The following is a 55,321-nucleotide window of genomic DNA, read 5'->3' as shown; positions in this document are numbered from 1 at the left end:
TCCGACCTGGCCGCGGAGGCGGGACGCCACGCCCTGGACCGGGCCGGCCTCGGCCCCGACGCCGTCGACCTGCTGATCTTCGCCTCCGCGGGCGAGGACGTGGAGGAACCGGCCACGGCCCACATCGTCGCCCACAAACTCGGCGTCACCGCACCGGTCTTCGACGTGCAGAACGCCTGCAACGGCGTCCTCAACGCCCTCGAGATCGCCGACTCCCTGATCCGCACGGGCCGTTACGAGCGCGTACTGGTCACTACCGGCGAACGCAACAGCCTCCTCTCCGCGCTCCCCGTCCGCGACCGCGCCGAGCTCTCGCAGTTCCTCCCCGTCTGCACCCTCGGCGACCTGGGCGCAGCTCTGCTCCTGGAGGCGAGCGACCGGCCCGGACTGCTCGGCAGCGCCTTCCGCGCCAACTCGGCGGGCTGGCACGCCGCAACGGTCACCAATCCCTACATCGACCCCCAGCCCGGCACGCAGACCGTCCGCTTCGACTTCCGGGCCCTGGCCGCCTCCTACGCCGGCATGGAAGTGGCGGCACTCGACACCTTGCGCTCCATGGGCCACACGCCGGACGACTTCCGCCTCTTCTGCGTGCAACAGCCGTCGGTCCCCACCACCCGGGCCATCCTCCGGGCCCTCGGAGTCCCCGAGGACAGGACCGTCGCCACCTTTCCGCGCTACGGCAACGTCGCCACCGCGAACCTGCCGCTGCAACTCGTCGAGGCGGAGCAGCGGGGCATGGTGCACCCCGGCGACCTGGTGGCCATGTTCGGACTGGCCAGCGGCGCGTCCGCCGGGATGCTCCTCATGGAGTGGCACCCCCTGGGAGCACCGAAGCCCCCTGCCCAGCGGACGCGCCACACCGCTTCGCTCGCGCCGTGGCAGGGCCCAACCACCCACCACCGTAAGGAACACACGCCATGACCGACACATGCGACGTCGTCCGCTCGATCCTGACCCGGACCTTCCGTGTACCGGACCACGAGATCACCCCCCACGTCACCTTGGAACAGCTCCGGTTGGACTCCCTCGCACTCGCGGAGTTCGCCCTTGTCCTCCAGGAGCGGATCGGTGTGAAGCTCGACAGCGATCGTGCCGGCCGTTTCACCACACTCGCCGACTTCACCGAACACGTGGACACCCTGCGGCGCACCGAGACGGCACAAGCGCCGTGAAAAAGCCGGGACCATCAGTCGCCGTCAGCGGCCTGGGCCTGCTCACCCCGGCCGGGGACGGTGTCGACGCGACCTGGCAGGCCGTCCGCGGGGGCCGGAGCACGGCGGCCCGCGACCCGGTGCTCGAAGGCCTTCCCGTGGACTTCTCCTGCCGCGTCCCTCCCGGCGAGGACGAACTCGACCAGCGCGTCGGGCGCTTGTCCTGGCGCATGGGCAGGACGGCGAAGCTCGCCGTCCTGGCCGCCGACGAGGCGGTACGCGACGCGGGGCTGGACCCGGCCACCTGGGACGGAGCCCGTGTCGCCACCGTCATCGGCTGCAGCCTGGGCACCATCGACAAAGCCGAGGAGCAGTACCGGCGCCTGGAACAGCACGGCCCCGACCTCCTCTCGCCGCTCGCCCTCCCCACGCTCACGCCCGGCCACGGCGTCGACGAGGTCTCCATCCACCTGCGGGCGCGCGGACCGAGCCTCGCGCCCTCGACCGCCTGCGCCTCCGGTGCCACCGCTCTCGCCGTGGCACGCGACCTGCTGGTCTCGGGAGCGTGCGACGTGGCGGTGGCCGGAGGCGTGGAGGCGGCCATCAGCCGCCTGACGGCCACCGGCTTCTGGCGCATGGGCGCCTTGTCCGGACGGACCGATGCGGTCGCCGGGGCATCCCGCCCGTTCGCCCACGACCGTGACGGCTTCGTGCTGGCCGAGGGCGCGGGCATCCTGGTCCTGGAGCGCGTCGAGGACGCGGTCGCGCGCGGTGCCCGCCCGCGAGCCCTGCTCGCCGGCTGCGGCAGCACCTCCGATGCCCACCACCCCACCGCGCCACTCGAGGGGGCCCACGTCGCGGAGGCCGCCCTGCGCACCGCGCTGGGCGAGGCGGGTCTCACCCCGCACGACATCGACCACGTCAATGCGCACGGCACGTCCACCCCGCTCAATGACGCGGCCGAGGCGGCGTTGATCGCCCGGGTCCTGCCGCATCGCCCCAGCGTCACCGCGCCCAAGGGCGTGCTCGGTCACGCCCTCGGCGCGGCGGGGGCGATCGAAGCGGCACTGACCGTTCTGACGATCCAGCACGGCATCGTGCCGCCGATCGCCAACCTCCAGGCTCCGGCAGCCGAGTTCGACATCGACTGCGTGACCAAGCAGTCACGCCGCCAGGACGTCCGCACGGCCGTCAGCCACTCCTTCGGCTTCGGCGGCCACAACGTCGTCCTGGCACTCATCGCGCCCTGAACGGAAACTCAGTCCGAATCGGTCCGACGAGCACGGAACCACGTCACTCCGGTCATGGCCGCAGTGAAATACATCATGACGGATGCAAAGGCCATGTACTGGACGTACTGTTCATAGCCGTCTGCGCGCAACTGGAGTGTAAAGAACCCGAATACGGTCCCGAGCGCCACGAGTCCGGCACACACGGTTGCAAACGGCACCTGTTTCATTTGTTTCATTCCACATCCCCCATCAGTGATACGGCCTGATCATCATCGACTGTACCCGTGGGCCGTCAACTGCCCTGCGCCGAGGTCGCCTCGGAGCTCGACGTCGATGTGGTCCGCGTCCGGTCCGTCACAACTGGATCCAGCCCGTGGCGATCGCCGCGAGGCCGGCGATGGCACCGGCCACGGAGACGGCGAGGATGACGAGTTCGCGCGGGCTGAAGAGGGGCCGGCCCTGTTCGCGGCGGGCCATGACGAACAGCACGGTGGCGGGCGCGTAGACGATGAAGGCGACCAGGACGAACTTCAGCCCGGCCGCGTACAGCAGGAACGCGGTGTAGAGGGTGGCCAGCGCGGCGACGACCAGTTCGCGGGTGGTGCCCTCCCGCCGGGTGGCGCCCGGCGGGCGATGGAGGGCGATCTTGAGCGCATAGGCGGCGGCCAGGAGGTACGGGATGAGCGACAGCGCGCTGGTCAGATCGAGGGTGAAGTTGAAGGCGTCGCCGGAGAACAGCGTGATGACGAGGACGAGTTGCGACAGGCAGGTGCTCAGGAACAGGGCCGCCACCGGCACGTCGGCGACGGACAGGCGCCGCAGGAAGCGGGGCATGTCGTCGTCCCTGGCGGCGACCAGCAGGACTTCTGCGGCCATCAGGCTCCAGGCGAGGTAGGCGCCGAGCACGGAGACGATCAGGCCGACGCTCACGAGCACGTTCCCCCAGGTGCCGACGGCCGCCTGCAGGACCTGCCCCATCGACGGCTGGCGCAGCGCCGCGATCTCGTGCAGGGGCAGGATGCCGTAGGAGACGATGGTGACCGACGCGAAGATGGCGAAGACGCTCAGGAATCCCAGGACGGTGGCCCGTCCGACGTCTTCGCGGCGCTTGGCGTGGCGGGAGTAGACGTTGGCGCCCTCGACGCCGAGGAAGACGAAGACGGTGACCAGCATGGTGCCGCGGATCTGGGGGAAGAGCGCGCCCCCGTGGTGGGTGGCGGTGATGTTCCGGGCGAAGACGTCGGGCTTGAGGCAGAAGAGTGCCAGGAGGATGAAGACCAGGATGGGGACGAGCTTGGCGACGGTGACGATCCGGTTGATCGCGGTGGCCTCCTTGACCCCGCGTCGGATCAGCAGGAAGACCCCCCAGAGGCCGATCGAGGAGAGGACGACCGCGAGCAGCGTCTGGCCTTCCCCGAGTGCCGGTGCGACGGCCCCGATGGTGGACATGATCAGCACCCAGTAGGTGACGTTGCCCACGCATGCGCTGGCCCAGTAGCCGAACGCCGAGAAGAAGCCGAGGTATTCGCCGAACCCGGCCTTGGCGTAGGCGTACACGCCGGCGTCCAGGTGCGGCCTGCGCACGGCGAGGGTCTGGAAGACGAAGGCCAGCATGAGCATGCCCAGACCGGCGATGGTCCAGGCGATCAGCGTTCCGGCGACACCGGTCTCCTGCGCGAAGCGGCCCGGCAGCGAGAACACCCCGGCGCCCACCATCGAGCCGACGACCATCGAGGTCATCGTCAGCAGGGTCAGCTTGGCGGCGGCCGGTGCCGCACGGTCGGTGCTCCGGGCTTCCCCGCCGGCATGGGCGTCGGTCATGTCTCCCCTTCGTTCATGTCTCCCCTCGTTGGCGTCGTCGGCAGGCCGCACGGCGTGTCAGTAGTCGACCGGTTCGCGGATGACGGGGCAGGTCATGCAGTGGCCGCCGCCGCGGCCGCGGCCGAGTTCGGCGCCGACGATGGTGATGACCTCGACGCCTGCCTTGCGCAGCAGGGTGTTGGTGGTGGTGTTGCGGTCGTAGGTGAAGACCACCCCCGGTTCCACGGCGACGGCGTTGTTCCCGCTGTCCCACTGCTGGCGCTCGGAGGCGTAGACGTCGCCACCGGTGGCGATGACCCGCAGCTTCTTGAGGCCCAGTGCGCCGGCGACCACGTCGGTGAAGGGGCGCGAGCCCTCGTCGGTGATCTCGACGCCGGGGGCGGCATCGGAGGGGCGCAGCGAGAAGCTGTGGATGCTGTCGGTGATCGTGGGGTAGAGGGTGACGATGTCGCGATCGGCGAAGGTGAAGACCGTGTCCAGGTGCATCGCCGAGCGAAGCTTGGGCATGCCGGCGACGATGACGTGCCGGGCCGCGCCGCCCTGGAACAGGGCGGCGGCGACCTGGGTGATGGCCTGGCGCGAGGTGCGCTCGCTCATGCCCATCAGCACGACGCCGTTCCCGACGGGCATGATGTCGCCGCCCTCGAACGTGGCCTGTCCCCAGTCCAGTTCGGGGTCTCCCCACCAGACCGTGGAACCCGCGTATGCGGGGTGGAAGGTGTAGACCGCCTTCATCAGCAGGGTCTCGTCGTGGCGGGCGGGCCAGTACAGCGGGTTGAGGGTGAGACCGCCGTAGAGCCAGCACGTGGTGTCGCGGGTGTAGAGCGTGTTGGGCAGGGGCGGCATCAGGTACTCGCGTGCGCCGGTCCCCTCCCGGGCCAGGGCGAGGTGGCCGGTGCGGTAGTCCTCGGGGAGGTCGGAGGTGGCGAATCCGCCGATGAGGAACTCGGCGAGGGCGCGCGGCTGAAGGGAGTCCAGGTAGGCGCGGGTCCCGTCGATCAGCCCGAGACCGACCTGGTTCGCGGTGATCTTACGGTCCAGCAGCCACGAGCGGGCCTCGGGGATCGCCATGGTCTGCGCGAGCAGATCGTGCAGTTCGACGACCTCCACCCCGCGCTGAGTGAGCTTGTTGACGAAGTCCGCATGGTCGCGCTGGGCGTTCTCCACCCACATGACGTCGTCGAACAGCAGGTCTTCCGCGTTGGTGGGTGTCAGGCGGCGGTGGGCCTGCCCGGGCGCGCAGACCAGGACCTTGTGCAGTCTGCCGACCTCGGAGTGCACGCCGTAGGCGCGGGCGGGAGCGGCGGTGTCGGTCATAACGGTCCTTCGGTCGCGGGAGAAGCGACCTGGTCCCGGCCTGCGCCTCCTCGCTCTACCGTTGCCCGACCGGCCCGGACGGGGCCACCGCACGTAGTCTGATCAGGTGGTCCTCGGCCCTCCCGGCCGACGGCCCGGGGTTCCGGGTCCGGCGGCCGGTCGTACGCCCACGGGCTCGTCAGGCTGCGGTCCGCCTTTCGAGACGGCTCCCTCGCGGCATGGTGACGGACATGATGTCGCTGGGGGCGTCCAGCGTGATGCGATGCCATCGCCCGCGCGGCACGATGACCGCGGTGCCGGCCGTCAGCTCGATCTCGCCCTCTTCCCCGCCCGGCTGCTCCGGACGGAAGTGGAGACGTATTCCACCGGTGAGGCAGGACACGAGTTCCTCCGCCTCGGGGTGGACTTCCCAGTGGTCGCCGTGGACGTCGGCGTCGGTCTCCGCACGGAAGGTCATCAACTGCCAGCCGTCCCGGCCGGGTTCGAAGACCGGCTGTTCGGCGTGCACCCGGCCGCCTTGGCGGAAGTGGAGGAAGGAGGCGAAGAGGTCGATCGGGGTGGCGGTCATGAGGGGATCTCCTGTGCGGCCAGGGCGCGGCGCAGGACCGCACCGAGTTCGGCGAGCTGCCGCTGGGACACCTCGGCGGAAAGGATCGCCTGCGATCCGTGGAACGTGCCGGACCACTGGTGCAGTTCGACCGGCACGCCCGCCTGCAGCAGGCGCACCGCGTAGTCGATGTCCTCGTCGCGGTTGGGGCAGAGCTCCGCGGTGGCCACGTAGGCGGGCGGCAGGCCGGACAGGTCGGTGGCCCGCGCCGGGGCCGCGTACGGCGAGGCGGGTGTGGAGCCCAGGTAGTGGTGCCACAGTTGGGTGACCTTGCCGTGGTTCATCCAGGGCGTGTCGGTGAAGTGCTGCGCCGACCACGTTCCCTGCCGGTCGTCCAGCCCGGGCTGGTTGAGGAGTTGGAAGCGGATCGGCGGCCCCTGCTGGTCACGTGCCCGCAGCGCCACCGCGGCCGCGAGTCCCCCGCCGGCGCTGTGTCCCCCGACCGCGATCCGCCCGGGGTCGATGCCGAGTTCGGCTGCGTGCCCGGCCGTCCAGGTCAGCACGGCGTAGGCGTCGTCCAGTGCGGCCGGGAACGGGTTCTCGGGGGCCAGGCGGTAGTCCACCGAGATCACCACGGCGCCGGAGCCGTTGGCGATCCGGGTGGCCCACGGGTGTTCGGTGTCCAGGCTGCCCATGACGAATCCGCCGCCGTGCAGCCAGACGATGGCGCCCTGCGCCCGGTGCGGGCGGTAGATCCGCACCGCCACCTCCGGATCGGCGGGCACGGTGCGGTCCTCTATCTCCAGGTTCGTGGTGTCCGGTGCCGGCAGCGCGGCGGCCAGTTCGGCGAAGTTCCTGCGCTCGGCGAGCGGGTCGGTCAGGTCGGCCGGGGGGAACAGGGCGATGAATGCTTCGAGTTCGGGATCCATGCCGTCCATCCTCACGGCCGTCACCCCCGGGGTTCATCCGCCGGCCGTCGGGCATCCGGTCCGGATCCCGCGCCGATCGGCGCCTGTCCTTCCGTCGCCTATCCTTCCGTCATGGAAGCACTGGCCGTACGGCTGTCCGGGCTGGATCCGTACGTCGACGGCGCGATCCGCATCATCGGGTTCTACGACACGCTGATGCGCCGACGGGTGGATCTCCCGGCGCTCGCCCGGGCCTCGGCGGGCCTGGCCGAGTGCGTGGCCGGGATCCGGCTCCACGGCACCGGGCGGGCGATCCGCTTCTCGCCCGACGGCACGGAAGCGTCCGCCCCGGCACCGCTCGTGTCCACCACGGTGCCGATCGCCCTCGACGAGGAGGAGATCGGCACGGTGTGGCTGGAACGCCCCGGCGCGCCCAACCCGCTCGACGACGTGCTCCTCGACCGGCTCGCCATCGCCGTCGCGGCGGTCGTCGAGCGGTACGGCCCGGCCCGGACCACCATGGCCGACCCCGCCCTCGTCGAACTGGTGATCGGCACCGACACCGACGAGGCGGCCAGGGCCAGGGCGCTGCGCCTCCTGGGCTTCGCCGCCGGCCTGCCGGTCCATGTCGTCGCCGTACGGTCACAGCTGCCGCTCGACCGGATCGGCGGCCTGGTCTGCCCGGCGCGCCCGGTGAAGGCGGCACCGCTCGCCGACGTGGGCGTCATCCTGGCCACGGCGGTGGACGCGGACCGGATCCCGGCAGGCGTCCGCGCGGGCATCGGCGCCGCCCAGGACCCCGGCCGGTCCTGGCACGAGGCCCGCACCGCGCTCCGCTTCAGCACCCCGCGCCAACCGGTCGTCCACTACGCCGGTCTGGGGGCACTGGCGCTGCTCGCGCAGGTGCCCGAGGGCGTCGCGCGGGAGAACGCCGACGTGGCCGCGATCGCCCGGATGGCCGACAGCCCGGAGGACCTGGAGACCCTGGACGCCTACTGCACCGCCGGCTCCCTGCGCCGGGCCGCCGGCCTGCTCCACCTGCACCACAGCAGCGTCTCGCGACGGCTCGAACAGATCGGGAGGACCCTGGGCATCGAACTCACCGAGCCCACCGGGCTGATACGGGCCAGGCTCGCCCTGACGGCATGGCGGCTGCTCGACGGCTGAAGGCGATTCGTAAGGTTCAAAAGGCCGATATGCGACGCTTACTGCATGAATGCTCAGCTCCGTTCGTTTGTTGCGCAATGGCCGGTGTACGTGCCCGTGGTGGCGGCCGTCGACCTGGCACTGTCCTGGGGGCACTCGTTGTCGGCGGGGCTGTTGATTCTTGTGGGGTGTGCGCTCACGGGAGCGGTGCTGGCCGCCGTGCATCACGCGGAGGTGATCGCGCACAGGGTCGGGGAACCGTTCGGGTCCCTGGTGCTGGCGCTCGCCGTGACCGTCATCGAAGTGGCCCTGATCGTGACGCTCATGGCCGACGGCGGCGACAAGAGCAGCACCCTGGCCCGTGACACCGTCTTCGCCGCCGTGATGATCACCTGCAACGGCATCGTCGGAATGTGCCTGCTGGTGGGCGCGCTGCGCCGACGGGTCGCGACCTTCAACCCCGAGGGCACCGGAGCCGCCTTCGGGGCGGTGGCGACACTGGCGGGCCTGAGCCTGGTCCTGCCGACGTTCACCACCAGCACCCCTGGCCCGCGCTTCTCCCCTCCACAGCTCGTCTTCGCCGCGCTGGCCGCGCTGATCGTGTACGGGCTGTTCGTGTCGACGCAGACGGTGCGGCACCGGGACTACTTCCTGCCGGTGACGGCCGAGGGCGTGGTCATCGACACCGACGACCACGCCGAACCGCCCTCGGCACGGGCCGCCCTGGGCAGCCTGGGCCTGCTCTTCGTCGCGCTGATCGCCGTGGTCGGCCTGGCCAAGGTCGTCTCGCCGACGATCGAGTCGGCGGTGTCGGCGGCCGGGCTGCCCGCGTCGGTCGTCGGCGTCGTCATCGCGCTGATGGTCCTGCTGCCCGAGTCGATCGCCGCCTTCCGGGCCGCGCGCGGCGACCGCGTACAGACCAGCCTCAACCTGGCGCTGGGCTCGGCCATGGCGAGCATCGGACTGACCATCCCCGCCGTCGCCGTGGCCTCGATCTGGCTCAACGGACCGCTGGTCCTCGGCCTGAGCGCGACGCACATGGTGCTGCTGGCCCTCACCGTCGTCGTCGGCACCCTGACCGTGATCCCGGGCCGTGCGACACCGCTCCAGGGCGGCGTGCACCTCTCGCTCCTCGGGGCCTACCTCGTGCTCGCCGTCAGCCCGTAGCGGCCCGTAGGGCGGGGCCGTTCCACGCGCTTCAGCGTTGCTTCATCCCACGATGAAGCAACGCGCGCTGGTGCTGAACGGTCGGGTCGGCCGATGCTTCATCCCATGATCAGCACGCAGGCACTGACGGGCATCGCGATCGTGGCGTTCGGGATGGTGCTCTCCCCCGGGCCCAACATGCTCTACCTCGTGTCGAGGTCCGTGACCCAGGGACGGCGGGCAGGGCTGATCTCGCTCCTCGGCGTCGCCACCGGGTTCCTCTTCTACCTGCTGGCCGCAACCGTCGGACTCGCCGCCGTCCTCACCGTCGTGCCCGCCCTCTACACGGCCCTCAAGCTGGCCGGGGCCGCATACCTGGGCTGGCTGGCGTGGTGCACCCTCCGGCCGGGCGGCACCTCCGTCTTCGCCCCGCAGCCGCTGCCGCCGGACCCGCCCCGCAAGCTGTTCACCATGGGCCTGGTCACCAACCTCCTCAACCCCAAGATCGCGATCCTCTACGTCTCGATACTCCCGCAGTTCGTCGACCCGCGACGAGGCTCGGTGCCGGCACAGAGCCTCGAACTGGGCCTGGTCCAGATCGCGATCGCGGTCACCGTCAACGGCCTGATCGCCCTCACCGCCGGAACCATCGCCGGGTTCCTGCAGGAACGCCCGGCCTGGCTGCGCACCCAGCGCACGGTGATGGGCCTGGTCCTCGCGGGAGTCGCCCTGCACGTCGCCACCGCGTGACGCGCCCGGCGCCCCCGCCCCGGCCGGTTCAGCCCCCGGCGGTTCAGCTCGCGGTGAGGGCGAAGGCCAGCAGGGCCACCGAGGTGAAGTCCAGCGCGGCCTCGGCCGTCTGCCAGGAGTCCATCTGGTCGCGGTAGCCGGCGCCCTTGCCGTCGAAGTCCTTCCAGGACACGCCGCCCGGAGGGTTCGCCACGCACTTCTTCATGGCGGGGAAGGTGTTCAGGCTGTCCGGGTCGTCCATGCCCTTCGCGGAGTTGGGGCCGTTGACGACGGCGCCGCGCAGGATCGCGCCCGTGCCGTCGAGGCTTCCGGCGAGGTTCGCGACCTGGTGCGAGGGGCAGTGCGGGAAGGTCTCGCCCGCGCCGACCATGAAGGCCGTTCCCCAGGGGTTGGCCCCGAGCGCCCAGCCACGCTGCCGGGCCGCGAAGGCGTCGTAGCGGTGGTCGCCGGTGGCCTTCGCATAGAGCCTGGCCGTGGCGACGAGGCCGAAGGTGTGGGGCACCGCGTCGGCCTCGTCGTAGACGGCGCCTGCCGTGAAGGGGTCCTTCGCCGCGCGCGTCGTACCCTCGTCGAGCTGGCGGCGCAGGTCCGCGCGCAGTGCGTCGGGGGAAATGCCGGGTGCTTCGGCCCCGTTGAGGGCGGTGAGCAGGTCGGTGTGGGCCAGGGCGCTGACGTCCGCGACGCCCAGGGTGCCCTTGTCGTCGGAGTCCAGGTACGCCTTGGCCCAGTCGGCGGCCTGCCGGCGCCAGGTGCCGGCGCGCTCGTCGCCGAGGGCCTGTGCCGCCAGGGCGAGTTCGGTGGCGCCGAACTCCATGTCGTCCTGCCAGACTTCCTCGGGGTAGAAGGCCCGCGGGAACGCGGTGACCAGCGTGCCGCGGGGTGCGGTGTCGGCGTGCTCGTAGACGGCTGCGGCCTTCGCCAGCCAGGTTCTGGCGGCGCCGGGGTCGTCGGGGGCCTCCTGCTGTGCGGCGAGGGCGAAGACGGCTGCCATCCTGCCGGCGAGGTTGGGGCTGATGGGAGTGCCGGGGTCGGCGGCGCGGAAAACAGGACGCCTCACGATAGTGCGGTCCGGGTGGCCGGGCGGGACGTCGAGGGCGTCGTCGGCCTCGGGCAGGCGCCAGACGTCGTGGTCGGTGCGGACGTTGTCGTTCCCGACGCCGATACCGACCTGGGCATAGAGCGTGTTCGTGGTGCCGTCCCACATCTTGTCCAGCCAGGCCAGCCCGTGCCCGGCCTCGGCGGACAGTCCCGCCGCCCCGGGCATCGACCGCTGGGCGAGGAGGAGTTCGGCGACGGAGTAGGAGGTGGTGTGCGTGAACTTGAGGAAGTCCCCGGCGTCGAAGAAGCCGCCCGAGACGTCGACCGGGCCGCCGGCGGGGGTGAGCCGTTCGTCGAGGAGCTTCTTGCCCGCGCGGTCGTAGTGCGGTGCGGCGTAGACCGTGGCCCGGCGGTCGGCCAGGTGGGACGGTTTGCGGGAGAGGATGTCCGCGGGCACGTCGGCACCGTCGCGCTGGGCCCGGAAGAACCGGATGTTGTCCTGGACCAGCGGTGTCATCAGGTCGCGGGCGGCGGCGATCGTGAAGGCGGGCGAGCTTCCGGAGGCCGTGCCGGTCAGCTCGATGCGGTAGGTGCCGGGGGTGTCGACGGCCGAGAGGTCCACGGTGCGCACCGAGGTGTACGCGCGGTTCCAGCGCCCGGTCCGGGGGCCGAGCGGTCCGGTGCGCACGGTGCGGCCGTGTGCGTCGACGAGTTTGAAGCCGGCGCCGCCGAGGGCCTGTTCGGCCCCCATGACGAAGGCCTGTTTGGCCTCGCCCACGGCGTAGCCGGCCTGGTCGACGCGGACGGCCACGCGCGGGCCGTCCGCCGCGGGGGCCGAACCCCGGGCGGGCAGTGCGGAGATCACGGCGCCCGCTGCCACGGCGGCGGCTGTGACGAGGACCACGGTGCGCGGGCGGGGGCGGGGACGTTCAGTCATGCGCTCACCTTGACGAATGCTTCATGAGACGAAGATGAGGGCGGAAGGCGACCGTGGTCACCCGGCGGTGTGCTCCTCCTCGTGCGGCGGCAGCCGCAGTTCGGCGAGCAGGCCGCCGCCGGGGGCGTCCGAGAGCCGGGCGGTGCCGCCGTGCAGTTCTGCGACCCAGCGGACGATGGCCAGGCCCGTGCCGGTGCCGGACCCGCTGCCGACGCCGCGGCGGAAGACCGTGTCGCGGTCCCGGGGCGGCACGCCCGGTCCGTGGTCGCGGACGGCGACCAGCCCCTGCGTGACGGTCACTTCGACGCGGGGCTCTGCGCCGCCGTGGCGCAGGGCGTTCTCGACGAGGTTGCGCACGGCCTGGGCCAGCAGTTCCGGGTCGCCGCGCACGACCGCCGGTTCGGTGCGGAGGGTGACTCCCGTGCGGTCGGGCAGCTCTTCGACGGTCAGCTCGGTCACCTGGTCCAGCCGCAGCGGGGTGAGCTCGACGTCCTGGATGCCGGCCTCCACCCGTGCCCGGGCCAGCAGTCCGGTCACGAGCCGGCTCAGCCGGTCGACCAGGCCGAGTGCCGTGCCCAGGGCGGCCGGTGCGCGGTCCGGGGCGGTGGTGCCCTGCTCCACCACCAGGCGCAGTGTGGCCAGCGGGGTGCGCAGTTCGTGGGCGGCCTCGGCGAGGAACTGCTCCTGCCGGTCCAGCCCTTGCAGGGCGGGCCGCATCGCGCGCCGGGAAAGCAGGTGCCCGGCCGTCGCCGCGACGGCGACCAGGGCGGCGCAGCCCAGCGCGAGCCGCTGCACGAGTTCATCGTGGGCCTGCTCCTGCCGGGTGGGGTCCAGGCCGACGAGGACGGCGGCGTCGATGCGTTCGTCCCAGACCGGGGAGGCCGCCCAGCGCAGGCGCCGGCCGTCGTCTGCCGGTGCGGTGAAGCGGATGACGGTCTCCTGGTCCGTCAGCAGCCGCTGCCAGATCCTGCCGAGTTCGGCCCGGTCGGGCAGTGCCGTCCTGTCTCCTGCCGCCACGCGGGCGTCGGGGGTCCGTCCTGTTCCCGGCCGGAGAACGGCCACCGATTCGACGCCTTCGGTGAGTTCGTCCTCGCGCAGCGGCTCCAGGTGTACGGTCCCGCCGCTGGACCAGACCGCGCGGGAGAGGCCGATCGCGCGGACGCCGGCCTCGTGGTCCAGGGCGGCTCTGCGGGAGTTCCCATCGAGCCGGGCGGCGAACGTGGCGAGGGCCACCAGGCACACGGCGGTCGTCGCGGCGAACAGCAGGGTCGTCACCCAGCGGCTGCGGTGCAGGCGCGCCACGGCGCGGGGTCCCTTGTGCGTCACCAGCCGCATCAGCTGTCCGACGTCGTCGGGTCCGCGAGCCGGTAGCCGGCGCCGCGGACGGTCTCTATCAGCCCGGGTTCGCCGAGGCGGCGGCGCAGCTGGCCGATGAGGACGTCCACGACGTTGGACATCGGCTCGCTCGATTCGTCCCAGCAGCGCTCGATGAGCTCGGTGCGGGTCACCACCTCGCCGGCGCGCAGCATCAGCACCTCCAGGACCGCGAGCTCCTTGGCGGTGAGGCTCAGCAGCGTTCCGGCCCGGCGTACCCGGCGCCGCGGGAGGTCGAGTTCCAGGTCCGCCGTCCGCAGCAGCGGCGGGCGGCTGGGCTGGCCGCGCCGGCACAGGGTCCGGACGCGGGCGACGAGTTCGGCGAAGGCGAAGGGTTTGACGAGGTAGTCGTCGGCCCCGTGCTCGAAGCCCGCGACCCGGTCGCCGATCGAGTCCAGGGCCGTGAGCAGCAGCACGGGCAGGACGGATCCCTGTGCGCGCAGGGCGCCGAGGAGCGCCAGGGCATCGCCGTCGGGCACCATGCGGTCGGCGACCACGCAGTCGTAGGTGTTGACGGCGAGTTTGAGGTCGGCGTCGGCGAGTGTGGGGGCGAGGTCCGCGGCGAAGCCGGCGTCCCGCAGCCCGGTGGTGAGGACGGGGCCCAGCTCGGGGTCGTCCTCAAGGATCAGTACGCGCATGAGGGGAAACCCTAAGAGGTCGCGCAGAGAGGCGGTGATGAGGCACTCCGCCGGAATTCTCCGCCGGCGCTCCCTGGTTCGCCAGACCTGCTTGTGTTCTGCACCGTTCAGCCGGGCTGGGGGCCTGGAGGTCAGTTGACGGTGCGGCCGAGGTAGCCGACGAGGTGACCGAGGGCGGACGCGTCGTGGGGGACGGGCTGGGGTGGGGCGAAGGAGCCGCCCAGTGTCCGCGGCAGGCTGCCGTAGATCCCCCGTACTACGGGGAGGGCCGATTTGGCGAGGTCCGGGACGAGGTCACGCGGGTGTCCGATGGCCGTGGCCCGCACTGGACGATCCAGCAACAACACCAGGAACTCGGCACGGATCAGGCCGATGATGGACGCGGGCACGACGGGCACAGACGTTCTCCCAGGATCGCAGAGCGTAAGCAACTCCATGGTCAGCAGGAGCCTGCCCGTCGTGCCGCCAATCCGACGCGTTCATGACCTACTGGCGGACGCTCCAAGAACTCCCAACACAATGCCCGGTATGTCTCACACGCTCTCAGCGCTTGGGCCTGTCGCAAATGCCAACGGCGGCGCGATCGCCCGTACGTCCACCTGCTCCGCCACCCACAGTCCGATGAACAGCGCGGCGGTCGCCTCCAGCAGTCCGGCGCGTTCCAGCCCGCCTGCGGCCACCGGCTCGCAGCCCACATCCCGCACCAGCTCGTACACCCTTGTGAGCGCGGCCTCGTCGTCCCCGCAGACCGGAACTGCGAGGGGCCGGCCGTCGAAGACCGGCGGGGTCATCCGCCACACGTCCTCGTGACAGAGGTTGAACGCCTTGACGACCCGCGCACCCGGTGCCGCCGCGGCAAGTCGGGCCGCCGACGAGGGGCCGCCTTCCGTCAGCAGCCGGAAGCCGGGTCCGACCGGATTGGCACAGTCGAGCAGGACTTTCCCGCTCAGCGCCGCGTGGAGCTCCTTGACGACGTCCGCCCCCGCGCCGTACGGCAGCGCGGCCAGCACCACCTCGCCGAAGCGCGCCGCCGCGTGCAGACTCCCGTGCCCCGCACCGCCCCGGATGTGTGTCGCAAGCCGTTGGGCCTTGCGCTCGTCCCGGCCGCCGACGAACACCTCATGCCCGGCCCGCACCCAGTGCGTGGCCAGCGCATCCGCCATGTTCCCCGTCCCCAGCACACCGATCTTCATCGATCCACCCTCTCCGCGCCTGCTTCAACCGCTTCCGGGACGACAATAGGAAACCCGTCAGGCACCATTTGGTACGTGACGACCAACGCCTACCTCGCCGATTGCCGAGCCCGCCTCGCCTTCGACCTTCTCTCCAACACCTGGAACGCCGTACTGATCTGGGTCCTGCGGGACGGTCCCGGGCGCCCTGGCGAACTCCGCGAGCGCATCGGCGGCATCAGCCCCAAGGTCCTGACCGAGACGCTGCGGCGGCTGGAGTTCAACGGTCTGGTGGAACGACACGTCTTTGCCGAGGCTCCGCCCCGTGTCGAGTACGAACTCACCGCTCTGGGAAGGACATTGCTCGGCCCGATCGACGCATTCGGCGCCTGGGCCTTCGAGCACGGCGACGAGGTCATGGCTGCCCAGGACCGAAACAGCAGGTGAGTTTCAGACCGCGACCCACGCTCCGGCACGTCTTCATCGCGATGAGTTCAAGCGCCGCCGGCAGATCAGCGCACATCCCGGAGCGAGGAAGGCTTCGTGGATGTCGTCGCGGATCTCCCAGCAGATCCGCAGCGGCGGAACCAGTGCAGCTGTGCGAAGGCGCGCTCCACGACCCGGCGTTGGGCGCCCGACATCCCACGGCTTCGGCCGAGCCACACCACACCCCCGGATCAGCAGTACCGCAGCGGTCCACCCCACCCTGGTGATCATTTCGTTAGGAGTTCCCAGCCGCGCCGCCCGACCCTCCGGCCGCCCTCAGTCCAGGCAGGACCGGATCTCGTCCGCCAGCCGCCGTGCCGCGGTGTCGGCCGTGCCGGCGACGAGACGGGTACGGGTGAGGGCGAAGGCCAGGCCGCGTTCGCGGTCGGCGAAGGCGATGCTGCCGCCGCTGCCGTGGTGGCCGAAGGCGGTCGGCCGGTTGCCCATGGCGGGCAGGCCCAGGAAGTAGCCGAGGCCCTTGGCGTACGTGCCGAGGAGCATGGCGTCCCTGCCGTCGACGGCCACGCTCGTGGCGAGCTCCACGCGTTCCCGGGTGACCAGCCGCACACCGTCGACCTCGCCCAGCAGCGCGGCGTACATGCGCGCGGCTGCGCGCGCGGTCGTGGTGCCGCATGCGGGCAGGTCCGCGCGCAGGTAGTCGTGGCGGTTGGCCAGTTCGTCGGTGGTCCACACGCTCCGGTTCGGCACGACCAGCCGGCGGAAGGGGGCGGACGGCGGGATGGTCTCCAGCCACGCGGCCCAGTTGCCCTCGACGAGCGGTGCCGTGCGGGCCAGTTCGCTCTCGGGCAGGCCGAAGCGGAGCTCGTCGGCGACGCCGAGCGGCTCTGCGACGTACGTCCGCAGGGCCTCGGACGGAGTCAGGCCGGTGATCCGGCGTACGGTCTCGCCGACGATCCAGCCGAACGTCCAGCCGTGGTAGCCGCTGCGCGAGCCGGGCTCCCACAGCGGCTGCTGTTCCGCGACGGTCGCGCACATGGCGTCCCAGTCGCAGAGCTCGGCCGGTGTGATGCCGGGCGGGAGCTGGGGCACGCCGACGGAGTGGGTGAGCGCGTGGCGTACGGTGGCCCGCTGTTTGCCGTGGGCGCCGAACTCGGGCCAGTAGTGGGCGATGGGGGTGTCGTAGTCGATCAGCCCGCGCTCGGCGAGCACGTGTACGAGGGTTGCCGTGAAGCCCTTGCCGGTGGAGAAGCTGTGGATCAGTGTGCCGGGGCCGAGCGGGCGTCCGTCGGGCGGTGCGGATGCATCGGCGGTGCCGGCGAAGGCGTCGACGACCGGCTCGCCATTCACATAGGCCGCCACCTGGAGGCCGCTCTCCTCGCCGGATTCCACGAGCCGTTCGAGGATCGCACCGACCCGGGCCTGTACGTCTGGGCTCCCCCTGCGATTCGCCTGCACCCGTGCATCATGGCACCGCGACGGGCCGGGTCACATCGGACCGGCCGATCGCCAGGGGAAGGGGACCGGATCGGGCTCGACCCAGCCGGCCCGGGCTGCGTCGCCGGCCAGCGTCTGCGGCCGGTAGAAGCGGCCGAGCAGTGTCGTGTCGAGCAGCTGCGGGTGCCGCGCGGCGAACGTCTCGAAGTCCTCCTCGTCGGCCACGTGGTGTCCCACCAGCTCGACCCAGGCCCGGCTCATCGTCGCATGGAACTTCTCCGGTGCTCCCGCGGCGGTGGCGGTGCGCCGGATGCCGTCGCTGACCAGGGCGTGTCCGATGGGTCGGACAGCTGGTTCTCGGTACCTCGCGGGACGCCGGGCCTGATGTGGGTGCTTGGTGTGTGGTGCGCGCCCTGGGAGGCGCCTGTGCGCTGCCGCACGGGCATATCAGTAGTGGGCTCTGCGGGCGGACCATGGCCGGTATTCGACGGGGCCATCGGGCCCCGCACCGAGTTGAAAGGGGTCTGCCATGCGTGTGTTGAAGACCAGGAGAACCACGCCTGCCTCAGCAGCCGCGGCACTGCTGCTCGCTGCCGGCTTCCCTCTGGCGGGACCGGCAACCACCGCCCACGCCGTGGTCGTCGACGTGGCCTGCAAGGGCACAGAGCAAGTAACCTACACCCCCGGCCTGACGCTGAAGTCCCAGACCGTGCATTACTCCGGGGAGGACCTGATCAGCCCGTGTACCTCCACGGATCCCACACTGACCGGCGTGCAGCCGCTCATATTCACCGGCGACTTCGTCGCGTCCTGCTTCACGCCGCCCGACAGTGAAACGCACAACCGTACGGTCCACTGGAACAACGGCAAGACCAGCACGGTCACCGCTGAGAGCAGTACGACCTCGGTCGGCGGTGTGCTCGTCTTCACCGTTGCAGGCAAGGTGACCGCAGGGGAGTTCCTGGGAGACTTCTACGAGAAGGTCATCACCGACGCCCAGCCGAGGATGCAGCAGTGTCTCCAGCCCGGCGGGCTGACCCACCAGACCGGTCTCATCACTGTGACGGTCCATAAGCCGTAGCCACGGGCGCGGACATCGCGCCATGAGAGACAGCGCGACGTTCGCCATCAGCGCAGCCACAGCCGGATCGATGTCAGGGCCACCGTGCCGTGGTAGACGTACGCTCTCTTGTCGTACCTGGTCGCCACGGCACGGGCTCCCTTCATCGCGTTACGGCAAGACCGTGCGCGGCGCCCGCCGCGCCGACGGTACCCATGTCCACCTCCTCGCCGCTATGACCGGAACCGGCCTGGTCACCGCCCAGCGCGAGGTAGACGGCAAGACCAACGAAATCACCGTCTTCCGGCCGCTGCTCGCCGGGCTCAACCTGGTAGACACCGTGGTCACCTTCGACGCCTTGCACTCCCAAACCGCACACGCGCGCTTCCTGGTGGAAGACAAGAAGGCCCATCACATCGCCGTGGTCAAGGGGAACCAACCGCACCTGTACCAGCATCTGAAGAAGCTGCCCTGGCGGGACGTCCCGCTACTGGACAAGACGCGCGCCACCGCACACGGCCGCGACGAGATCCGCCGCGTCAAGACCGCCACCGTCGCCCGTGGCCTCGCCTTCCCCTACGCCACCCAAGCCGTGCAGATCGTGCGCCGCCGCCGGCCTGCGCAAGCACGGCCGAGACACCACCCGAACACTGGCCACCCTCGGCATCACGTGATCAAACCGGACCGATCCCCTGAACGGCGCCGCCCTGGGGGCGGCGCCGTTGCGTCAGTTGTCGATCTGACGCCGGATGTCGTCGGCGTACTTGGCCACGCGCACCAGGACGCCGGGCAGTTTCACCGGGGTGCACGGTTCCCGGCCGAAGGAGACGATGCCGGCCAGCCTGCCATTGATCACCAGGGGGCCGCCACTGTCGCCCTTGCACTGCCGGGTGGTCGGCGAACCGGCACAGACCATGGTCTCCGGATCGAAATCGGGATACTCCACATCACACAGATGGTCCTCGCTCACCGCCACCCTGCCCCGCTGGAGGTGGGTGATGCGCGGGGCGTGGTCGCCGGTGAGCCCCCAGCCGAGTAGGGTGCCCGGGGTGCCCGCCCGGTACAGGTCGTCGTCGGATGTGCCGACCGGGAGGACGGGAGCACCGGCGTCCTCGGTAAGGGTCAGCACGGCGACATCATTGCCGTTCCACACGTCGTAGTACCCGGGGTGGATCCACACGGCGCTGACGTCGAGCACCCGACCGCTGGCGTGGTCGGCCAGGTCGCCACGGCCGAGGACGGCCTTCAGTTCCCCTGGTTTCAAGCCCTTGGCGCAGTGCGCGGCCGTGACCACCTTGCGCGGGGCGACCAGGGTTCCGCCGCAGAACATGCCCGAGTACTGGTCCCCGATGGACGGCGCGTAGGAGACCGCCACCATCCACGGGAAGTCCCGGATTTCGGCGTCAGAGCCACCGATGACGGAGGAGGTGGGGGGAGCGGGGGCCGCGCCAGCGGGTGTGATGAGGGCAATGGTCAAGGCCAGGGCGGCCGCGGCCGGTGCCGCCCACCGCCACCGGCGCCAAAGGGAGATGCGTCTCATTCCTTTGCCTCCAGGCAGGAGAAGGGAGGTTGCGGAACGGCGGCCGCCGCGTTCTCGACTCCGAGCGTAGAAGGACCGTTTGGGCGCACGGAAGCGCGGGCTTTCCTGGTTCAGGAGATGCCGCAGCAGACCGAAATCAGGGGATGCCGCAGCACGCCGAACGGTGCCCTTGACAGGTCGGCGCCGACGGCGACAGGTTTGGAACGTGGAGCCAACTTCCCTGCCGGCATCCAGCGATGGCTCGGTGACCTTCGCGGATGCGCTACGGGCCGCGGTCCGGTCGAGCGGCCTGGGCCTGGAACGCATCCGGTACCGACTGGCACTGCGCGGCACCCCCATCAGCGTGGCCACACTCAGTTCCTGGCAGTTGGGCCGCACCCAACCCGAACGACCCTGCTCACTCGTGGCGTTGGGCAACCTGGAGGAGGTACTGCGGCTGCCGACCGGGGCCCTGAGCGGGCTGCTGGGGCGACCCCGCGCGCGTGGCAGGGGCAGCCGGGAGTCCCGGATGCTGCCGATCGGCGCGCTCAAGCCGGGGGCGGAAGGAGTCGCCGCGCTGCTCGCCGGGCTGAACACCAGCGGCGACCCGCACCTGATCCGCATCAGCCAACACGACCGCTATGAGTACGGTGCGGACCGTAGCCAGCTACGGGTGTGGAACAGGCAGGTGATGCGCGCCGACCGGGACGGCCCGGACCGCTGGGTGACCCTCTTCTACGAGGACGAACCGGGCTGCGGACTGCCCCGACCGCGCGGGCTGCGCAACTGCCGGCTTGGGAAAACCGCGGTGGACGAAGAGTCCGGGGTGCTCGCCGCCGAGCTGCTGTTCAGTCATCCGCTGCGCCGCGGGGAGACCTTGATCATGGAGTACGAGATGGTGCACCGGGAGCCCCGGCCGGTCGGCTCCTGGGGCAGCTGCGGCCGCACGCTGCGGATGACCACCCGCGAGTACCTCCTGGAAGCGGCCTTCCACCCCGCCGCCCTGCCCGCCATCTGCGAGGAGTTCACCGAGCCCGCCGACGGACAGCCCGGCACCGTCCGCCGGCTCATCCCTGACAGCACAGGCTGCGTTCACGCGCTCGCCCTGGACACCGGACCGGCCCGCTTCGGCATCCGCTGGACCTGGGACGTTCCGGAGCCCAGCTGACCGCTCCCTCGTCCCCGGGTTCAACGCAAGGGACGGCGGCGGCCCTCGGCCCGGCGCGGATCGGGCACCGCTGCGAGACAGTCCAGCAGACATGGATGTTCCTCGGGCTCGGTAGGCGGGCAGCAGCGCGCTGGCCCAGGCCGGCTGGGCCGGGCGAAGTTGAACGGGCAGACACGGTCACGTCATGGCGATCAGAGACTCGACACCGACGCGGAGGCCGCCCGCACCATCACACCGCGTCAACTCCTCAACCACACCAGCGGGATCGAGGGCGACTACGTCAACGACACGGGCCGCGGCGACGACTGCCTGGCCCGCTACGTCGACGGCACCCGCAACGTCGGCCTCACCGATCCGCCCGGCGCCACGATGTCCTACTCCAGCACCGCGTACAACGTCCTGGGCCGGATCGTCGAGGTGGTCACCGGCCGGACCTGGGACGAGGCGCTCAAGGAGCTGATCTGCGACCCGCTCGGACTCCGGCGGACCATGACGCTTCCCGAGGAGGTCCTGCGCTTCCGCGCTGCGATGGGGCACATGGGCGAACCGGGCGAGGACCCGACACCCACCCCGCTGTGGAACATGCTGCCCCGCTCCGCCGGACCGTACGGCGGCATCAGCGCCACCGCGGCCGACGTGGTCCGCTTCGCCCGGCTGTTCATCGACGGCGGCACCGCGCCCGACGGGACCCGGGGCTCTCCCGTGCGGCCGTGGAGGCGATGCTCACCCGCGAGGTCGACATGCCCGACCAGTGGTTCCTCGGCGCCCGCTGGGGCCTCGGCTGGGGCCTCTTCGAGTGGGACGGCGCCCGCGGCTTCGGCCACGACGGCAGCACCTTCGGCCAACTCGCCTACCTGCGGGCCATTCCGGAGAAGGGCCTCGCCATCGCCCTGCTCACCAACGGCGGAGGCGCCGCACCGAAGGTCCATGAGGCCCTCTGCCGCGAACTGAGCGCCGAACTCGCCGGAGTCACCATGCCCACGTTCGGACCGGCCGACAACCCCCCGGCCGTCGACACGACGCCCTTCACCGGCCGCTACAAGCGTGAGGGCTTCCTCATGACCATCACCGCCCGTGCCGAAGGCGAAGGCGAAGGCGTGCTGGACCTGCGCCACGAAGGCGTCGAAGGCCTCGCCGGCACCTTCGACCCGCTCGTCTGGCACCTCACCCCCGTCTCCGACACCCCCGCCAAGACCGTCTTCGCCGGCCGCCGCAACGACAAGGACGCCTGGATCCCCATCGTCTTCTACGCCCTCCTCGACGGCACCCGCTACGTCCACTTCGGCGTCCGCGCCACCGCCAAGTCCGCCTGACCCCACCACGACCGCGGGAGCAGTCGACCCGTCAGCTGGTCTCGGTTCCGGTCTCGTCCAAGGCCGAGACCGAGACCGACGCGGGCGAGTCAGCCACTCGGTTGCCGTCCCTCCTGGACGAGGTGCCGCAGGTGGCGGCGGCCGAGTGGCGCGGGAAGCCACCAATTCGCTCTGCCGAGCAGGTGCATGGCGGCCGGCACCAGCAGCAGGCGCATGAGTGTGGCGTCGATGAGCACGCTGGCCCCCAGACCGAGGGCGATCATTTCGATGACGACGTCGGTGCTGAGGAGGAAGGCGAGGAATACGGCAGTCATGGTGGCTGCTGCGCTGGTGATGATGCGGGCGGTGGCCGTGAGGCCGGTGGTGATGCTCTGCCGGTTGTCTCCGGTCTGTAGCCAGGCCTCGCGGATGCGGGTGATGAGGAAGATCTCGTAGTCCATGGACAGGCCGAAGACGATGGCCAGCATCAGGACCGGTACGTACGGCTCGACGGGGACGGGTGCGGACACGTCGAAGAAGCCGCTTCCCCAGCCCCTCTGGAAGACGGCGACGACGACGGACAGGGCTGCACCGACGGACAGCAGGTTGAGGAGTGCGGCCTTGGCAGCGACGAGCAGGCCGCGGAACGTGGCGAGCAGCAGCAGGAAGGCGGTGGCGGTGACGAAGGCGGCCATCGCGGGGAGGCTGCTCACGAGGTCGTCCGCGAAGGCGAGCCGGGCCGCGGTGAGGCCGGTCACGAAACCGTGGGTACCGGTGCCGGCCAGGGCCTTGGGCAGGGTGGTGTGTTCAAGGGTGCGGAGCAGGCCGTCGGTCCTCTCGTCCTGCGGGCCGGTTTCCGGGGTGACGGTTGTGGTCAGCAGCGCGTGATCCGCGCTGGGAACCGGGGTGCCGACCGCGGCGACGCCGGGGGTTCCGGCCAGAGCCGCGGTGAGGGTGTCGGACAGTCCGTTGCGTCGGGCGCTGCTCGTCGCACGTACTGGGTCGAGTTCGACGACGACGGTGAACTGGCCGTTGGCACCGGGCCCGAAGCCCTGGGAGACGCGCTCGTACGCGCGGTGCTCGGTGTAACGGCCGGGCAGCGAACCGGCGTCGATGTGGCCCAAGTGCACAGAGGTGAGCGGGATGCTGACTGCGCCCAGCACCATGACGCCTGCGGCAAGGGACGTACCCGGGTACCGGCCCAGGACGCGGGACCAGCGATACCAGACGTCCCGAGTACCGGCGGCCTCGTCGACGGGCCGGCCGAGGCTCAGCCGGTCGATGGCGCGGCCGAACAGCCCGAGGAGGGCCGGTGCGAGGCTGAGGGCGGCGAAGGCGGTGATCAGTACGGTCGTTTCAGCGGCAACGGCGAGGCTTGCGATGAAGCCGATGCCGCAGAGGTGGAGACCGTTCAGCGCGAGGATCACTGCTGCGGCTGCCATGACGACGGCGTGACCGCTGGTCGCCATGGCCCGGCCGGCGGCTTCGGCCGGGTCGTCCACGTGCTGCAGCAGGCGCCGGTGCCGGGTGGCCAGGAAGAGCGTGTAGTCCAACCCGGCGCCGAGGCCCATCATGGCGGCCACGGTCGGGGACGCCGTGGCGAACGTGAACACGTGGGACAGGAGATGGAGCACGCACAGTCCGAGAGGCAGCGCGACGAGCGTGGTGAGCAAGGGAATCACGGCAGCTGCGAGGCTGCGAAAGGTCGTGATCAGCACCGCCAGCGCGGTGCCGAGACCGATCAGCTCCGACAGCACGTCCGACCCTGCCGGGCGCGCCAGTTCTCCGAGCGGGCTGCCGTAGTCGACGGTGATGCCCTGCGCGCGCAGGTCACGGACCGCGTCGTCGCACCGCGCGAGATAGGACCTGCCGAACCTGCTCGGGAAATCGTCGAACCAGACCGTGAAGTACCCCGTCGACCCGTCCCGCGAGAGCGCGCCCGTAGCGGTGAACGGGCCGACTGCGGAGGCGACATGAGGAAGGTGCGACAGGCGGACTCCGGCGGCGGTGACGTCGCGTTGATGTGCTGCCAGCCCACCCGTCCCTGCGTGGAGGACGATCTGCGAGCTGACACCTCGAACGGCATCGCCGCCGTGCGTGGCGATCAGGTCGGCACCGCGTTGGACAGAGGTCCCCGGCAGGGAGTAGTCGTCCTTGAACGTCCCGCCCCAGAACCGGTCGAGCAGGAGCAGGGCGGCGAGGACGAGCACCCATGCGGCGATGACCCTTTTCGGATGCCGGGCGCACGTCCGTCCCCACCTGTACAGCCCGCTGTGTCCGTGGTGCCCCTGATGCATCGCCCCTTCGCCATCAGCCGCAGACCGTGCAGGGGTGGCCCCACCCGGTCCTGTTGCACATGGGGTTCCTCGCACTGCCATGAGGCCACCCCCCGGACCCGTTCCGGGAGTTCCTTCCCCGAGGTGCACACGCCAACGGCGCCAGGGACGGGTATCACCCCAAAGGATTAGCCGCCCGCACCTGGAGCGTCGGCAGCCGTGCCCATGGGTAGCTCTCAGCCCGGCGCGGAGGGGGAATTCATGGGGCTCGGCAGCACGTTGTCCGGCCGTCTGCTGCGCGCCCGGCTCCGTCGCGCGGTCCGCAGAGGAGGCGACGCAGCACTGCTGGAGCTGGTTCCCGAGCCGCTCACGGATCTCTTCCGGCGCGACGGCCTGGCCCCCCTCGTGCCGCCCCGGGGAAGCCCCTGGGAGGGGGTGACTCCGGCGCCGCTGGGGTTCGGTGTGAACCTGTGGCTGGTCAACAGCCCGGATCTGGTCCGGCATGTCCTCGCCGCCGAGGACACGTTCGGCAACGACCCGGCCCGGCTCCCTTTCATGGGGCAGTTCATGCGCGGTCAGGTGCTGGGCGGCCTGGGCACGTGCGACCCGCCTCTGCACGGCAGGCTGCGGCGCATCCTGGCCCCCGAGTTCACGGCCCGCGGGCTGCGGCACCTCGAGCCACGGATCCGGCGGATCGTGGACGAACAACTCGACCTCATGGCGGGCCGGCCCCAGCCCGTGGATCTCCTGGAGGCCTTCGCCTGGCCCGTGCCGGCCCGCACCATGTGCGAGCTGCTCGGGATTCCGGCCGCGCATCGTACGGACTTCCAGCGGCTGAGCACCCAACGCTTCGACATCATCCCGGGGCTGGATGCCCTGTTCGGCGCCGTCTCGTCCTCCCTGGCCCGCCTGGAACAGCTGATCGCCGACGAGCGCGGCGATCCCGGGAACCGCCTCCTGGGCACCATGGTGACCCGCGGGACCGGCCTGGACGACCGCACGCTCGCAGGCCTGGCCGACGGCGTGCTCACCGGTGGACTGGAGACCACCGCCGGCATGCTGGCACTCGGGGCGCTCGTCCTCCTCCGTGATCCCCGGGCCCGCGAACGTGCCACCGACTCCCGAGCCGTCGACGGCCTGGTGGAGGACTTGCTGCGCCGCCTCTCCGTGGTGCAGGTCTCCTTCCCCCGCTACCCCCTCAGAGCATGCAGGCTGGGTGATCACCGGGTGTCCGAGGGGGACGTGGTGATCTGCTCCCTGCTGCGCGCCAACCACGACACGAGCACCGAGCCGTCGCAGGCACACGCAAGCCGGCACCACCTGGCCTTCGGCCACGGCCCGCACCGCTGCCTGGGCGCGGAACTGGCCCGCATGGAGCTGAGGATCGCCTATCGGCGTCTGGTCGAGCGGTTTCCTCGCATGCGGCTTGCGATCGACGAGCACGAGGTCCCGTTCCACCGGCTGGCGATGGTCTACGGGCTCCAGCGCCTGCCGGTGGTCCTGAGTTGAGCAGACCGGAGAGTGCAGCCCACAATTCACGAGCCGCCGTAACTCACGAGCCGCCGTCGAGGCCGGCGGCAACGGCCGTCAGCCGGCCCAGGCCGTGGGCCACGCCCATGCCGTCCATGTAGTCGCGGACGTGCACGATCCGGCCGTTCCGGACCCGGATCACCAGGAGGCCCGGAAAGGCGAAGGCCCGGCCCGTCGGGGACACCGTCCCGGAGACGACCTGCTCGACGTGACGACCTCGGGGTCGGTGCTCTGGTGCACGGCGACTTCACGGATCTCCCGTGGCCGTACCGGACTTCCGCCGTACCGGACTTCCGCCGCACATGGCCCGATAGCCGGCGCGGACCTCTTCGCGACCCACGTATCGCGCGGGCACTCCGGGGAGGAGGAAAGGGAATTCGTGGACGCCGTCGACCGCGTAGAGGTCGGCCAAGTCGTCCGCCGGCTTGTCGAGTATGGCCTGCCGGTAGCGGACCAGTACCTCACGGGGGCCGAGGCCGGCCGGAGTTGTCCCGGGCATGGCAGTGGAACTCCGTTCGCCCGGCGGCGCAGCCTCGGCTCCCGGCCGGGATCCTCGTGCCTGCCGCCGGGCCGTGGTCGTGTCCCGGCGGGGGACGTTTTCCGGCGACTGTTACCAGGGCACGGTCTGGCCCTGGTAGTCGAGGTACTTCAGGCCCGGTTCGCCGCTGTGGCGCTCGATCGTGTCCACCACGCCCGGGACGGACTGATCGATGGTCAGCGGTGCGTCCGGTCCCCCGAGTTCGGTGCGGACGTGGCCGGGGCACATGAGCAGCAGGGTGTGCGCGGTTCGGCGCCGGAAACGGATGCGAAGCTCGTCGACGGGCGGCTGCTGAGCAGCGAACGGGCCGGGCGGTGCCGGGACGAGTACCGCGCGCTACGGCGCGGCTGGGACGAACTCCTCGCACCGCACACCACCTGACCACCGTCCTCTCAGCGCAGGGCCAGCGCCCGCGCCTCCGCCTCCTCCGTGAGGCCGATGCCGGGCCGGACCACGACTCCGGACGGCAGGGTCTGCACCCACGCCCACGTGTCCCTCACCGTGTCCGCGACCGGGCGGCAGCGCAGGCCCGTTGCCAGGGCCCGCGAGACGTCGGCGCAGTGCATGGCTTCGTGGCCCTCGCTCCCCGGCGGGCACCAGACGGGCAGATCGCTCCAGCCGGAGAGGCCGGCCTCCTCGATCACTTCGGGCCCGGTCCACACCAGTTCCGCGTCCGAGCCGGTCACCTGGACGCAGGCGTCCAGCAGTTCGCCGATCGTGGCGTGTCCCGGCGGGCTCACGAGGTTGAACGGGCCGTGGAGCTCCGCTTCCACGGCGTCGAGGATCCACGTGGCCATGTCGCGGACGTCGACGTACTGCAGCGGTGTCGACCGCGGGCCCGGTGCGAGGACGCGGCCGCCGCGGGCGATCCTGGACAACCACCAGGGCAGGCGGCCGACGTTCTCCCGAGGACCGAGGATCAGGCCTGCGCGGACCAGGAGGCTGTGCTTGTCGCCGAACTCCCGGAGCACGGCAAGCTCCGCGCCACGCTTGTCGGTCGCGTAGTCGACCGACTCCGCGTCCGGGTCGCCGTCCACCACCGGGCCGTCCTCGTCCAGGCCCGCCGGCATGGGCCAGGTGTGGACGGAGCGGGTGGAGACGTAGACGTGGCGGCCGACGCGGCCGGACAGCAGCCGGGCCGCGTCGCGTACGACGCGCGGGGCGGACGTCCAGGTGTCGACGACCACGTCCCACGTGCCGGTGGCCAGTCGGGCGAGCCCGTCCGGTGAGGTGCGGTCGCCGTGCAGGACGTGCACGCCGGGCGGCGCGGGGTGCTGGCCGCGGTGGAAGACGGTCACGTCCCAGCCCCGGTCCCGCGCGACCTCCGCCACCGCGCGGCCTCCGAAGTCGGTGCCGCCGAGCAACAGCAGTTTCACGATTCTCTCCTTCTGTTCCTGTGACTACGGTGTGGCGAGGAAGTCGCGCACACCCTGGGAGACCGTGGGGTCGGTCAGGAAGTCGTTGTGCCGGAGGCAGGCGGCGGTACGGGTGTTGGCGGCGCCGGCGAGTTCGGTGCTCACGGCGGGCGTGATCTGTTCGTCGCACGACGACCACCAGGTCGCGTACCGCGTGGGGCCGGGCGTTTCGGTGCCCTGGTTCAGGTGGCGCAGGACGTAGGAGTCCGGGGTCATGTCCTTGCACCCCTGGTCCCAGAGCGCGCAGAGCCAGGCGATCTGCGTGCCGTGGTTCGGTCCGGCGAGCGAGACCCAGTGGGCGGTCTTCGCGGTGCCGCCGCCGAACTCGAGGTACCAGCGGGACGGCAGACTGCCCAGGCTATGGGCCACGATGTCGGCCTTCGCCGCGTGCGTCTGCGCGAGCACGTCGTCGACGTAGGCGGACAGGCGGGCGGCGAGGACCTCGTTGCTCGATTGCGCGGTGTCGTAACTCCAGCCGAAGAGGCGATCGGTGGGGTATCCGGCGGCCGTGAAATCCGCCTGCATCCGCCCCCAGACGCCGGGGTCGGCGTTGCGCCCGTGAATGAAGATCACGGGATTCGGCTGCGCAGGCGCCTGCGCAGCCGCCTGCGCGGGCGGGGCTGCCGTGGCGAGGGTTAAGAGGGCGTAGAAGGCTGAGACCGTGGCGATTCCGTGGCGTCTGCGCATGCGCGTACAACTCCCCGGACGCTGCCGGTGTTCCGGATCGGCCGCCCCGGCAGGGTCACCGAACCGGACCGCGCTCGTCGACGTACGCGGTCGGCTCCGACAAGAACACGTCCGCGTCCACCGGGCCGTAGGCGATGTTGAAGGTGTCCATCCAGTACGACCAGTCCTGCATCCCGGCCGCGCTGCTGAAACGGTAGTTGAGCTGCCACCGGATCCACTGCCCGGGGACGAGGTGAACGGCCGGGGGCCTGCGCGGCCGCGGCGGGATCGCGCACAGGGGCTCGATGCGGGGCTGGACGCGCAGCCGGCCGTCGGTTTCCCGGAGTTGGACGTTGACCCTGCGCAGGTCCTCCTGACCGTCGCGGGGCGCGAAGCCGTCTCGCTCGTACATGCGCACCACGTGTGCGAGGCAGGGCGCCACGCCGGGGAGCGCGAAGCCGACCGGAGCCGCGTTCCTGTGTGCGGCTTCCTCTCCCCCTCGGGACTTCTTCGTCCAGGACGTGCGTATCCACTGGACGGTGATCTCCACGGCTCTTCTCGCCTCCCTCTGTGATTCCCTCTGTGATCTCGTCTGCATGCTCAACCCTGGACACGGCGCCGGGTCATCTGGCGATGGGGGTGGCACCGGTCGCCGCCACCGACAGGTCCCAGAGTCGTGCGCCCGCGCCGGGGTCGACGGCGTATGCGCGGACGCCGCCGTCGTCCATGGGCCGGTCGGGGGCGGAGACGCGCGCGACGTCGCAGTCTTCGAGGTAGAGCCCGCCGCGGCCGTCGAGGAGCGGGGACGTGGCTGCCCACAGGCCGGTGGCGGCGCCCTGGGAGGGGGTTTTGAAGTCGACGCCGATCACGGTGCCGTGCTCGTCCACCCATCCGCGGTCGATCTGCTCCTGGAGCGTCATCTCCCTCTGCAGACCGGTAATGATCTTGCCCGGGTGGAGGGCGAACGCCCGGACGCCGTCGTTGCGCCCGAGGGCGTCGAGGTGCACGGCGAACAGGGCGTTGGCGGTCTTGGCCTGGCCGTAGGCCAGCCACTTGTCGTAGCCGGTGCGGAAGTGCGGGTCGTGCCAGCGGATGTCGGTCAGGGCGTGTCCGGCGGAACTGTTGACGACCACGCGCGCACCGCCGGCAGCGGCAAGGAGCGGGTAGAGCTCGCAGGCGAGGGTGAAGTGTCCGAGGTGGTTGGCGGCGAACTGGCCTTCCCAGCCGGGTCCGACGCGGCGCTCCGGGGTGGCCATGACGCCCGCTACGGCCATCAGGAGGTCGAGCCGGTCGAGGGAGTCGTTGATCCTTGCGGCGGCGGTGCGCACGCTGCCGGGGTCGGCCAGGTCCATGGGGACGACCTCGCAGCCTGCCACGTCCGCGAGCGCACTGCGGGCGATGTCGGGTCGGCGTGCCGGAACGACGACCCGGGCCCCGGCGGCTGCCAGGTTCCGGGTGGTCTCCAGACCGAGTCCGGAGTAGCCCCCGGTCACAACGGCGGTCGTGCCGGAGAGGTCGAGGCCGGCCATGACGTCCTCGGCGGTGCTGGCGGCGGAGAAGGGCGAGCCGAGCGGCTGCTGTTCGGTGGTGGTCATGGCGTCGACGCTACGATCTAGAGCGAGGTCTAGATCAAGTCGTGGCACGTCGTAGGCTGGGCGGCATGACGACGACCGAGGCGCGTGAAGAGCCGTTGAGCATCGGCGAGGTGGCCGAGCGGACCGGACTCAGCGTGCACGCCCTCCGCTTCTACGAGCGTGAGGGCCTGCTGGTCGGACCGGTCCGGCGCACCTCGGGCGGGCGGCGGCGCTACACCGAACTCGATGTCGACTGGCTGCAGATCTGCGTCAAGCTCCGGGAGTCCGGTATGCCGCTGGCCGACCTCAAGCGGTTCGCCGAGCTGGTGCGGCATGGCCCGGGCAACGAGGCGGAACGCCTGCAGCTCCTCGACGCCCACCGGCAGCGCGTCGATGCACAGATCACAGCGCTGGAGGAGTGCCGTTCCGTCATCGCCTGGAAGGTCGGCGTCTATGCCGAGCACCTGTCCCGCGGCGAGGCAGGAGGGCTCTGGGACCCGACCGCCCGAAGCAATACCTAGGGTGTGTCCAGCGGAACTTTGTGCCCCGCAGTCGAGGTAGTCGCTCCTTCAGGGGAGGACGGTGACCGGTCGGCCTGCTGCGTATGCGACTCCCCCGGCGGCCAGCGGCGGCACCGGCCAGACGGGGGCGCTCCCCCTACGTTTCGACGCGCGAAGCCACGAAACGCAAGCATGTCGACACGGTGTGTGTGCTCCACGAGGTGTCGGACTTCGTACGGCCCGTCCATGAAGAGACGCCATAAAAGGTGCGAATCCACCGAACCGCGCGGTGTCCGCCGTCCGTGGAAATGAACAAGCGCCACTACTGGGCAGACGGAACCGGCTTCACGGTCCAGTCGAACTCCGGAGCAGGCGCCCCGAAGTGGCCCACGCGATCGAAGTGCATGGCCACTGATTGCCCCAACCCACCACCCGTCATAGGGAACCACAGCAAATGAACGGAAAGCACAAGATACTCGCTGCACTGACCGGAACCGCGCTGGCAGCCGGACTCACTGGCACGGCCTTCGGGTCCACCGCCACCGCACCCGCTCACCCCCCGACCCCACACGCCGCCGCCCGGTCCTCCGGGATGTCGGTCGTGGAGTGGAACCGTGAGCTCATCACCGTCCTGGGCGATCCGAAGGCCCAACCGCCCACCGTCCACCCCACGCGCAGCTTCGCGCTCCTTCAGGCCGCCCAGTACGACGCGGTGGTATCGGTCACCCGGGCCGGCCCTCCCTACCTGTTCTCGGTGCCGGCGCCGCAGGACGCCCGTGCAGACGCCGCAGCGGACCAAGCAGCCCACGATGTGCTGGTGGCCCTGTACCCGGCCAAGCGCGCAAGCGTGGACCGACGGCTGAGCAGCCAGTTGGCCACGATTCCCGACGCCCCCGGTAAGCAGGCGGGCTCTCGGGTGGGAGCCGAGGTCGCCCGCCGACTGATCGGCCTGCGATCCCATGACGGGTCCTCGGCCAAGCCACCGCCGTTCAGTACCGGCACCGTGGCCGGCGGCTACCGGCCCACGCCGCCCGACTTCCCCACACCGGTGTTCACCAACTGGGGCTCGGTCAAGCCGTTCGTACTGACCAAGGGAAGCCAGTTCCGCCCGGCGTCACCGCCGGCCGTCAGCACCGCCGAATACGCCACAGCCCTGAATGAGGTCAAGAACCTGGGGAACAAGACCAGCACCACCCGCACCCCCGATCAGACCGCAGCCGGGAAGTTCTGGGCGGCAGCGCCCCTCTGGAACGTCTGGAACCAGATCGCACAGGACCTCGTCACCTCCCAGCACGCAGACCTGGAGAAGGCGGTGAAGGTCTTCGCCCGGCTCGACCTCTCTCTCGCCGACACCACGATCGCGATGTACGACGCCAAGTACACCTACCGCGTATGGCGGCCCGTGACCGCCATACAGCTCGGTGGTACGCACGACAACCCGCGCATCAATAGCGACCCCGGCTGGACCCCTCTGCTGCCGACCGCCCCGGATCCGTCCTACCCCGCCGCCCACGCTGCTCTCAGCCAGGCGGCAGCAACGACGCTCACCGGGTTCTACGGTGCGCAGCACCACCTCACGGTGACGTCGAAGGGCGTCACCCGAACCTTCACCGGCTTCCAGCACGCCGCCACCGAGGCGTGGCTCAGCCGGATATGGTCCGGCCAGCACACCTCCATCGACAACCAGGCAGGCCAGCAACTCGGCACGCGGGTCGCCGACTTCGTCGCGCAACACGTCTGACTGCCGTACCCGTGCAGCGTCAACGCGCCGCACGGCTGTGCCCAAGGGCCAGTTGTACCCGGCATATCGGGTACAACTGGCCCGAACATTGCGCCACGGCCGCTGTTGGCGCATCACCACCGGCGCCGAGTCCGCACCGCGCCGAAGGCTCCTCAGTTCGCGTCGTCTTACGGCGTGAGGTCGAGGTCGGAGGTCTCGTCGTCGCCGAGCTCCTCCGCCTCTCTTCGGGCCTTGCGTCGGTCGTGGAGAAGCGAGAAGACAACGGCGGAGAAATAGAGCGCCCAGATCGGCGCGGCCAGCGCCAGCATGGTCAGCGGGTCCGTGCTCGGCGTCGCCACAGCCGAAAAGACCGTGATGCTCATGATCGTGCCGCGCCACCGGCCCAGCATCCGCCGACCGGACAGCGCTCCGGTGAGGTTCAGCATCACCAGCAGCAGCGGCACCTCGAAGGAGAGGCCGAAGACGACCACCATGCGGGTGACGAGGTCGAGCAGATCGTCCAGCGGCAGCAGGTTGTCCACCCCGTGCGGGGTGAAGTCGATCAACACCTTCGCAGTCGTGGGCAGCACCTTGTAGGCGAAGCAGGCACCGCCGAAGAACAGCGGGACGCCCGCGCCGACGAAGGCGTAGGCATATCTCCGCTCGTGCCTGTGCAGGCCGGGGGCGACGAACGCCCACAGCTGGTACAGCCATACCGGCGAGGCCAGCACGACGCCAGCCATCAGGGACACCTTCAGCGTCAGGGTGAAGGGCGCGAGCAGACCGTTGATCGTGATCCGTGCGCAGGTGGTGTCCGCGGTGCGCTTGGCCAGATCGGCGAAGGACGTCGGGCAGCCGACCGAGTCCAGCACAGGCCTGGTGAAGACGTTGATGATGCCCTTGTAGAAGAAGGCCGCGGCGATCGTGACGACCAGGACGGCAAGGACGGCTTTGGCGAGCCGGCTGCGGAGCTCACGAAGATGCTCCGCGAGCGGCATCCGCCCCTCGGGGTCCTTCTCCCTGTTGCGGGCCGACTGGTTCACGCCGCGTCCTCGTCTCGTGCGGCAGACCGGAAGCCACCGGCCTGCGTCAGTACTTGACCGTCTCCGCGCAGGACCGGGCTCAGCCTCCGTGGCTGGTCCCGTCGTCCACGGGCGCGGTGCGGGCGGTGGCGGTGTCTCCGGGAGTGCCCGAGATCGTCCGCGGTCCCGGTCCCGGTGCAGGCTCAGGCTCAGGCTCAGGGTGTGGCTCGTTCGGGACGTCGTCGTCCTTCATGGCCCTGGTCTCGCTCCTGAGGATCCGCATGGACTTGCCCAACGCCCGCGCCATGTCCGGCAGTTTCTTCGACCCGAAGATCAAAACCACTACCACGACCAGGATCAGCAGGTGCCAGGGCTCCAGCGCATTGCGGAACATCAGCACACCGTCCCTTCGAATGTGTCAGTGTCGATGTCCTTGCAGGCCATGAGTCCTTCTCCTTGTCGGATCGGGGCCGATTCAGATTCCGGGGCGCCCTGCAGCCGTCCAGGCGGCGTACTCCTGGCGGACGTAGAGGCCGTGGCCGGGGGCGAGCGTGATCGCATCGGGGTGGTACGGGCCGGCCACCAGGTCGGGATGGCGACGGTCGTGCTGGACGAGTTGCTCAGCGGTTTCTGCGGCGGCTGCGACCGGGCCGGGGCCGGGGTCGTCGAGGACCATCCGGTCCATGAGGGCGGCCCGTCGTAGCAGCCAGGTGCGTTCGGCGGCTGTCGCGTCGGCCGGGGGGCCGGTGACGGGCCCGGCCTGGCGGCCGTCGCGTTCGGCCCCGACAGCGAGCACTTGGTGCATCTCGCAGCGCAGGTCCGGCGCATTCGCGTATGCCTCGTCCGGGGGCGGGGCGCCGATCGCCTCACCGCTGTTCGGGGTGACATGCACGCCCGCACCTCCATCGGCCCTGGCAGGGAGCCGCAGTTCGTGCGGAACGCCCGGCCCGGTCATGGCGAGCACCTGAGGCAGGCGCGGACTTCGCGGCCGCTGCGTGTCTGGTGGACCTCGGTCGACTGGGCGAGGTACTGGACGATGCCGGTGCCGCGGCCGTGTTCGTCGGGGGCGATGTCGGGGCGATGCCGCTCCACTGCCGTGCCGGAGTCGGTGACCACGATGTGCAGAGTGCCGTCGTCGAGGACGAGCAGCAGGGTCATGCGCTCGCGGCCGTACCGGGCGGCGTTGGCGGCGAGTTCGTCGACGATGAGAACGGCGGAGTCCCGCTCGCCTGCGGGCACGCTCCAGGTCTCCAGCAGATCGTCCGCGAAGTGACGAGCGGCGGGGACGTGCGCCTCCTGCGCGGGCAGGGTGAGCAGCGCCTCGCGGCGGCAGGGCCGGCCGAGCAGTGAACTCGGGCTGGGGAAATCGGTCACAAACATGGTTCTGGCTCTTCTGTGGATATGCGGAGAGCGGAACGGGAGACCATCAACAACCACTTCGGGGGGCTGTCGATAGGCCGGATCCTGAAGGGGCGCGCTCATTCAGTTCCACGGGCGACGCATGCCGGATGGTTCGAGTTTTTCGCCCCTTTTGGTCAATTTCTCGCGGTGCACCTCACGCCGGGGCGGCCTGACTGGACCCACTCGCCTCTGCCCTTCGGGAACGTCACGTTGCAGGGCCGGACGAGCGCCCCTGCCCGCACCTCGGCTCGGTCCGGCCCGGATCAAGTCGGCTGAGGACGCGGCCGATTCGCCAGAACCGGCGTGCGGGTCACCAGCTCCCGGAAACCGTCAGCGCGCCGCGGGAGGGCTCCGGGGCGACCGGCCTGCCACTGCGGGATGCCGCGTGACGGGAGCGGGCAAGGGCCCCGCGAACGAGCCGCAGAACTGCCCAGTACAGACGACGCAGCCCCCCAGTGGCGACGTCTTCTTGGCCTCTTATGCCGCCGTGCGCTCATGTCCGGCAGCTGCTGTCATGTCACTGAGCGATCAGGCCGCCCAGTGACATGACGCCCCCGACTTCGCCTCACGCCCGGATGGTGACCATCTTCTGACCGTTGTCCGCGAGGATCTCGAAGTGGTCGATGGCTCCCGGGGACATGGCGACCGCCCCTGGGACCGTGGTGCCGGGAGGGTACGTGCCCGCCCGCCAGGTGGCGCCGTCCGCCCTGGCTCCGCCGGGTCCGACCGCCTGCAGCCGGCAGGTGATTCCGGCGGGTGCCCCCTTGGCGGAGACCTGCAGGACACTGCCCCATGCAGAGGGTGAGACCTTCACCGAGGCGGTGACACCGGTGCTGGGATCGCTTCCGGAGAAGGTGCGCCAGGCAGTCGGTGCGGTCGGCCCGGGTGGCGTCGCCTGACTGCCCACGGACCCGACGGCCGCCAGCCATGTGCCGCCGGCCGCTGCCGCGATGAGCGTCAGCGAGGCGGCCGCTCCGGCCAGTTGCAGACGCCAGGTCCTGCGGCGGCGGGCCGCGGCCTGCTGGAGGAGCCCCTCCAGCACACCCCCTGTCGGCGCCTTCGGCGCCGCGGGCTCCACGGGCACGGCGGGCCGTTCGGGCAGGGAGCCCTGCGCACTTTCGGCTGCCCGTGCCACCAGCCGGTCGGCCAGGTCCCCGTCGGCCGCCGGTACCGTCCGGCCCGAGGCTTCGGCTTCGGTGACCGTCGCCAGCAGCGCAGGCAATCCCGCCAGCAGAGTGTGTTCGGCCCGGCACTCGGCGCATTCCGTGAGGTGGATGCGCACCTGTTCCCGTGCTGCCGGAGGCAGCGTGCCCAGGACGTATCCCCCAAGTGCCAGCCGAAGGGTGTCGTGCTCCGCACTCATGGTCGCCACCTCCTGCCCGCCACGGTCATGGCTCGATGCCCCGTTCCTGCAGCGCCAGCCGCAGGGCGTGCAGGGCGTAGTGCGTCCGCGACTTCACGGTGCCCAGCGGGATGCCCAGCACCTGTGCGGCCTCCGCCATGGTCCGGCCCCGGTAGTAGGTCTCCAGAAGGACGGCGCGGTGGTCCGGGGACAGCGACCGGACGGCTTCGGCAACCACCCAGCTCTGCAGTGCCTGCTCGATCTGGTCCTCGCCAGGCGTCTGCTCGGCAGCCCGTTGAAGGGCCTCGCCGCCGGCCTCGGCCGGTCTGGCCTGCCGGGCCCGGTGGGCGTCGATGACCAGGTGCCGGGCGACCGTGCACAGCCATGCCCGGGCCGGGCCGCGTGCGGGGTCGAACGCGGCGGGGTGCTGCCACGCCCGCAGCAGTGTCTCCTGCACCACATCCTCCGCCCATTGCCAATCTCCCGAGGTCAGTCGCAGCACGTAGTGGAACAGGGCTCCTGCGTGCTCCGCGTAGAGAGTGCGCAGCAGCTCCTCATCTGCAGTCGACAGCGTCCCCCTACCAGAGACACGGCGCGCGGAGCGATTTGGATCGGTCCTCGGGCCACGTTTTCGGGAGCTCCAGGGCATAAACCGATCATTGCGCATATATACCGCTTTGTCCCGTAACGCATGGCACGGTGCAGCTGACGCTCTGTGCGCGTCGCGGATGGCATGCCCCTGCCGGACCTTGCGGGGGGCCACGCCAAGAGGCCTCACAAAAAATGCATATCCACCGAACCGTGAGACTCCCGCCGTCCGTGGAGCAGGACAAGAGCCGACTCACGCGCAATTCCTCGCGGCTCACCACAGAGAGAACTACCGCATACCGCCCGGCCCTTCGCGGCACACAAGGGCGACGCACAAGGGCGGATGTGCAGCGCGAGGCACGTCGAGGCGAGCCGCCGGCCCGGGGCGGCACCCATGCTCGTTCGCCGGGTCCATGAAGGGCACACGCCCATGAACACGGCATCCACCACATATTCCAGCGGTGACGTGCGCCGAGCCGACGCAGTCCCCGTCTCCGCCTGATCAGTGAGGAACGGACACCATGTACCCGAACTTTCGCACGCCAGGCCGACGATCACGCGCTGCGGCCGGGCTGGCTGCCGCCGTCATCACCGCTACCGGCGCGGTGGGGCTTCTCAGCTCATGCGGCCAGTCATCGCATTCCCCGGCCGGCGGAGCCGACGCCATCACACCCGGTCCGGGGCAGCACCGGACGGCAGGGATGCCCGGCGCCACGGGACCGGGGAAGGACTCCGCTCCCGGCACCTCGCCGATGCCCGGTATGGGCATGCCCATGAATCCCTCGGACACGGGCGCGCCAGCCACTCCGGTGACCGGGAACGCGGTGGCGATCAAGAACTTCGCGTTCTCCCCGGCCACGCTGAAGGTCAAAGTGGGCACGAGGGTGACGTGGACCAATCAGGACACCGACGCCCACACCGTCACCAGCGCCGGATCGGGCGGCCCGTTGCACTCGGCCGCCCTGGCCACCCATGCCACCTATGGCTACACGTTCACCGAGCCCGGCACCTATGCCTACCTCTGCACCATCCATCCGTTCATGACCGCCACCGTGGAGGTGACCCGATGACCGGCTACTACGACAGCCACGACGGAGCACTGGCCGACGACGCCGGTCGGCCCGACACCGAACACGGCATGACGCGACGGCAACTCATGCGGCACGCAGGATGGTTCGGCGGTGCGGTGATACTGACCGTGGCCGGCGGAGAGGTGATAAGCCACATCGCCGACTCCCGGGACACCAACGCCGGGGCCGCCGCAGCGGGAGGCGGCGCGCTGCGGTTCGTGCAGGTCTCCGACAGCCATATCGGGTTCCAGGGCCCGGCGAACACGGATGTGGTCGGCTCCTTCGCCGAAGCGATCAAGCAGGTCAACTCGCTCGGATTCAGACCCGACTTCGTCATGCACAGCGGCGATCTGACCCACCTTTCCACAGCCGGGCAGTTCGACCAGGTCAAGCAGATGATGGCCGGGGTGAGGACGGACCGCGTCTTCACCGTGCCGGGCGAGCACGATTCCATCGGCGACGCAGGCCGCGCCTACCGGCGGACCTTCGGCATGGGCACGCTCGGCGACGGCTGGTACAGCTTCGACACCCACGGCGTGCACTTCATCGCCCTGGTCAACACCCTGAGCCTGGAGAAGCTCGGCCACCTCGGCACCGACCAGATCGACTTCGTCCGCAAGGACCTCGCCGGACTGTCGTCGGACACCCCCGTCGTGGTCTTCAGCCACATCCCGCTGTTCGCCATGTACCCGCAGTGGGGCTGGAGCACCGACGACGCCCTCAAGGTCATCGCCCTGCTGCGCCGCTTCTCCTCCGTCACCTGTCTCAACGGGCACGTCCACCAGTTGTTCACCAAGACAGACGGCAACATCACCTTCCACTCCGCCACCACCACCGCCTACCCCCTGCCCAAACCGGGCCGCGCCCCCGCCCCCACCCCGCAGGTCGTCCCCGCCCGACAGCTCAAGGAGGCGCTCGGCATCCGCACCGTCGGCTACCACCGAGGCGACCGCGAACTGGCCGTCAAGGAACAGAGACTGGCATGAGCACCCACAGATTCCTTGTCCCCGTCCTACGGTCGACGACCGCCGCGACCCTCGCCGCCGGCGGATTCGTTCACGCCCAGCTCTACATCGGCGGGTACCGCTTCGTCCACGTCATCGGCTCCCTGTTCCTGCTCCAGGCCGGCGCTTCCCTCGCCCTCGCCGTCCTGCTGCTGATCGGGACACCGCCTCTGCTGCTGAGGACCGCTGCGGCGGGCGTCGCACTCGGCGCTCTCGGCGGCTTCGCCGCTTCACGCACCGTAGGAGTGTTCGGATTCGCCGAGCACGGTCTGCAGCCCGCGCCACAAGCCGTCCTCAGCCTCATCGCCGAAACCGGCACGCTGCTGCTCCTCGCCATCTGGCAGGTGACCGTGACCGGACAACCCCGCGCTGCCCGACCGCCCGTCAGGACACCCAAGAGGCCCTAGGACGTGTCCGATGGGTCAGTGCGGGCCCCGCGGTGTCCGGTGCGGTGCATCGCAAGGCGGAGCATTACCCGCGTACTGGGCGTACTCGGGTGATGCGACAACGCGGCGAGGTGCCGTGCCGGGCGCCGCGGGGCCCGCACTGACCCATCGGACACGCCCTAGCACTCGCGCCGGACCTGGTCCCGGCCGTACGACGTACGTCCAAAGCCCGTTACCCGGACGTGCACTCCGCGCCTAGCGTGCTCCCATGAGGGAACCGAGGGAATCCGAGACGACTGCGACAACAGCGGACAGCACGCTCGACGAAGCCCTGAACCGGCTTCACCGCACCGGCCCCGAGCATCTGGGCCGGCTCTCCAACCACGCCCCCATGGCCGTCGAGGCACTCGCGCGCCATGGGCACGCATCCGACGTCCACGGTTGGATCGACGGCTACCGGCACAAACTGGAGGACATGCCGCCGCGCACCGGCCTCCTGCTGAACGAGGAGAACTGGCGCGAGGTACTGGGCGATCCGCGTCATCTCGGCGACTGGATCGCCTATTTCACCGGCCAGTTGGGCAAGCGCCCCTGGCAGGACGTGCTGGTGACGTGGTGGCCGCGGCTGCTGCCCGGCATTCTGGCGGGTGCCACGCATCCGGCGATCCGCGTGGGGCACGCCGTGCGGACCCTCCTCGCGGACGGCGCCGGCGCATCGCGCACCGCCGAGTTGGGGCACGCGCTCGGCTACTGGGCGGCGCGCCACCTGCCGTTGACCCCGGCTGCCGTCCCCTCCGGCACCGTCCGTGCCGCCGAGGCCCTGGCGGCCGTACCGGCCGTACCCGACCAGGAGGGCGGGATCCTCGACCGCGTCGCCCGGCTCTCCGCCACACCGGGCTGGCCCGCGGCGGCAGGCGCCCTGCAGGCGCCGTCCGGTCCCGACGACGCCCGTGACCTATTGGCGGAGCTGGTGCGGGAGTCGACCTACCGGTACGCGGACCACGCCCACGGCAGTCCGGTCATGCTCGTGCACGCCGCCACCGCACCGAACGCCGTCCTGCGCACGCTCCCCGCGCTCCCCCGCGACCTGTGGGCGCCCAGCTATGCGGCGGCCTGGCAGGCCAGTGCCGTGGTCACGGCCGCGTACGCACCCGGATCGCCGCTCGTCTCCCCCGCCGCCGCGCCGCCCACCCCCGAGGAGGCGTTCGAGCGGGCGGCGGCGCACGGCGACGAGCACGTGATCAAGTTCGCGGACACCGCACTGGACGTCGTCGCCGCCGATCCCGGCCGGGCGGCCGAGGCGCTGGCCGCGGTGGGGCGTGCCTGCGAGCTGATCGGCGCGGAGGGCTGAATCCCGCGGCGGGGGTTCACCCCTGCAGGATCTTGTCCAGGAATTCGTCGACGTTGCCCTGCATGCGGGCGAGCCGCTCCTCGACCGACAGGCTCTCCTTGTAGCGGTGCACGAGCGCCGACTGCTTCTTTCCGCGCACATACAGCGGGCAGGCCAGATCCGCGCACATATAGGCGCCGACCGTATTGCCGTCGCGGCCGGAGGCACCGACCTTGCGGGCGGCCAGCAGGGAGACGCCCGAGCCGGGGTGGCCGGTCAGGCAGAACGAGCACATGGTCGTCTTGGTGAAGCTGCGCGGGCCGCCCTGCGGCACCCGCAGGGTGATGCCGACGGTCTGCTCGCCGCGCTGCGTCACCAGGTATCCGCGGTCCGGGGCTCCCGGGTCGCGCCAGCCCAGGAAGTCGAGGTCGCTCCAGGGGAGTTCGGCCAGCTCCCGCGGCAGGTTGATCCTGCGTGCCTCGCCCTTCGAGCAGTTCACGAAGGAGGCGCGTATGGCGTTGTCGCCGAGTGGTTCCATAAGGCGTGAAACTAACAGCGGAGCCGCCGGATGTCGTCCGAATATTTTCCCGGGCCGACCCAGGGTCATCCCGTAAAACCGCAGGTCGGCGTCACCGTGCGGTGTAGGTGAGGCAGTCGGCCGTGGCCCATACCGAGCCCACTGTGATGCCGGGAGCCTGGCATTCGAGGTCGACGTTGTGCCGGCAGCCGGAGACCTTGCAGGCGCCGACGCGGCCGGTGGACGCGGCGTCGCCGCCCTTCTGCGGGTGGCTGAAATAGGTGTCGCACACGGCGTGCGTGGCATCGCCGACGGTGATGGCCAGGGCGTGGCAGGCGCCTTCCTGGTTGTAGGCGCATTCCCCGACCTGGCAGATCGTCACCACCGGCATGTCCACAGCGCTCTCCTCCGCAACCCGTCTCCGCGTCCCCGGATCCCTTCCTCGGGCGCCGGGCGGCGACACCGGGGGCTGCGTTGTTCACCCGGAAGCCGCGAAGCCGCGAGGCCGCGAGGCCGCCGTCAGCCGAGTGGCTTCTCGAACCAGGCGACGTCCCAGAAGGTGCCGAATTTGCGGCCGACCTGGTGGTGGACGCCGGCCGGGCGGAACCCGAAGCGTTCGTGCAGCTTCACGGAGGCCTCGTTGGGCTGGGTGATGCCGGCGTAGGCGCGGTGGACGTCCTCGCCGGCCAGGACCTCGAAGAGGGCTCTGTAGAGCTTGCCGCCGAGGCCGCGGCCGGTGTGTCCGGGGGCCAGGTAGATGCTGGTCTCCACCGATGTCTCGTAGGCCTGCTTGGGGCGCAGGGGGCTGCTGGAGACGTAGCCGAGCACCCGGTCCGCCTCCTCGGCGACGAGCAGCCGGTGGCGGCCGGTGGCGGGGTGGGCCTCCAGCCAGGCGCGGCGCTGCCCGGCTGCGACGGGGTCGATGTCGAAGGTGACCGGGGTGTGGGTCACGTAGTGGTTGTAGATGTCGGTGAGCTCGGCCAGGTCCGCGGATGCCGCCGGGCGGATGCGTATGTCGGTGGTGCTGGTGCCGTGGTGCATGCGTGCTCCCTCCTTGGCGCGGACGCTAGCCGGGAACTGTTACGCGAATATTTCGGATATAGGCGATACCTGACATCGCGGTCCGTCTCCGAACCGCCTCCGGCTCGCCCGTAAACACGCCGGTAGGGCACATCCGGCGCAGGGGGTGCCGGCTGATGATTTTCGGACAAACACCCACCCATGGGGTGTGCCGGAACATCGCCACCCGCAGTACCCGCCGCCCGCGGCCGGAAGGGTTCCCGTGGCTCGGCGCAGCATCTTCCGTTCATCCGCCCCCAACCCGTCGCATGTGAAAGATTTAGCGTTCAAGAGGCAAATGGCAGGAAGAAACGACTCAAAGTGTTCTTTGTGTTTTGACTCCTGATCGAGCCACGATCAGGGTCTGCCCCATGTCCCCCTTACCCCGGGTCGCCGCAGGCGGCCTGCTTCGCATGCGCGAGTTCCGCTTCCTGCTCGCGGGTGCCGCCGCCGGCCAGGCGGGCGCCCAGGTCACCCTGGTCGCACTGCCGCTCGTGGCCGTCCTCGAACTCGACGCACCCGCCTTCCAGGTAGGGCTGCTGACCGCCGCCGAGACCGCCGCGTTCCTCCTCGTCGGGCTGCCGGCAGGGGCGTGGGTCGACCGCATGCGCAAGCTGCCGCTGCTGATCCGTGCCGACGTCGTACGCGCCCTGGCCATGGCCACCGTTCCCCTGGCGGGTGCCGCCGGTGTGCTGACCATGGCCCAGCTGTACGCCGTCGCACTGGTCACCGGTGTGGCGACCGTCTTCTTCGACGTGGCCCACCAGAGCTACCTGCCGCAGTTGCTGCCCCGGGACCGGCTGGTCGCGGGCAACGGGGCGCTGGAGGCGGTGCGTTCGACGTCCCAGGTGGCCGGTCCCGGGATCGGCGGCGGGCTGGTGCAGCTCGTCGGGGCCCACCTGGCGATCGTGGCGAACGCGTTCGGCTACGCCCTCTCCGCCCTGTTCCTCCTCGGCATCCGCCGTCCCGAGAGCACGCCGGAACCGGCGCCCGGTGCCTCGCTGCGCGCGGACATCGCGGAGGGCCTGCGCTTCGTCCTCGGTCACCCGCTGCTGCGGGTCATCGCCGTCACGACCGCCCTGGGCAACTTCTTCACCGCGGTGCTGATGGCCACGCAGACCGTCTTCCTGGTGCGCGTGGCCGGTCTCGAACCGGCCGCGCTCGGGCTGATGCTGTCGGTCTCCGCCGTGGGCGGCCTCGCCGGTGCACTGTGCGCGGGCAGACTGGCCGGCCGGTTCGGGCAGGCCCGCATCATCTGGCTGTCCCCACTGGTCACCGGGCCGTTCGCACTGCTGTGGCCACTGTCCGGGAAGGGGACCACCGCGCTGTTCGCCCTCGCCTCGGGCGTGGTCTTCTTCGGCGCCGTCGTCTACAACGTGGCCCAGGTGAGCTTCCGTCAGTCGCTCTGCCCGCCACGGCTGCTCGGCCGTATGAACGCCACGCTGCGCTTCCTGATGTGGGGCACCCTCCCGCTCGGCGCCCTGGCCGGCGGCGCCGTCGCAGGGGCGTACGGAACACGCGCCGCCCTGTGGCTCTGCGCGGCAGGTTTCCTCCTCGTCCCCCTCCCCCTGCTGCTCTCACCGCTGCGCCGCATGCGCGACCTGCCCGCGCCGACGCACGAGGACCGCGGCGAGACCGTCGCCACCGGCTGACGCAGCCGTCTGTCCACCTTCCCGATCACGAGAGAAGACCCCCGTGTCCCCCAGCATCACGAGCCAGTACCTGGCCCGTTACCGACGCCTCGGCACAGGCGACCGGACGGCGGAACTGCTGCCGCTCACCGGCGCCCAGCGCCGCTTCGTCCTGGTGCGCTCCCTCGACTCCGCGGGCCGCCCGGACCTCGTCCCGATGTTCTTCGCCTTCCCCCACGGCACCGTGGACCCCGCCCGGCTGCGCGCGGCCGCGTGCCACCTCGCCGCCCTCCACCCCGCGCTGCGCGCCCGCCACGGCGTCGTCCGCGGCACCCCCGTCCTCCGCCCGGCCGAGCCGGACATCCCCCTGGAACTGCTCGACTGCGCCCCCGGCGAGGACCTGCACCCGGCGCTGCGCCGGGCGCTGGCCGGCTGGGCCGCCGAAGGCCCGCCGCTGCGGCTGTACTTGGCACAGGGCGGCCCGGCCACCGGGGAAGAGGTGCTCGCGGTGGTGCTCGACCACGCCGTCTGCGACGGCCAGTCGCTCGCCCGCATCGTCGAGGAGCTGGGCACCGCCTACCGCGACGGCCGCGGCCCCGCCGACGTGCCGCCCTCCGCCGCGGCCGCGGAACTGGCCGCCTACCACGAGACGGTGCTGCTCCAGCTCGACGCCGAACACCGCGCGGCGGCACCCGACGCGCTGGCCTACTGGGGCCAACGCCTGCGCGCCGTAAGCGAATCGACTCCGCTCCCCCGGCCCGAGTCCATCCCCGCGGGCGCGCTGCCCACCGGCGCGGCCGAGGCGACCCTGCCCTCGCCCGCGGGCGGCGCCCCGTTCCCCGCGCTGCTCGACGCCTGCCGGGCCGCGGCCGGGGCCCTGTTCGGGGCCGGGACCGTCTCCCCCGTCGGCTACCCGTGGGGCGGGCGCCCTGCGGGTGCACCGCCCGTGCTCGGCTGCTTCCTCAACACCGTGGTCTTCCCGGCCGCCACCGGCACGGCCCCGTTCGCGCCCGCCGCGACGGCCGAGGCCTGGTGGGACGACCTGGACCGCGCCGACACCCCGTTCGACGAAGTGGTGCACGCCGCCCGGTCGGCCGGGTCGCCGTGGTCCGGCCGCCTCGACGGGATGCTGACCGTGGACGACGTCCGGCGTCGTCCCCCGCTGTGCCTGGGCGGAGTGGAAGGGCGCGAGGTGCACGTCGACGGGCGCCGGATCCCGGCCCCCTTCGCGCTCGCCGCCACCCAGGGACCCGAGCTCCGCCTCCGGATGGCGTGGGACCGTGCGGTCCTCGACGACCGCAGCGCCGAGGAGGCGTTCGCCGCCTTCCAGGGGGCGTTGCGCTCCCCCGTCCCGGCCTGACCCGGCCACCCCGCCGGCCCGGCAGCGCGACCCGCTGCCCCGCCGGCCCCACCACCGGGCCTCACCCCCCGCCCGGACCTCCGCTGACCCGACTACCCCAGGGATCGCCCATGCTCCCCCTCTCCTCCTCGCAGGAGATCGTCTGGCTGCACGAACAGGTGCAACCGGGCAGCCGCGCCTACAACTTCACCGCCGCACTCGACCTGTGGGGCGCCCTCGACACCGAGGCCCTGCGCCACGGACTCCGCGCCGCGCTCGACCGGCACCCCGGACTGCGCCTCGAACTCGTGCCCGCCGAAGGGGCGTTGCCCGCGCAGCGGGTCGCCGACGGCTGCGCGCCGCGGCTGCGCACCGTGGACCTGTCCGGGGAAACGGACCCGGAGGCCGCCTTCGAGGCGCTGCTGCGCGCCGAGGCCGAAGCCCCGCTGGACACCTTCCAGGCGCCGCTGCTGCGCTGGACCCTGGTCCGGCTGTCCGAACGGCAGCACCGGCTCGTGCATGTGGAACACCATCTGATCCACGACGGGCACTCGTTCGCGATCCTGTTGGGCGACGTCTTCGGCACCTACCGCGCCCACGTCCGCGGCGAAACGTTCACCCCCGCACCCGCCTCCTCCTACGCCGACCACGTGCGCGCCCAGGCCGACGGCGTGCGGGCCGAGGAGCGGCGGGCGAGCCTGCAGTACTGGGCCCGGGAACTGCGCGACGCCTCGTACGACATGCCGCTGCCCGGCCTGACCCGGCCCGGCGCACAGCGCCGGCACCGGGGCGCGCAACTGCGCCAGTCGATCGGCGCGGACCTCGCCGAACGGCTGCGGGCCCACGCCCGGGAGCGCGGGCTGACGCCGTTCGCCGCACTGCTCGGGCTCTTCGCCGAGCTGCTGCGACGCCACAGCGGCCGCACCGACATGGTGGTCGGCACCGCCGTCGGCAACCGGCCGCGCGGCTTCGAGGACGCCGTCGGCATGTTCGTCAACACCGTTCCGCTGCGCCTGCGCCTGGATCCCGAGGCCCCGGCCGAGGACGCGATGGACGAGGTGACCGACACCCTCATCCGCGCCCTGCCGCACCAGGAGACACCGGTGCAGGAGCTGACCCGCGCGCTGGGCCTGCACACGTCGGGGGCCGACAACCCGCTGTTCAGCGTGATGTTCAGCGCGCACGACGCCGTGCTGCCCGACATCGGGGTGCCGGGCCTGGAGGTCTCCCTGTTCGAGGGGTTCAACACCGGCACCACCCGCTTCGACCTCGACGTGGTGCTCATCCCGGACGACCGGCGCGGGGTCGGCCCCCGGTTCGGGGTCCCGGGCATGCTGCTGGTCTGGGACTACGACGCCGACCTGTTCGGGGCGGACGTCACCGAACTGCTCGCCGCACGGTTCCTGGACCTGCTGCGCGCCTACCTGGACGCCCCCGCCACCGCCCTCGCCGACCTGGCCCCGCCGCGCGCGGCGGCCCTGCCCGTCGTACCCGCGCGGGCCGCCGCCGCGGACGGCGATCCGCTCGACCCGGCCGCCGCCCACGACCCGTCCCGGACCGCGCTGCTGGTCGGCGAACACCGCATCAGTTACGGCGAGTTGAACGAACGCGTCTCCTCCCTCGCCGAGCGGATGCTGGCGGCCGGGGTACAGCCCGGCCGGCCGGTCGCGGCGGTGCTGCCCCGGGGCGTGGACACGGTGGTGACGCTGCTGGCCTGTCTGCGGACCGGCGCGGTGTACTGCCCGCTGTCCCCGTCCGATCCGCCCGGGCGGCTGGAGCTGCTGCTCGACCGGCTGTCCCCGGCGCTGGTGCTCACCTCCGCCGCAGCCGCCGCGTCTGTTCCCCCGCACCTGCCCGCGGCCGCGGTCGACGCCCCCGTGCTGCCGCCCGCCCGGCCGGGCGCCACGGTCCCGGGTGCGTACGTCATCCACACCTCCGGTTCGACCGGCATACCCAAGCCGGTCGCGGTCGGCCGGACGGCCCTGGAGAACCATCTGACCGGCACGGCCGAACGGTTCGGGCTGACGGCCGACGACCGGGTGCTGCTCTTCGCGCAGCCGTCCTTCGACGTGGCGCTCGAAGAAGTCCTGCCCTCGCTGTACGCGGGCGCCTGCCTGGTCGTCCCGGAGTGGGAGGTGCCCACCGGCGCCGAACTGGCCGGGCTGCTGGCCTCCGCACAGGTCTCGGTCGCCAACCTGCCCACCAGCTACTTCCTCGCCACCCGGCAGGAGCTGCAGGCGTCGCTGCGCGAGCGGAGCTGGACGCCGCGGCTGCTGGTATTCGGCGGCGAGCGCATCCCGGCGGACGCCCTGCGCGGCTTCCTCGCCGACACCGACGCGACGGTGCTCAACGCCTACGGTGTGACGGAGGCGGCCGTCACCTCCACCGTGCACGAGATCACCCTGGATGCCCTGACGGACGGCACGGAGATCCCGCTGGGCACCGAGCTGCCCGGCGAGCGCATCCACGTGCTGGACGCACACCTGCGGCCGCTGCCGGACGGGGCCGTCGGCGAACTGGCCATCGCCGGAGCCGGGTTGGCCGAGGGCTACGCCGGCAACCCCGACGCCACCGCGGCCCGGTTCGTACGCATCGACGCGCTCGGGGGCGAACGGGTCTACCTCACCGGCGACCTGGGCTTCCGCGGCCGGGACGGGCTGCTGCGCTTCCTGGGCCGCCGCGACAACCAGGTCAAGCTGCGCGGCCACCGCATCGAGCTGGAGGAGGTCGAGGCCGCGGCGTCCGCGGTGCTCGGCGGCCGGTCCTGCGCCGTCGTCCTCGACCGGGACACCCCGGGCGATCCCCGGCTGGTCGGCTTCCTCGACGGCGGCACGGGCGGCGAACAGGCCTGGAACGAGCAGGCGTTGCACGCCGAACTGAGCAGCCGGCTGCCCGGCGCCCTGGTGCCCAGCTGCTGGGTGCAGCTGGCGGAAATGCCCACCCTGGCCGGGGGCAAGCCCGACCGGGCGGCGCTGGGCCGCATGGCCGCGGGCCTGGAGCGGACGCCGCCGACGGCCGAGGAGAGCACCCCTGCCGCGGATCCCGCGCAGTCCGCCGATCCTGCGGTGGCCCTGCTCGCCGAGGGCTGGCGCGAGGTGCTGGGACACGGCCGCTTCGACGAGGCCTCGCACTTCTTCCGCATCGGCGGGCATTCGCTGCTCGCCGCGCAGCTGGCGGCCTGGCTGGAGCCGCACCTGGGCGGCCGGCCGCCGCTGCGCACGCTCTTCCGCCATCCCGTGCTGGCCGACCAGGCCCGCGCCCTCGCCGCCACGACCGCCTCGAAGGAGTCCTGATGACCGACCTGAAGACCGATCAGCAGGGCCTCGTGCCGAGCGTGGCCCACGGCGCCCCTCTCCCCACGGCCGGCGCCGCGTCCGGTGTGCTGTCCCGTTTCGAGGAGTGGGTGCGCCGCTCGCCCGAGGCCCCCGCTGTGGTCGACGGGCCGCACTGCTGGAGCTACCGGCAGCTGTCGGAGGCGGCCGACGAGGCCGCGCGGGTGCTGGGCACGCGGGTTCGCCCCGGTGACCTCGTCGGCGTGTGCCTGGACCGGTCGGCCGCGCTGGTGGTGACCGCCGTCGCCCTGGCCCGGATCGGCGCCGTCTACCTGCCACTTGGACCCCGCCCGGGAGAGCGCCGCATCGGGACCGTGACCGAGGACATCGGCGTCGTCTGCCTGATCGGCGACCCGGACGTCCTGCCGGACCGGCACCGCAGGGCCGAGCAACTCGCCCTGCCGCTGCCGTGCGAGGGCGCGAATGCAGCAGCCACCGCCGTGGCGGCCTTCGCGCCGCCCGCGCCGGGGGCCCGCCCCGCACCGCCCGGGGCGCTGTACGCCGTGCTGACCTCGGGTTCCACCGGCAGGCCCAAGGCGGTCGCCGTCGCGGAACCCGCCCTGGCCGCCCTGCTGGACTGGTTCCGTCACGAGACCGCACTGGCCCCCGGCGACCGGCAGTCCCTGCTGATCGGTGTCGCGTTCGACCCGCACGTGCTGGAGCTGTGGGCCGGGCTGACCTCCGGCGCTGCCCTGGTGCCCGCCCCGGACTCCGTGCGCTGGGACCCGGCCCTGCTCACCGGGTGGTGGCGCGAGGCCGGCGTCACGGTGGCCGTCACGGCCACGCCGATGGTCGAGCCGCTCCTCGACCGCCCCTGGCCGACGGACCTGAAGCTGCGCCACATGTTCGTCGGCGGCGACCGGATGCGCCGCCGCCCGGGCCCCGACGTCACCGCGACCGTGCACAACGCCTACGGTCCGGCCGAGGCCACCGTCATCAGCACGACCCACGCCATGCGGGCCTGCGACGACGACGTGCACACCGACGCGGCCCCGCCGATCGGGCGGCCCGTCCCCGGGGCCACCGTCGTCGTCACGGACGAGACCGGCCGCGTCCTGCCCCGCGGCGAACAGGGCGAACTGCACATCGGCGGAACCGGCCTGGCCCTCGGCTACCTGGACCCGGAGCTGACCGCACGGCGGTTCACCGCACCGCCCGAGGACGCATCCGTGGGCGGCACGGACCGCCTGTACCGGACCGGCGACCGGGTGCGGATGCTCACCGACGGACGGCTGGAGTTCCTCGGCCGCCTCGACGACCAGGTGAAGATCAGCGGCATGCGCATCGAACCGGCCGAGGTGGAGGCCGCGTTCGAGCAGGACCCCACCGTGCGCAGCGCAGTGGTCACCGCTCCCCGGTCCGCGGACGGGCGCGCACGGCTGGTGGCCCACGTCCTCCCGGCCGCCGGCGCCGCGCCCGCCGCGGACCGGCTCCTCGCCGCGGTCCGGGCCTGGCTGCCCGAGCAGGCCGTTCCCTCGGCCGTGCGGATCGTGGACGTCTTCCCGCTGGACGCCAACGGCAAGGTGGACCGGGCCGTGCTGCTCAAGCGGGAGGAGGCTCCCGCCGAGACGGTCGTCACGGTCGCGGACGACGACGCCGCGTCCGAGAGCGAGCGCCTGATCCTCCACACGGTCCGCGACCTGCTGGGCCGTCCCGACACCGCGCTCCGGGACAACTTCACCGACGCCGGGGGCACGTCCCTCGTCGTGGCCCGGCTGCTGGAGGCCGTCGAGCAGGAGACGGGCGTGCGTCTGCGCGCACCGGAGGTGCTGCGCCAGCCGGACCTGCGGGCGGTCGCGGCGGTGCTCGACAAGCGCCGCGGAGGTCTGAAGTGACCTTCTGCTCCCTGAAGTTCGCCCATGACGATTCCGAGGAACCAGCTTTGAACCCTCCCCCAGTTGAAGCAGGGGGATTCCTGGCTCAGGAGGCCCCGCAGGTCTGCGACCCGAGAGGTCTTACTCCCTCAACACCAGCCGGGACGGAACCTGCCCGGTTGCCCGAAAGCATGAGGGTGCGCCGACTTGGTTCTCGCTCAGCGCGTCGTGCGTGCTTGGTTCTCGCAACGCACGGCGGTCAGCCTACCCGTTCCTTGCCCTGCTCCGCAGGGATTCGAGCTCTCCCCCAGCTCAAGCCGGGGACATCCGCAAAGGAGATCAGGTGACCGATCTGCCCTCCCTCGTGGCGCACCACGCCGCGCGGACCCCGGACGCCCTGGCCGTGGCCGACGGCGACCAGGCGCTGACCTACGCCCAACTCGACGATGCCGCCCGGGCATTGGCCGCTCATCTGACCGGCCGTGGTGTACGGTCCGGCGACTGCGTCGCGCTGCTGATGCCGCGCTCGGCCCGGACCGTCGTCGCGCAGCTCGCGCTGTGGCGGGCGGGTGCGGCGTGCGTACCGCTCGACCCGGCGCACCCGCGCGCACGGACCGAGGCCGTGCTCCTCGGCTCGGGCGCCGTGCTGACCGTGGGCGACGGCAAACTGCTCGACGCCGCGGACGGGCTGGGTCCGTGTCTGGCGCTGCCCGACGAGCCGCTGCCCGAGGCGCCCCGCGCGTCCGCGGCCGGTCCGGGTCCGGATGCCACGGCGTTCGTGCTGTTCACCTCCGGGTCCACCGGGCGCCCCAAGGGCGTCGCCCTCACCCAGGGTGCCGTCGCGGAGCTGTTCACCGACCCGTCCTATGTCACGATCACCGCGCGCGACCGGACGCTGCTGCACTCCCCCGCCACGTTCGACGCCTCCACGTTCGAGGTGTGGGGGGCGCTCGCCAACGGTGCGGCCGTGATGGTGTGCACCGTCGCGCAGCCCTCGCTGGAGGACCTGGCCCGCCAGGTGGAGCAGCACGGCGTCACCGTCGGCTTCTTCACCACGGCCCTCTTCCACCAGCTCGCCGCGCGCCGTTCGCGCGTCTTCTCGCTGCTGCGCACCGTCGTGGTGGGCGGTGAGGCGCTGGCGGCCCATCACGCGCGTGCGGTGCTGCGGGAGTTCCCCTGGCTGGAGCTGGTCAACGGCTACGGGCCGACGGAGGCGACGACCTTCGCCACCACCCACCGGGTCACCGACGCGGACTGCGACGGTCCGGTGCCGATCGGCCGGCCCGTGGCCGGCGCGACGGCCCACGTCCTGGACGCGGACGGGCGGCCCGTCGCGGACGGCGGGCGCGGCGAGCTGTGGATCGGCGGCAGCCGCCTGGCCGTCGGCTACACGGGACAACCGGCCCTGACCGCCGAGCGGTTCGTCGACCACCCCTCCCTCGGGCGCCTCTACCGCACCGGCGACGTGGTGTCGGCGCGGCCGGACGGGGTGCTGGAGTACCACGGGCGCACGGACGACCAGGTCAAGGTGCGTGGCTTCCGGATCGAGCCCGGCGAGGTCGAACACGCGCTGCGCGGCCTGCCGGAGGTCGAGGAAGCGGCCGTGGCGGTGCGCCGCCCGGCCCCCGACGACGCCCGTCTGGCCGCCTTCGTGGTGGCCGCGCCGGGTCCCGTGCCCCGGGCCGCGGCCCTGCGCGAGCGGCTCGCCGGTCTGCTGCCCGCCCACCTCGTGCCGGACGAACTGACCGTCGTCGAGCGGCTGCCGCTCACCACCTCGGGCAAGGTGGACCGTCGCGCGCTCGCCGAGCACGCGACGGCAAGCACCCCCACTGCACCCATGGCGATGACCCCGTTCCAGCAGGCCGTCGCCGACGTCTGGAGCCGCTCGCTGGGCTGCGACGTCGCACGGCCCGACGCCGACTTCCTGGCTCTCGGCGGCCACTCCCTCCTCGCCCTCGCCGTCACGGACGACCTGCGCGAGGACCTCGGCGTCGAGCTGTCCCTCGCCGACTTCTTCACCGAACCCACGGTGGCCGCACACGCCGCGCTGGTCGAACGCGCGCTGCTGGCCGCCCACAGCGACCTGGGCCCTGCGCCGGAGGACACCGATGCACACTGACACCACGGCGGCCCTGCAGGAGCAACTCCTGCGCCGCGCCCGCGCCGCCGCCCGCACGCACCACACCCCCACGCCCGCGGAATCCCGTGGCGACGGCCCCGCTCCGCTGTCCCGGGCCCAGCGCCGGCTGTGGCTGACCGAGCAACTCGGGCCGGAGAGCGGTGCGCAGTACAACGTGCCGTTCGCCACCCGCCTGTACGGGCCGCTCGACGTGGACGCCCTGGGCACGGCGCTGACCGGCCTGGTGCACCGCCACGAGATCCTGCGCACCCGCTACGGCCGGCACGACGGCGAGCCGTACCAGGAGCCGCTTCCCGCGCCGGCCCCGGTCACGGTCCGGCTGGCCGACACGGACGGCGACGGCCGGGAGCTGCTGGCCGAGGAGGCAGGGCGGCCGTTCGACCTGGCCGCAGGCACCGTCCCGCGCGCCCTGGTGCTGCGGCACGGACCGCAGGACCACACCATTATGCTGACGTTCCATCACATATCCATCGACGGACCTTCATTGGACACCGTCGCCGAGGAACTGGCCGGTCTCTACGCCGCCGCCAGGGACGGCGTCCCCTACCGGGAGCCGCTGCCCCCGCAGTACGCGGACTTCGCCCGCCGGGAGTCCGCGCAGGCCGGCGAGCTGGGCGAGGGCCTGGACCACTGGGCCCGCCGGCTCGCCGGAGCCGCACCGCTCCGGCTGCCCCGGTCCGCCGATGCGCAAGCGCGGCTCGCCGCCGACCGCACCGCGCCCCTGGACGCACCCGTACTGTCCGCCCTGCGCGCGCTCGGCACGCAGCACCGCGCCACGCTGTTCACCGTGACGCTCGCCGCCGCGTTCGCCGCCCTGCACCGGTTCACCGGTGAGACCGACCTGGTGATCGGCTGTGCCGGCACGCACCGCGAAGGCCGGGCCATGCGCGGCCTGGTGGGCCTGTGCGTCAACACCCTGCCGGTGCGGGTGGACCTGTCCGGCGATCCCGCGTTCACGGTGCTGGTCGAGCGGGTCCGGGACGCGCTGCTGGACGCCCAGCAGCACCGCGACGTCCCCTTCGACCTGATCCTGGAACGGCTCGGCGCAGGGGCCCGGGACGCCGAGGGCACGGCCCTGGTGCGGGTGACGTCGGACGTGCTGCGCGAGCCGACGGCCCTGCGGCTGCCGGGCCTGCGGGCGGAGGCGGTCGAAGTCAGCCTGACGGACGCCAAGTTCGACCTGTCCTTCGGGCTGCTGGACACCGACCGCCCGGCGGCGCTCGTCCGCCATCGCCGGTCCGCACTGGACGAGGCGACGGGCGAGGAGCTGGTCCGGTCCTTCGCGGCGTTGCTGGGCGCGGTCGCGGCCGACCCCGGGATCCGGCTGTCCGGGCTGCCCGGCCGGGCCGTGGAGCGGGACGGCGACGGTCACCCGGCCGAGGCCCTGCTGCGCGCCCACCCCGAGGTCGCCGAGGCCGTCGTGCCGCACCCCGACGCCGAGCCGCTGCTGGCCTACGCCGTGCTGCGGCGGACCGACGGCCCGTCGCCCGCCCGGCTGCGCGCCCGTCTGCGGGCCGGGCTGGCGCCGGAGGCGGTCCCCGCCGCAGTCGTCCTGCTGGACGCGATGCCGCGCACGCCCCAGGGCGCGGTGGACACGGCCCGGCTGCCGGGAGCCCCGGCGGTGCCGGCCCTGGACGGACCCCGAGCGGCCGCGGTGACGGAGGCGTTCGCCGCGGTGCTGGGCCAAGTACCGGGCCCGGACGACGACTTCTTCGCTCTGGGCGGGCAGTCGCTGACCGCCGTGCAGCTGGCCGAGCAGCTGCGCTCCGGCCTCGGGCTGCCGCTGAACGGCCTGGACGTCATGCAGTGCCGCACCCCGCGTGCCGTCGCGGCCCTGCTGGAGACCCGTGCGACGGAGCAGGCGGCTGCACGGCCGTCGGCGCGCCCGCGCCGCTCCCGCCCCGGCACCGTGCTGGTGACCGGCGGCACGGGCGGCGTCGGCTCCTTCGTCCTGCGCGAACTCGCGGCCCGGGGACGGCCGGTCCTGGCGCTCGCCCGCCCGGAGTCGGCGCACCTGGTGGCCGGTGACGGCGTGGACGTCGTCGAAGGTGACCTGAGCGACCTGGACGGTCTGCGCGCCGCCGTCGCGAGCACGGACGCGGTGATCCACGCGGCCTGCACCTTCACGCGTCCGGAAGTGGACGTGGCGGCGATGGAGGCCATGACCGGGGCGTGGCGCCGCGGACCGTTCGTCTTCGTCAGCAGCGTGGACGCCTACGGGCACCCCGCGGACGCACGGGTGGCCGAGGGTGCGGAGCCCGGGGAGCCGCTGAGCCCGTACGGCCGGGCCAAACTCGACTGCGAGCGGCTGCTGTCGGAGGCCGCGGGCCACGGCGACCGGGGCGGTGCGAGCGCCGTGCGGTCCCCCATCGTCTGGGGTCCGCACGCCCGGCTGCGCGACCAGCTGCAGTGGGGGGCGACCGGGATCCTGTACCAGGCCGCCGCCAACGGCCGGCCGATCGTCCTGCCCGGCCCCGGCACCCACGGCCACGACTGGTACGGCGCGCCCTGGGTGCACGCCGCCGCCCTGGCGCGGGCGGTGACCGCCTGCCTCGACGATCCGGTGCACGGCGTGGCCAACGCGCTGAGCGGGCACGTCGCGTGGCCGGAGCTGGCGGCCGAGCTGGTGGAACTGCTCGGCAGCAACAGCCGGGTCCTGTACGGGGAAGAGGTGCACCCGGACCTGGACCACCACTGGCACTACCGCGCGGACCGGCTGGCGGACGCCCTGCGCCCGCGGCCGGGCGAGGACCTGCGCTCGGTGCTCGCCTCGATGACGGCCTGAAGCGCCGGCGGAGGGGGCCGGTTCCCGGACCGGCCCCCTCACGGGCCGCCTCGCCCAAATCCCCGGCGCCGGATCACAGTTGAGTAAAGGACGTCCAACCCGAGGGGTGTGTGACATTGCACATGTCACATCCTTCTCACCATGAGAAGACTAAGAGCCCTGATGGCGTCCGCCGCCGCGATCGGCGGAGTCCTCGCGGGCGTCACGCCCGCCGCCTCCCTGCCCGCACCCGGGAACACCGG

General features: G+C 71.7%; 55 protein-coding genes and 3 pseudogenes (2 of these 58 cut by a window edge). 27 read left to right on the top strand and 31 right to left on the bottom strand.

Features of this window, described 5'->3' with window-relative positions; translation table 11 throughout:
- The 3 genes in view from ACMATS_RS36645 to ACMATS_RS36635 are tightly spaced (each overlapping or abutting the next) and all read left to right on the top strand, a layout consistent with a single transcriptional unit that may run on beyond the window.
- Window positions 1–924, top strand: the 3' portion of a protein-coding gene (locus ACMATS_RS36645) for a 3-oxoacyl-ACP synthase III family protein (protein ID WP_414170477.1). The gene continues 216 nt to the left of window position 1, outside the view; the window shows 924 of its 1,140 coding nt (coding positions 217–1,140); its start codon lies off the left edge, out of view; the stop codon is at window positions 922–924.
- Window positions 921–1,175: an acyl carrier protein gene (locus ACMATS_RS36640; protein ID WP_390779426.1), complete on the top strand. Its 255-nt coding sequence runs from the start codon at window positions 921–923 to the stop codon at window positions 1,173–1,175. Before ACMATS_RS36645 ends, ACMATS_RS36640 begins: the two co-directional genes overlap by 4 nt.
- Window positions 1,172–2,404: a beta-ketoacyl-[acyl-carrier-protein] synthase family protein gene (locus ACMATS_RS36635; RefSeq protein ID WP_414170476.1), complete on the top strand. Its 1,233-nt coding sequence runs from the start codon at window positions 1,172–1,174 to the stop codon at window positions 2,402–2,404. Before ACMATS_RS36640 ends, ACMATS_RS36635 begins: the two co-directional genes overlap by 4 nt.
- Before the next feature lie 8 nt (window positions 2,405–2,412).
- Here the strand turns inward: ACMATS_RS36635 and ACMATS_RS36630 are convergent, their stop codons facing one another.
- The 5 genes from ACMATS_RS36630 to ACMATS_RS36610 all read right to left on the bottom strand — a co-directional run bounded on the left by ACMATS_RS36630 (window position 2,413) and on the right by ACMATS_RS36610 (window position 7,000).
- Complete coding sequence (locus ACMATS_RS36630; RefSeq protein WP_391153700.1) at window positions 2,413–2,613, bottom strand: SCO3870 family protein; 201 nt, start codon at window positions 2,611–2,613, stop codon at window positions 2,413–2,415.
- Window positions 2,614–2,740: 127 nt separating this feature from the next.
- Window positions 2,741–4,207 (bottom strand): basic amino acid/polyamine antiporter, encoded by a 1,467-nt coding sequence (locus tag ACMATS_RS36625; protein WP_391153582.1) that lies wholly within the window; start codon window positions 4,205–4,207, stop codon window positions 2,741–2,743.
- Between the two features lie 57 nt (window positions 4,208–4,264).
- Complete coding sequence (locus ACMATS_RS36620) at window positions 4,265–5,524, bottom strand: arginine deiminase (protein WP_391153579.1); 1,260 nt, start codon at window positions 5,522–5,524, stop codon at window positions 4,265–4,267.
- A gap of 178 nt (window positions 5,525–5,702) precedes the next feature.
- Window positions 5,703–6,092, bottom strand: coding sequence for a cupin (locus ACMATS_RS36615; protein WP_414170475.1), 390 nt, complete (start codon window positions 6,090–6,092; stop codon window positions 5,703–5,705).
- Window positions 6,089–7,000, bottom strand: coding sequence for an alpha/beta hydrolase (locus tag ACMATS_RS36610; protein WP_414170474.1), 912 nt, complete (start codon window positions 6,998–7,000; stop codon window positions 6,089–6,091). Before ACMATS_RS36610 ends, ACMATS_RS36615 begins: the two co-directional genes overlap by 4 nt.
- A 111-nt stretch (window positions 7,001–7,111) precedes the next feature.
- Here ACMATS_RS36610 and ACMATS_RS36605 point away from each other — a divergent pair, with 111 nt between their 5' ends.
- From ACMATS_RS36605 to ACMATS_RS36595, 3 genes are all read left to right on the top strand, one after another.
- A complete protein-coding gene (locus ACMATS_RS36605; protein ID WP_414170473.1) occupies window positions 7,112–8,146 on the top strand; it encodes a helix-turn-helix domain-containing protein in 1,035 nt (344 codons plus the stop codon).
- A 45-nt stretch (window positions 8,147–8,191) separates the two neighbouring features.
- Window positions 8,192–9,292: a calcium:proton antiporter gene (locus ACMATS_RS36600; RefSeq protein WP_390779434.1), complete on the top strand. Its 1,101-nt coding sequence runs from the start codon at window positions 8,192–8,194 to the stop codon at window positions 9,290–9,292.
- 105 nt (window positions 9,293–9,397) lie between these two features.
- A complete protein-coding gene (locus ACMATS_RS36595) occupies window positions 9,398–10,021 on the top strand; it encodes a LysE family translocator (protein ID WP_390779435.1) in 624 nt (207 codons plus the stop codon).
- A gap of 43 nt (window positions 10,022–10,064) precedes the next feature.
- Here the strand turns inward: ACMATS_RS36595 and ACMATS_RS36590 are convergent, their stop codons facing one another.
- The 5 genes from ACMATS_RS36590 to ACMATS_RS36570 form a co-directional block, all read right to left on the bottom strand.
- Entirely contained in the window at window positions 10,065–11,996 is a 1,932-nt protein-coding gene (locus ACMATS_RS36590) for a glycoside hydrolase family 9 protein (RefSeq protein WP_414170472.1), read from the bottom strand.
- Window positions 11,997–12,053: 57 nt separating this feature from the next.
- Window positions 12,054–13,322, bottom strand: a complete 1,269-nt coding sequence (locus ACMATS_RS36585) for a sensor histidine kinase (RefSeq protein WP_414170471.1) — start codon at window positions 13,320–13,322, stop codon at window positions 12,054–12,056.
- Between the two features lie 8 nt (window positions 13,323–13,330).
- A complete protein-coding gene (locus tag ACMATS_RS36580) occupies window positions 13,331–14,008 on the bottom strand; it encodes a winged helix-turn-helix domain-containing protein (RefSeq protein WP_391153565.1) in 678 nt (225 codons plus the stop codon).
- 131 nt (window positions 14,009–14,139) lie between these two features.
- The gene (locus ACMATS_RS36575; protein ID WP_414170470.1) at window positions 14,140–14,406 is read right to left on the bottom strand and encodes a hypothetical protein; all 267 of its coding nucleotides are present in this window, start codon (window positions 14,404–14,406) and stop codon (window positions 14,140–14,142) included.
- Between the two features lie 135 nt (window positions 14,407–14,541).
- Complete coding sequence (locus ACMATS_RS36570; protein WP_414170469.1) at window positions 14,542–15,201, bottom strand: NADPH-dependent F420 reductase; 660 nt, start codon at window positions 15,199–15,201, stop codon at window positions 14,542–14,544.
- Window positions 15,202–15,276: 75 nt separating this feature from the next.
- On the opposite strand from ACMATS_RS36570, the gene ACMATS_RS36565 reads away from it, so the two are divergent.
- A complete protein-coding gene (locus tag ACMATS_RS36565; RefSeq protein WP_391153562.1) occupies window positions 15,277–15,627 on the top strand; it encodes a winged helix-turn-helix transcriptional regulator in 351 nt (116 codons plus the stop codon).
- Between the two features lie 315 nt (window positions 15,628–15,942).
- Here ACMATS_RS36565 and ACMATS_RS36560 read toward each other — a convergent pair whose 3' ends face one another.
- Together ACMATS_RS36560 and ACMATS_RS36555 are read right to left on the bottom strand one after the other, a co-directional pair.
- Window positions 15,943–17,082, bottom strand: a complete 1,140-nt coding sequence (locus ACMATS_RS36560; RefSeq protein ID WP_414170468.1) for a serine hydrolase domain-containing protein — start codon at window positions 17,080–17,082, stop codon at window positions 15,943–15,945.
- 30 nt (window positions 17,083–17,112) lie between these two features.
- Window positions 17,113–17,322, bottom strand: a complete 210-nt coding sequence (locus tag ACMATS_RS36555; protein WP_414170467.1) for a hypothetical protein — start codon at window positions 17,320–17,322, stop codon at window positions 17,113–17,115.
- A 274-nt stretch (window positions 17,323–17,596) separates the two neighbouring features.
- Here ACMATS_RS36555 and ACMATS_RS36550 point away from each other — a divergent pair, with 274 nt between their 5' ends.
- Window positions 17,597–18,142, top strand: a complete 546-nt coding sequence (locus tag ACMATS_RS36550) for a hypothetical protein (RefSeq protein WP_414170466.1) — start codon at window positions 17,597–17,599, stop codon at window positions 18,140–18,142.
- Window positions 18,143–18,189: 47 nt separating this feature from the next.
- Here the strand turns inward: ACMATS_RS36550 and ACMATS_RS36545 are convergent.
- Window positions 18,190–18,354 (bottom strand): annotated as a pseudogene (locus ACMATS_RS36545) (IS5/IS1182 family transposase); the annotation flags it as partial.
- Between the two features lie 2 nt (window positions 18,355–18,356).
- Here ACMATS_RS36545 and ACMATS_RS36540 point away from each other — a divergent pair.
- A pseudogene (locus ACMATS_RS36540) lies at window positions 18,357–18,623 on the top strand (transposase); the annotation flags it as partial.
- Between the two features lie 225 nt (window positions 18,624–18,848).
- On the opposite strand, the gene ACMATS_RS36535 reads toward ACMATS_RS36540, so the two are convergent.
- The gene (locus tag ACMATS_RS36535; protein WP_171082593.1) at window positions 18,849–19,661 is read right to left on the bottom strand and encodes a S1 family peptidase; all 813 of its coding nucleotides are present in this window, start codon (window positions 19,659–19,661) and stop codon (window positions 18,849–18,851) included.
- Between the two features lie 205 nt (window positions 19,662–19,866).
- Between ACMATS_RS36535 and ACMATS_RS36530 the strand changes: the two genes are divergently transcribed.
- The 3 genes and pseudogenes from ACMATS_RS36530 to ACMATS_RS36520 all read left to right on the top strand — a co-directional run bounded on the left by ACMATS_RS36530 (window position 19,867) and on the right by ACMATS_RS36520 (window position 22,121).
- Window positions 19,867–20,808 carry a hypothetical protein gene (locus tag ACMATS_RS36530; protein WP_414170465.1) on the top strand — a complete coding sequence of 314 codons (942 nt, stop codon included), beginning with the start codon at window positions 19,867–19,869 and terminating at the stop codon, window positions 20,806–20,808.
- Between the two features lie 159 nt (window positions 20,809–20,967).
- Window positions 20,968–21,468 (top strand): annotated as a pseudogene (locus ACMATS_RS36525) (serine hydrolase domain-containing protein); the annotation flags it as partial.
- A gap of 50 nt (window positions 21,469–21,518) precedes the next feature.
- Entirely contained in the window at window positions 21,519–22,121 is a 603-nt protein-coding gene (locus ACMATS_RS36520) for a serine hydrolase (protein ID WP_414170878.1), read from the top strand.
- Window positions 22,122–22,210: 89 nt separating this feature from the next.
- Here the strand turns inward: ACMATS_RS36520 and ACMATS_RS36515 are convergent, their stop codons facing one another.
- Window positions 22,211–24,397 carry an MMPL family transporter gene (locus ACMATS_RS36515; protein ID WP_414170464.1) on the bottom strand — a complete coding sequence of 729 codons (2,187 nt, stop codon included), beginning with the start codon at window positions 24,395–24,397 and terminating at the stop codon, window positions 22,211–22,213.
- 240 nt (window positions 24,398–24,637) lie between these two features.
- Between ACMATS_RS36515 and ACMATS_RS36510 the strand changes: the two genes are divergently transcribed.
- On the top strand, window positions 24,638–25,885 hold the full coding sequence (locus ACMATS_RS36510; RefSeq protein ID WP_414170463.1) for a cytochrome P450: 1,248 nt from the start codon (window positions 24,638–24,640) through the stop codon (window positions 25,883–25,885).
- A 43-nt stretch (window positions 25,886–25,928) separates the two neighbouring features.
- On the opposite strand, the gene ACMATS_RS36505 is transcribed toward ACMATS_RS36510, so the two are convergent.
- The 3 genes from ACMATS_RS36505 to ACMATS_RS36495 all read right to left on the bottom strand — a co-directional run bounded on the left by ACMATS_RS36505 (window position 25,929) and on the right by ACMATS_RS36495 (window position 26,672).
- Window positions 25,929–26,090 carry a nuclear transport factor 2 family protein gene (locus ACMATS_RS36505; protein ID WP_414170461.1) on the bottom strand — a complete coding sequence of 54 codons (162 nt, stop codon included), beginning with the start codon at window positions 26,088–26,090 and terminating at the stop codon, window positions 25,929–25,931.
- A 63-nt stretch (window positions 26,091–26,153) separates the two neighbouring features.
- Window positions 26,154–26,405 carry a hypothetical protein gene (locus ACMATS_RS36500; RefSeq protein ID WP_414170460.1) on the bottom strand — a complete coding sequence of 84 codons (252 nt, stop codon included), beginning with the start codon at window positions 26,403–26,405 and terminating at the stop codon, window positions 26,154–26,156.
- A gap of 111 nt (window positions 26,406–26,516) precedes the next feature.
- Window positions 26,517–26,672: a hypothetical protein gene (locus ACMATS_RS36495; protein WP_414170459.1), complete on the bottom strand. Its 156-nt coding sequence runs from the start codon at window positions 26,670–26,672 to the stop codon at window positions 26,517–26,519.
- Here ACMATS_RS36495 and ACMATS_RS36490 point away from each other — a divergent pair.
- Window positions 26,658–26,825, top strand: a complete 168-nt coding sequence (locus tag ACMATS_RS36490) for a hypothetical protein (RefSeq protein ID WP_414170458.1) — start codon at window positions 26,658–26,660, stop codon at window positions 26,823–26,825. The genes ACMATS_RS36495 and ACMATS_RS36490 overlap by 15 nt on opposite strands.
- An 11-nt stretch (window positions 26,826–26,836) precedes the next feature.
- Here ACMATS_RS36490 and ACMATS_RS36485 read toward each other — a convergent pair whose 3' ends face one another.
- From ACMATS_RS36485 to ACMATS_RS36470, 4 genes are all read right to left on the bottom strand, one after another.
- A complete protein-coding gene (locus tag ACMATS_RS36485) occupies window positions 26,837–27,820 on the bottom strand; it encodes an NAD-dependent epimerase/dehydratase family protein (RefSeq protein WP_414170457.1) in 984 nt (327 codons plus the stop codon).
- A 24-nt stretch (window positions 27,821–27,844) separates the two neighbouring features.
- Window positions 27,845–28,546 carry an esterase/lipase family protein gene (locus tag ACMATS_RS36480; protein WP_391153536.1) on the bottom strand — a complete coding sequence of 234 codons (702 nt, stop codon included), beginning with the start codon at window positions 28,544–28,546 and terminating at the stop codon, window positions 27,845–27,847.
- Window positions 28,547–28,601: 55 nt separating this feature from the next.
- On the bottom strand, window positions 28,602–29,075 hold the full coding sequence (locus tag ACMATS_RS36475; protein WP_414170455.1) for a hypothetical protein: 474 nt from the start codon (window positions 29,073–29,075) through the stop codon (window positions 28,602–28,604).
- Window positions 29,076–29,148: 73 nt separating this feature from the next.
- Window positions 29,149–30,120 (bottom strand): SDR family NAD(P)-dependent oxidoreductase, encoded by a 972-nt coding sequence (locus tag ACMATS_RS36470; protein ID WP_414170453.1) that lies wholly within the window; start codon window positions 30,118–30,120, stop codon window positions 29,149–29,151.
- Between the two features lie 65 nt (window positions 30,121–30,185).
- Here ACMATS_RS36470 and ACMATS_RS36465 point away from each other — a divergent pair, with 65 nt between their 5' ends.
- On the top strand, window positions 30,186–30,620 hold the full coding sequence (locus ACMATS_RS36465; RefSeq protein WP_414170452.1) for a MerR family transcriptional regulator: 435 nt from the start codon (window positions 30,186–30,188) through the stop codon (window positions 30,618–30,620).
- 433 nt (window positions 30,621–31,053) lie between these two features.
- On the top strand, window positions 31,054–32,340 hold the full coding sequence (locus ACMATS_RS36460; RefSeq protein ID WP_414170451.1) for a vanadium-dependent haloperoxidase: 1,287 nt from the start codon (window positions 31,054–31,056) through the stop codon (window positions 32,338–32,340).
- A 167-nt stretch (window positions 32,341–32,507) separates the two neighbouring features.
- On the opposite strand, the gene tatC is transcribed toward ACMATS_RS36460, so the two are convergent.
- The 6 genes from tatC to ACMATS_RS36430 form a co-directional block, all read right to left on the bottom strand.
- Window positions 32,508–33,362, bottom strand: coding sequence for a twin-arginine translocase subunit TatC (tatC, locus tag ACMATS_RS36455; RefSeq protein WP_414170449.1), 855 nt, complete (start codon window positions 33,360–33,362; stop codon window positions 32,508–32,510).
- Between the two features lie 79 nt (window positions 33,363–33,441).
- Complete coding sequence (tatA, locus tag ACMATS_RS36450; protein WP_414170860.1) at window positions 33,442–33,735, bottom strand: Sec-independent protein translocase subunit TatA; 294 nt, start codon at window positions 33,733–33,735, stop codon at window positions 33,442–33,444.
- A gap of 81 nt (window positions 33,736–33,816) precedes the next feature.
- A complete protein-coding gene (locus ACMATS_RS36445; protein WP_391153521.1) occupies window positions 33,817–34,233 on the bottom strand; it encodes a hypothetical protein in 417 nt (138 codons plus the stop codon).
- A 59-nt stretch (window positions 34,234–34,292) separates the two neighbouring features.
- Window positions 34,293–34,721: an ATP-binding protein gene (locus tag ACMATS_RS36440; protein WP_390779462.1), complete on the bottom strand. Its 429-nt coding sequence runs from the start codon at window positions 34,719–34,721 to the stop codon at window positions 34,293–34,295.
- Window positions 34,722–35,307: 586 nt separating this feature from the next.
- Window positions 35,308–36,105 carry a zf-HC2 domain-containing protein gene (locus ACMATS_RS36435; protein WP_414170447.1) on the bottom strand — a complete coding sequence of 266 codons (798 nt, stop codon included), beginning with the start codon at window positions 36,103–36,105 and terminating at the stop codon, window positions 35,308–35,310.
- Window positions 36,106–36,130: 25 nt separating this feature from the next.
- Window positions 36,131–36,733, bottom strand: coding sequence for a sigma-70 family RNA polymerase sigma factor (locus ACMATS_RS36430; protein ID WP_390779464.1), 603 nt, complete (start codon window positions 36,731–36,733; stop codon window positions 36,131–36,133).
- 712 nt (window positions 36,734–37,445) lie between these two features.
- Between ACMATS_RS36430 and ACMATS_RS36425 the strand changes: the two genes are divergently transcribed.
- The 4 genes from ACMATS_RS36425 (at window position 37,446) to ACMATS_RS36410 (ending at window position 40,483) form a co-directional block, all read left to right on the top strand.
- Window positions 37,446–37,742 (top strand): plastocyanin/azurin family copper-binding protein, encoded by a 297-nt coding sequence (locus tag ACMATS_RS36425; RefSeq protein WP_414170446.1) that lies wholly within the window; start codon window positions 37,446–37,448, stop codon window positions 37,740–37,742.
- A complete protein-coding gene (locus ACMATS_RS36420) occupies window positions 37,739–38,728 on the top strand; it encodes a metallophosphoesterase family protein (protein ID WP_414170445.1) in 990 nt (329 codons plus the stop codon). The genes ACMATS_RS36425 and ACMATS_RS36420 overlap by 4 nt, the downstream gene beginning before the upstream one ends.
- Window positions 38,725–39,153 (top strand): hypothetical protein, encoded by a 429-nt coding sequence (locus tag ACMATS_RS36415; RefSeq protein WP_414170444.1) that lies wholly within the window; start codon window positions 38,725–38,727, stop codon window positions 39,151–39,153. The genes ACMATS_RS36420 and ACMATS_RS36415 overlap by 4 nt, the downstream gene beginning before the upstream one ends.
- Window positions 39,154–39,400: 247 nt before the next feature.
- Window positions 39,401–40,483 (top strand): questin oxidase family protein, encoded by a 1,083-nt coding sequence (locus ACMATS_RS36410; RefSeq protein WP_414170443.1) that lies wholly within the window; start codon window positions 39,401–39,403, stop codon window positions 40,481–40,483.
- A 16-nt stretch (window positions 40,484–40,499) separates the two neighbouring features.
- Here the strand turns inward: ACMATS_RS36410 and ACMATS_RS36405 are convergent, their stop codons facing one another.
- The 3 genes from ACMATS_RS36405 to ACMATS_RS36395 form a co-directional block, all read right to left on the bottom strand.
- A complete protein-coding gene (locus tag ACMATS_RS36405) occupies window positions 40,500–41,000 on the bottom strand; it encodes an FBP domain-containing protein (RefSeq protein ID WP_390779467.1) in 501 nt (166 codons plus the stop codon).
- A 91-nt stretch (window positions 41,001–41,091) separates the two neighbouring features.
- A complete protein-coding gene (locus ACMATS_RS36400; protein WP_414170859.1) occupies window positions 41,092–41,370 on the bottom strand; it encodes a DUF1540 domain-containing protein in 279 nt (92 codons plus the stop codon).
- 128 nt (window positions 41,371–41,498) lie between these two features.
- On the bottom strand, window positions 41,499–42,020 hold the full coding sequence (locus ACMATS_RS36395) for a GNAT family N-acetyltransferase (RefSeq protein ID WP_390779468.1): 522 nt from the start codon (window positions 42,018–42,020) through the stop codon (window positions 41,499–41,501).
- A 389-nt stretch (window positions 42,021–42,409) separates the two neighbouring features.
- Between ACMATS_RS36395 and ACMATS_RS36390 the strand changes: the two genes are divergently transcribed.
- The 7 genes from ACMATS_RS36390 to ACMATS_RS36360 all read left to right on the top strand — a co-directional run.
- Window positions 42,410–43,690, top strand: coding sequence for an MFS transporter (locus ACMATS_RS36390; protein ID WP_414170442.1), 1,281 nt, complete (start codon window positions 42,410–42,412; stop codon window positions 43,688–43,690).
- A 43-nt stretch (window positions 43,691–43,733) separates the two neighbouring features.
- Complete coding sequence (locus tag ACMATS_RS36385) at window positions 43,734–45,029, top strand: non-ribosomal peptide synthetase (RefSeq protein ID WP_414170441.1); 1,296 nt, start codon at window positions 43,734–43,736, stop codon at window positions 45,027–45,029.
- A gap of 110 nt (window positions 45,030–45,139) precedes the next feature.
- On the top strand, window positions 45,140–48,301 hold the full coding sequence (locus ACMATS_RS36380) for a non-ribosomal peptide synthetase (protein WP_414170440.1): 3,162 nt from the start codon (window positions 45,140–45,142) through the stop codon (window positions 48,299–48,301).
- Window positions 48,301–50,175, top strand: coding sequence for a non-ribosomal peptide synthetase (locus ACMATS_RS36375; RefSeq protein ID WP_414170439.1), 1,875 nt, complete (start codon window positions 48,301–48,303; stop codon window positions 50,173–50,175). Before ACMATS_RS36380 ends, ACMATS_RS36375 begins: the two co-directional genes overlap by 1 nt.
- Before the next feature lie 322 nt (window positions 50,176–50,497).
- Window positions 50,498–52,273 (top strand): amino acid adenylation domain-containing protein, encoded by a 1,776-nt coding sequence (locus tag ACMATS_RS36370; RefSeq protein ID WP_414170438.1) that lies wholly within the window; start codon window positions 50,498–50,500, stop codon window positions 52,271–52,273.
- Complete coding sequence (locus ACMATS_RS36365) at window positions 52,263–55,079, top strand: condensation domain-containing protein (RefSeq protein WP_414170437.1); 2,817 nt, start codon at window positions 52,263–52,265, stop codon at window positions 55,077–55,079. The genes ACMATS_RS36370 and ACMATS_RS36365 overlap by 11 nt, the downstream gene beginning before the upstream one ends.
- Before the next feature lie 141 nt (window positions 55,080–55,220).
- Window positions 55,221–55,321, top strand: partial view of an alpha/beta hydrolase gene (locus ACMATS_RS36360; protein ID WP_414170436.1) — the 5' portion only. Its footprint extends 1,507 nt past the window's final position; only the first 101 of its 1,608 coding nucleotides appear in the window; it begins with the start codon at window positions 55,221–55,223; the stop codon falls past the right edge of the window.

It is taken from the genome of Streptoverticillium reticulum (assembly GCF_047456005.1).
GTDB classification, from domain to species: domain Bacteria; phylum Actinomycetota; class Actinomycetes; order Streptomycetales; family Streptomycetaceae; genus Streptomyces; species Streptomyces reticulum.
The sequence above is the reverse complement of the archived record's forward strand: the minus strand, read 5'-3'. Positions and strand labels throughout refer to the sequence as shown.

Excerpts from the sequence above, each read along its gene's own strand:
- ACMATS_RS36480 (WP_391153536.1), bottom strand. The coding sequence starts at position 28,546 with ATGCGCAGACGCCACGGAATCGCCACGGTCTCAGCCTTCTACGCCCTC.
- ACMATS_RS36580 (WP_391153565.1), bottom strand. The coding sequence starts at position 14,008 with ATGCGCGTACTGATCCTTGAGGACGACCCCGAGCTGGGCCCCGTCCTC.
- ACMATS_RS36535 (WP_171082593.1), bottom strand. The coding sequence starts at position 19,661 with ATGAGACGCATCTCCCTTTGGCGCCGGTGGCGGTGGGCGGCACCGGCC.
- ACMATS_RS36500 (WP_414170460.1), bottom strand. The coding sequence starts at position 26,405 with ATGCCCGGGACAACTCCGGCCGGCCTCGGCCCCCGTGAGGTACTGGTC.
- ACMATS_RS36375 (WP_414170439.1), top strand. The coding sequence starts at position 48,301 with ATGACCGACCTGAAGACCGATCAGCAGGGCCTCGTGCCGAGCGTGGCC.
- ACMATS_RS36590 (WP_414170472.1), bottom strand. The coding sequence starts at position 11,996 with ATGACTGAACGTCCCCGCCCCCGCCCGCGCACCGTGGTCCTCGTCACA.
- ACMATS_RS36400 (WP_414170859.1), bottom strand. The coding sequence starts at position 41,370 with ATGCCGGTGGTGACGATCTGCCAGGTCGGGGAATGCGCCTACAACCAG.
- ACMATS_RS36605 (WP_414170473.1), top strand. The coding sequence starts at position 7,112 with ATGGAAGCACTGGCCGTACGGCTGTCCGGGCTGGATCCGTACGTCGAC.
- ACMATS_RS36460 (WP_414170451.1), top strand. The coding sequence starts at position 31,054 with ATGAACGGAAAGCACAAGATACTCGCTGCACTGACCGGAACCGCGCTG.
- ACMATS_RS36595 (WP_390779435.1), top strand. The coding sequence starts at position 9,398 with ATGATCAGCACGCAGGCACTGACGGGCATCGCGATCGTGGCGTTCGGG.
- ACMATS_RS36510 (WP_414170463.1), top strand. The coding sequence starts at position 24,638 with ATGGGGCTCGGCAGCACGTTGTCCGGCCGTCTGCTGCGCGCCCGGCTC.
- tatA (WP_414170860.1), bottom strand. The coding sequence starts at position 33,735 with ATGTTCCGCAATGCGCTGGAGCCCTGGCACCTGCTGATCCTGGTCGTG.
- ACMATS_RS36415 (WP_414170444.1), top strand. The coding sequence starts at position 38,725 with ATGAGCACCCACAGATTCCTTGTCCCCGTCCTACGGTCGACGACCGCC.
- ACMATS_RS36465 (WP_414170452.1), top strand. The coding sequence starts at position 30,186 with ATGACGACGACCGAGGCGCGTGAAGAGCCGTTGAGCATCGGCGAGGTG.
- ACMATS_RS36610 (WP_414170474.1), bottom strand. The coding sequence starts at position 7,000 with ATGGATCCCGAACTCGAAGCATTCATCGCCCTGTTCCCCCCGGCCGAC.
- ACMATS_RS36515 (WP_414170464.1), bottom strand. The coding sequence starts at position 24,397 with ATGCATCAGGGGCACCACGGACACAGCGGGCTGTACAGGTGGGGACGG.
- ACMATS_RS36555 (WP_414170467.1), bottom strand. The coding sequence starts at position 17,322 with ATGAGCCGGGCCTGGGTCGAGCTGGTGGGACACCACGTGGCCGACGAG.
- ACMATS_RS36410 (WP_414170443.1), top strand. The coding sequence starts at position 39,401 with ATGAGGGAACCGAGGGAATCCGAGACGACTGCGACAACAGCGGACAGC.
- ACMATS_RS36640 (WP_390779426.1), top strand. The coding sequence starts at position 921 with ATGACCGACACATGCGACGTCGTCCGCTCGATCCTGACCCGGACCTTC.
- ACMATS_RS36440 (WP_390779462.1), bottom strand. The coding sequence starts at position 34,721 with ATGTTTGTGACCGATTTCCCCAGCCCGAGTTCACTGCTCGGCCGGCCC.
- ACMATS_RS36380 (WP_414170440.1), top strand. The coding sequence starts at position 45,140 with ATGCTCCCCCTCTCCTCCTCGCAGGAGATCGTCTGGCTGCACGAACAG.
- ACMATS_RS36395 (WP_390779468.1), bottom strand. The coding sequence starts at position 42,020 with ATGCACCACGGCACCAGCACCACCGACATACGCATCCGCCCGGCGGCA.
- ACMATS_RS36570 (WP_414170469.1), bottom strand. The coding sequence starts at position 15,201 with ATGAAGATCGGTGTGCTGGGGACGGGGAACATGGCGGATGCGCTGGCC.
- ACMATS_RS36470 (WP_414170453.1), bottom strand. The coding sequence starts at position 30,120 with ATGACCACCACCGAACAGCAGCCGCTCGGCTCGCCCTTCTCCGCCGCC.
- ACMATS_RS36390 (WP_414170442.1), top strand. The coding sequence starts at position 42,410 with ATGTCCCCCTTACCCCGGGTCGCCGCAGGCGGCCTGCTTCGCATGCGC.
- ACMATS_RS36620 (WP_391153579.1), bottom strand. The coding sequence starts at position 5,524 with ATGACCGACACCGCCGCTCCCGCCCGCGCCTACGGCGTGCACTCCGAG.
- ACMATS_RS36625 (WP_391153582.1), bottom strand. The coding sequence starts at position 4,207 with ATGACCGACGCCCATGCCGGCGGGGAAGCCCGGAGCACCGACCGTGCG.
- ACMATS_RS36405 (WP_390779467.1), bottom strand. The coding sequence starts at position 41,000 with ATGGAACCACTCGGCGACAACGCCATACGCGCCTCCTTCGTGAACTGC.
- ACMATS_RS36435 (WP_414170447.1), bottom strand. The coding sequence starts at position 36,105 with ATGAGTGCGGAGCACGACACCCTTCGGCTGGCACTTGGGGGATACGTC.
- ACMATS_RS36420 (WP_414170445.1), top strand. The coding sequence starts at position 37,739 with ATGACCGGCTACTACGACAGCCACGACGGAGCACTGGCCGACGACGCC.
- ACMATS_RS36615 (WP_414170475.1), bottom strand. The coding sequence starts at position 6,092 with ATGACCGCCACCCCGATCGACCTCTTCGCCTCCTTCCTCCACTTCCGC.
- ACMATS_RS36425 (WP_414170446.1), top strand. The coding sequence starts at position 37,446 with ATGAATCCCTCGGACACGGGCGCGCCAGCCACTCCGGTGACCGGGAAC.
- ACMATS_RS36630 (WP_391153700.1), bottom strand. The coding sequence starts at position 2,613 with ATGAAACAGGTGCCGTTTGCAACCGTGTGTGCCGGACTCGTGGCGCTC.
- ACMATS_RS36365 (WP_414170437.1), top strand. The coding sequence starts at position 52,263 with ATGCACACTGACACCACGGCGGCCCTGCAGGAGCAACTCCTGCGCCGC.
- ACMATS_RS36600 (WP_390779434.1), top strand. The coding sequence starts at position 8,192 with ATGAATGCTCAGCTCCGTTCGTTTGTTGCGCAATGGCCGGTGTACGTG.
- ACMATS_RS36430 (WP_390779464.1), bottom strand. The coding sequence starts at position 36,733 with ATGCCCTGGAGCTCCCGAAAACGTGGCCCGAGGACCGATCCAAATCGC.
- ACMATS_RS36495 (WP_414170459.1), bottom strand. The coding sequence starts at position 26,672 with ATGTGCCCCGGCCACGTCCGCACCGAACTCGGGGGACCGGACGCACCG.